Source organism: Arthrobacter silvisoli (genome assembly GCF_003369445.1).
GTDB lineage: Bacteria > Actinomycetota > Actinomycetes > Actinomycetales > Micrococcaceae > Arthrobacter > Arthrobacter silvisoli.
The window spans coordinates 1-57671 of record NZ_QRCU01000025.1; the positions used below are offsets into that span (position 1 = coordinate 1).

Here is a 57671-nt window from a genome sequence, read left to right on the forward strand (position 1 = left end):
GGCCCGGACCAAATGGTCCGGGCCGCCCCACGTCATTCCCGTCCCTCAGCTGGGACGCAGGCTCAGCACGATCTCAACGGAGGTTCCTCCCCCGTCGCGCGGGAACCACTGGATGCTGCCGGCCAGTTCGCTGGTCACCAGGGTGCGGACGATCTGCAAGCCCAACCCCTCGGAATAGGACCCCTCGGGGAGGCCCACGCCATCGTCCGAAATCGTCACCGTCAGCATTTCGTCGCCTTGGACCCCGGTGGACCGGTCGGCGATCAGCCACACGGTGCCCGCCCGGCCCTCGAGTCCGTGTTCCACGGCATTGGTGACGAGCTCATTGATCACGAGCGCCAAGGGTGTGGCGAAATCGCTCGGAAGCTCGCCGAACAATCCGGAACGCTCGGTCCTGACATATTGCGACGGCGATGCCACCTCCGCTGACAGGCGGAACTGGCGGCCAATCAGCTCGTCGAAGTCGACGCTCTGCGTGAGTCCTTGGGACAGGGTTTCATGGACGAGGGCAATGGTGGCCACCCGCCGCATTGCCTGTTCGAGGCCCTGCTTGGCTTCATCACTGACCATCCGGCGGGATTGCATGCGCAGCAGGGCAGCCACGGTCTGCAGGTTGTTCTTCACCCGGTGGTGGATCTCCCGGATGGTGGCGTCCTTCGTCACCAGTTCCAGTTCGCGGCGGCGGAGCTCGGACACGTCCCGGCAGAGCACCAGCGCGCCAAAGCGCTGGTGCTCGTCACGGAGCGGGATCGCCCTCAGGGACAGGCTGACGCCGCGCGACTCGATCTCGCTGCGCCACGGCATCCGGCCGGTAACCACGAGCGGGAGCGTCTCATCGACCATCCGCCGGTCCTTGAGCAAGCCCGCGGTCACTTCGGCGAGCGAGCGTCCCTCCAATGTCTCCACCTCGCCGAGGCGGCGGAAGGCGGAGACGCCGTTGGGACTCGCGTACTGGACGATGCCGTCGGCGTCGAGCCTGATCAACCCGTCACCCACGCGCGGGGCGCCGCGGCGGGAACCTGTCGGGGAGGCGAAGTCGGGCCAGAGCCCGAGGGTGCCCATCCTGAGCAGGTCGTATGCACACTGGCGGTACGTCAGCTCCAGGCGCGAGGGCATCCTGGAACTCGAGAGGTCCATGTGGGAGGTGACCACAGCCAGGGTTCTGCCGTTGCGCACCATTGGCACGGCTTCCACACGCAGTGCCATCTCGCTGCTCCAGCTGGTTTCGCTGGAGCGTTCGATCGAGCGGCTGTTCCAGGCCTTGTCGACCAGGGGGCGAAGATCTGAGCGGATCCCCTCCCCCACGAAGTCGGCGTGAAAGACCGTGTGGCTCGTCGACGGCCGGACATGCGCCAGGGCAATGTATCCGAACTCCGGATGCGGGAACCACAGCGCAAGGTCCGCGAACGCCAGGTCGGCGACCATCTGCCAGTCGCCGACCAGGAGGTGCAGCCATTCGGCATCTCCAGGCCCGAAATCAGCATGCTCCCTGATGGGGTCTGTAAAGATTGCCACTGCACCTCCATTTGCAGCGCAGGGTTTTCCCTAGCGCCGGACGATTGACCTCAAGAGCCTCAATGCTACCGACAGAGACGCCATGTCGTCGGCCTCGAGCGCGTTGACCTCGTCGAACATGCTCTTCGCACGGCCGAGCTGTTCGGCATTGAGCCGTTCCCAGGCCTTCAGGCGATCTTCAGCCACGGCATCGTTCTCGCTCGACTCAAGCACCGACGTCGTGATGTCCGCGACTGTCGAGTACAGATCGTCGCGCAGCGCAGCGCGGGCGAGGGCCTGCCAGCGGTCATCCCGGGGAAGCGCACTGATGCGCTCGAGCAGGGAGTCGACGTGGAAGCGGTTGAACACCGTGTAGTAGACGTTGCTGACGTCCTCCACCCGGCTCGAGCGGCTCTCCGCAATCCGGGCAATGTCCAACAGCACGAAGCTCTCGAAGAGCTCGGACCAGCGGTGGGCCAGGTCTTCGGGGAGGTTCCACTGGAGGCCGCGCTCAAGCCAGCCGCGCACGCGTTCCTTGTCGTCTCCGCGCAGGTACTCGAGCACCCGGGAGCGCATCGGGTCCAGCATCGGCTTGAAGGAGGCCACGATGTCGTCAATCGGCTTGCTGGCCATGCCCTGGGTCAGCAGCCAGCGCACGGCCCGGTCAAGCAGGCGCCGGATGTCCAGATGGACGGCGCTCCAGTGCTCGGTCGGGAAGGAAGCCGGCAGCGCGTTGAGCTCTGCCACCATCGAATCGAGTTCGTAGACCTCGCGCAGCGCGACGAAGGCCTTGGCAACCGCCACCTCGTTGGCTGAGGTCTCTTCCATGGTCCGGAAGGCGAAGGTGATGCCGCCGAGGTTGATCATGTCGTTGGCCACCACGGTCGCAATGATCTCGCGGCGCAGCGGGTGCGAGTCCAGTTCGGCGTCGAAGCGTTCGCGCAGCTGCTGCGGGAAGTACTCGCGGATGGTCCGCTGGAACCAGGGATCGTCGGCCAGGTCCGACCGCCCTAGCGCGGATGCCAGTTCGATCTTGGCGTAGGCCGCCAGCACGGACAGTTCCGGCGACGTCAGGCCCTGGCCCTGTTCAAGGCGTTCGCGCAGGCTTGCGGTGGTGGGCAGTGCCTCCAGGTCGCGTTTGAGGTCGGCGTGCTGTTCGAGCCAGTCCATCAAGCGTTCGTAACTCGGGCTCCAATCGGCCACGCGGGTGCGGTCGTTGAGCAGCAGGATGTTCTGGTCGATGTTGTCTTCCAGGACGAGCCTGCCGACCTCGTCGGTCATGTCAGCGAGGAAGGCCGCGCGCTCGGCGGAATCGAGCTTTCCGGCCTTGACCATGCGATCCACAAAGATCTTGATGTTCACTTCGTGGTCCGAGCAGTCCACACCCGCGGAATTGTCGATGGCGTCTGTGTTCAGGATGATGCCCTGCAACGCGGCCTCGATGCGTCCACGCTGGGTGAGGCCAAGGTTGCCGCCCTCACCGACCACCTTGACACGGAGCTCACGGCCATCGACGCGGATGGCGTCGTTGGCCTTGTCGCCGACCTGTGCGTTGGTTTCGCTGCTGGCCTTGACGTAGGTCCCGATGCCGCCGTTGTAGAGCAGGTCGGCGGGAGCGAGCAGAATCGCCCGAAGCAGTTCCGGCGGGCTCAGCTGGACGGTTCCTTCCGGCAGGCCCAAGGCTGAACGTACTTGCCCCGATACAGGAATCACCTTGGCCTGGCGCGGGAACACTCCGCCGCCCTCGCTGATGAGGGAGCGGTCGTAGTCGTCCCACGAAGAGCGCGGGAGTTCGAAGAGCCGCTGGCGCTCGGCGAAGGAAGACGCTGCGTCCGGGGTGGGGTCCAGGAAAATGTGCCGGTGGTCGAAAGCGGCGATCAGCCGGATATGCCGCGAAAGCAGCATTCCGTTGCCGAAGACGTCGCCGGACATGTCGCCGACGCCCACCACGGTGAACTCTTCGTTCTGTGTGTCGAGGTCCAGCTCGCTGAAGTGGCGCTTGACCGATTCCCACGCGCCGCGGGCGGTGATGCCCATGGCCTTGTGGTCGTATCCGACGGATCCGCCCGAGGCGAACGCATCGCCGAGCCAGAATCCGTACTCCATCGCCAGGCCGTTCGCGATGTCAGAGAACGTCGCCGTTCCCTTGTCGGCGGCGACCACCAGGTAGGAATCGTCGCCGTCCTGGCGGACAACGTTCGACGGCGGCACGATCGTCTCGCCATCGGCGTCGGTGACGAGGTTGTCGGTGAGGTCGAGCAGGCCCCGGATGAAGGTCTTGTAGCACTCGACACCTTCCGCCATCCAGGCGGCGCGGTCGACGGCCGGGTCAGGCAGCTGCTTGGCGTAGAAGCCACCCTTGGCGCCGGTCGGAACGATCACCGCGTTCTTGACGGTCTGGGCCTTGACGAGTCCGAGGATCTCGGTGCGGAAGTCCTCGCGCCGGTCGGACCAGCGCAGGCCACCGCGGGCGACCTTGCCGAAGCGCAGGTGCACGCCTTCGACGCGCGGTGAGTAGACCCAGATTTCGAACATCGGGCGCGGGAACGGCAGTCCGTCGATCTGCGTCGGATCGAGTTTAAAGCTGACGTGCGCCTTCTCTTGGAAGAAGTTCGTCCGGAGCGTGGACTCAATCAGGTTCACGAACGTGCGCAGGACGCGGTCGGCGTCGAGGGTCGCCACTTGGTCAATGGCCTCAGCCAGGCGGGCCCGTGCGCTCTCCTGGCGGGCATCGCGGGTGTTTTCTTCAACGGCGGGATCGAAGCGGGCAGCGAAGAGTTCCAGGAGGCCGTGGGCAACTTCGGGATTCGAAAGCAGCGTGTCGGCGATGAACTCGAAGGAGTTCGTGTTACCCATCTGGCGCATGTACTTGGCGTAGGCACGGAGCATGACCACCTGGCGCCACGGCATTCCTTCGCGCAGAACGAGGCGGTCGAAGCTGTCGGACTCCACGGCGGCGGTCACCGCAGCAGCAAAGGACTCCGCGAGGAGCTTCCCGGTGGCGAGGGGGTCCACGCCGGACGGGTACTTGAGCCCGAGGTCGTAGAGGAAGAAGTCGCGGTGATCGGCGGTTTCGATCTCGAAAGGCCGCTCATCGAGGACTTCGAGTCCGAGGTTGTGGAAGTACGGCAGGATCTGGCTGAGGCTCTTGGGTTCGAGCAGGTAGAGCTTGACGCGGGCGTCTTCCTCGAGAACCTCCCCTGCCCCCTTAGGCAGGTAGACATGGACTCCCGGCATTGCCTGGGCGGGTGCCTCGCGAAGTCCAGTAGCGGCGCCGTACTCCTCGAAGCGGGCAATGTCTTCCAGCGCGTCTTCGACTTCGTAGTCCACGCGGTAGCTCGGGGGGAAAGCTTCGGCCCAGACCGCGGAACGGCGGTCAGCTTCCTCGCCGCTCCAGCGCTCCCGGACAACTTCGGCAATGCCCTCGCCCCAGGAACGCGAAGCCAGGACAAGCCGCTTTTCGAGTGCATCAGCATCCACTTCGCCGAGTTCGGCCTCGCGCGGCAGGCGGATCCGGAAGAACACGCGTGCGAGGGCGGACTCGGTGATGCGGGCTTCGTAGTCGATGCTTTCGGCCGCGAAGGTTTCCCGGAGCTCCTGCTCGATCCGCAGGCGGACGTTCGTGGTGTAGCGGTCACGCGGGAGGTACACCACCGCAGACATGAAACGTCCGTAGATATCCGGGCGGAGGAACAGCTTGGTGCGGCGGCGTTCCTGGAGGCGCAGGATGCCAAGGGCTGTTTCCGCGAGGTCCTCGACCTCAATCTGGAACAGTTCGTCCCTCGGGTAGGTCTCGAGGATGCCCAACAGGTCCTTGCCGGAGTGGGAGTCCCGCGGGAAGCCGGCGGAGCTCAGCACAGCGTCGACCTTCTCCCGCACGATCGGGATGTTGCGCACGGAACCCGTATAGGCGCTCGTTGCGAAGAGGCCGATGAAACGGCGTTCACCGTTCACGTTGCCGGCGGCGTCGAAGCTCTTGACTCCGATGTAGTCGAGGTACGCAGGACGGTGGACGGTGGAACGGGAGTTCGCCTTGGTGATCACGAGGGCACGCTTTTCGCGCGCCTTGCGGCGGCCGGCGTCGGTCAGGTGCTGGATCTGGTGGGGGTGGTCGCCGGCACGAAGGAGCCCCAGGCCGCTCTCATCGCGCAGTTCCAGGACGTCCTCGCCGTTTTCGGTGATCAGTCCGTATTCGCGGTAGCCAAGGAAGGTGAAGTTTCCGTTGTCCAGCCAGCGCAGCAGATCCTGGGCCTGCCGCAGTTCGGCGATTTCCTCGGGGTGCGTCACCTTGTCCAGGGAGGAAGCAAGCTCGAGTGCCTTGCTGCGCATTTTCGGCCAGTCTTCGACGGCGACCCGGACGTCCCTCAGGACCCGCCGGATTCCATCGAGGAGCTCCTGCTGCGCGGTGTCCGGAACGCGGTCGACCTCGACGGCGATCCAGGACTCCATGTGCGAAGCGTTCAGTCCCTCTGCGAACAGCCGGGAAATGTCAGGAAGCGCAGCTGTGTCACCGCTGGAGATTCCGACGTTGGCCGGCACCCGGGCCACACCGGCGAGTTCGCCGTCGGCATCGCGGGAGACAACGAACAGGGGGTGCATCACCAGGCGGATGGCGCAGTTCTGGCGCACGAGTTCTGCGTTAACGGAGTCCACGAGGAAGGGCATGTCGTCGGTGACGATGTAGACGATGCTGCGGTCGGCCTCGTTGGCAATCTGGATATTGGCACTACCGGGATTGCGCTTCTTGGCAACCTCACGGTGGGCAATGGCCCTGGCATTCAGCCGCTCGGCGGAATATCCGCGCGCGTCCTCCTCCGCCAGATGTTCGTAGTAGTCCCCGAGAAAACCTTCACGGTCTACGCCCGTTGCGGAACGATCCTCCACACTGGATCCTGACGACATCGACACACGCCTCCATCACATCTTTTTTGCTGCGTCTTTGCAGCCCACATGGCGAGCCTAACGCTTAAGCAGACGCCTTGCTCTGGAAGAGCGTACAGAGGATCTTGAATTTCCCTGGACAGGCGCACAAACCAAGCCGGCGATCGCGTGACGCAATGGAGAATCCGGCGCCACTTCGAAGAGAACCGAGCCTGACAGCAGTGCCGCATCGCAGCCTTCAGGGTCCCAGGGGAGGAAGGCCTCGATCCCGTCTCCGGGAGCATAGCGCTGCCAGGCCTCACGGAGCTGGCGTTCCGGGGAACGGCCGGCCGCAGAGGCCCTGACCTTGTTGAGAATGATCCGTGGGGTGGACTGGGGAACGGCGTCCTCGAGTTCGGCGAGGCCACGTACAAGCCGGGGAATCCCGATTGCATCCGCCGACCCCACGGCGAGCACAGTGTCCGCGACTTCCAAGCTTCGCAAGGTGGCGGCATTCCGCCGCGGCGCCATGGTGTCGAAGCTCAGTTCTTCATCCGCTTCAAGGCAGAATCCGACGTCCACCACGACTACGTCGGCGACCTTCCGCGCCTGTTCAAACACCGTCGAAAGGGCGGCAGCACGGAGTTCCGTCCAGCGGTCTGCCCTCGTTATTCCCGTCAGGACCCGGAACTCGCCGGACTTGGTGAAGACGGCGGCTGCGACTCTCTTCAGGGAGTCCGCGTCCAGGAGCCCCTGGTCGGCGAGCCGGCATGCCTGGGCAAGGCCTGCCGATTCGTCGAGCAAGCCCAGGGTTGCGGCCACGCTGGCGCCGTAGCTGTCGGCGTCGATAAGCAGGACGACCTTGCCTTCGGCTGCGAGCTCGGCCGCGATGTTCACCGCAAGCAGTGTCCGGCCGGGAGCTCCCGCCGGCCCCCAGACGGCGATGATCTCGCCCGTGCCGCTTGGCGCAGGCGCCTCTTCCGTGACCGCAGGGGCAGCAGGTCGCAGCCCGGCGGCCGGATCGGCAAGGCCCGAGTCCCGCCGTTCCGAGGGCCTCGGTCCGCGTCCCGTCAATTGATGGACCGCGTCGGAAATCTTTGAGGCAAGACCCGCCGCATCGACGTCAGGAAGCGCGGTGAGCACTCCGATGGCGCGCAGCCGCGCCGTTTCCCGGGGGTCTGCAACGAGCCCGACGACGGCGACGCCCACTGCCGACAACCTGTCCACGAGGGAGGCTGTGAGATCCTCACTGCCTTCCGCGACAACGGCCGCCCGCGCCAGGCCGCTCTGGCAGGCGGCCAGGACCTCGGTCAGTTCGTCACAGCGACGCACCACGGTCACGGGACCGTGAAGTCTTTCGAGCCCACCGACGAGATCTTCCTGGGACTGTCCGACGGTGACGACCGGGATGCTCATTTCGTCGTCCCCGACGGGTTCCACACCACAGCAACCTTTGCCTTGTTCGCCTGGGCGCCAAGCAATCCCGGCATCTGTTCATCTGCGACAAGGACCAGCACCACAGTCTGCCTGGAGGCGCCCAGTGCAGATGACCCCTCGGTGACCTGAGCGATTTCCGCGCCGGGGAGGAGCAAGCGGGGTTCGGCGAAGCCGTTCCGGGCATCCGGCAGGGACACCCAGACGTCCACCCGGGAGCCGGGAACAGCCTGCGCCGGGAGCGAGTCTTCGACGGTGACGGCTACGGGCTTCCGGTCCAGGGCATCGGCATCACCCAGGCTCTCCTTGGGCAGCAACTGGTTCCTGGCAATACGCTGGATCGCCACTTTTCCCTCGGGCACGCCGGATTCGACAGTGACATAGCCCGCCTCTACGTCATCGAGCCTGACTTTGGCGATCGAGAGGTCATCCTTGCTCACCTTCTGACCAACGGCGATGCCCTCACGTGCGACGTAAACCTGGACGGTCCGGTCCGCGGCTCCCACCAGGGAAACAACACCGGCAACAGAAGCAAGCACGAGCAGAATGCCGACCAGGAGCCTCGGATCCTTCCAAGAAGGTTTCCTGAGCCGCGCTGCCGCGGCCGCCGTGTTCGCACTCATGATCATGATCCCCCTGGTCTTTCGAGCGGCCGCCGGGCCGGAAGCCGCCTTCATTCTGACTGCTGTTTCGCATCTGCCAAAGTCAAGACATCCAAAGCCCACCAAATTGTGGATAACCGGATCAAACAGGCCAGGAAGTGGCAAAATAGTGTCATGCCCCGATTCCTTACCTTGGCAGACGTCGCCGAACAGTTGCAGATCAACTCTCCTCAGGCCTATGCCCTGGTCCGGAGCGGCGAACTGAAGGCCATCCAGGTCGGCGGCCGGGGCCAGTGGCGGGTCGAAGAGACCATGTTGGAGCAGTACATCCAGGAACGCTACGCGGAAGCCAGCCGCATGATCGAAGAGGCCAAAGCGAAATCGTCGAACGCCTAAGGGAAACCGGCTAGATCTCCTGGCCGCGCAAGGAACGCAAAGCGGCCAGTGCGCCAAAAGGCACCGTGACGACAGAGCTGACATTCCTGTGCCGCCTGGCTTCCCCGGCCGCCGTGGTCGCCACGTCGAAGTGGTCCTTCCCCACGCGGTCGATCACCCCGAACAGCGCCCGTTCCTGGAGCATGCCCATCGTCAGGTGAACGGTGACTTCCGCCCGGTCCCTGGCCAACCCCCTCAAGGCGCTCGCTAAACCCAGCCGCGCCCGCACGCCGGCATCCTGAAGCACTCGGCGCCCTGCCCCTTGATAGCTGACAACAGCCGCATACGGCACCAACCACTGCTGTGGCGCCTCGTTCAAGACGATCCATTCGCTGCCGACATGTGCCAGAACGCCTGAGATGCGCATACCCGAGGAAAGCAGGACGGAAAGCTCACCGCCCAGCACACCCCGCAGGCGGTCAATCAGGGAGATGCCCGCCATCTCCGCACGGGCGCGCTCAGCGATCTCGGACTCAAGCGCCAGCCTTTGTTCGGCAGCGAGTTGCGCCTCCATATCGTCAAAGAGAGCGTCCCATCGCATTCCGCCAGCGTAGGCGGGCACCACAGCCGGGTCAATTATCTGCCGATGTTCTTGCAATGACTGGACAAAACCAGATAGACATGCTCAAAATTACTCAAAGCATAGCAAATGACATCAAACTGCATCAAATACGAGGAGACTCCGTGAACGAGACAGAAAGGCCCCTCCGGCACGACGCGGCGATGGCCGTGGTCATCCTGTTCCTGGGACTGCTGCTGCTGGGCCTCGGCCATGTCCTCCTCGAACGCTGGCGGACCGCTTCGACGCACAATCAAGGGCTCATGTTCGATGACATCATCGGCTTTGCCGCGGCGGGCGCGGGGTTGTTGATTGTCGCTTGGTGGCTGTCCTCGCTGCTGTTGGCCTTTGCCTCCGCAATATGCCAGAAGACCGGCCGTGCCCGAGGCGCGAAGGCTGCTGGACGGTTCAGCCCGGTGTTCATGCGGCGGCTCGCCTTGGCCGCGCTTGGACTGAACCTGCTCGGAGCACCCCTCGCGCAGGCATCACCGAACCTGGTCGAGGCCACTTGGACTCCTTCCGGCGGCTCCACCAGTATTTCCGCGGCCTGGGCCCCCCTTTACAACACGACGGATGCCACTGCATCAGGGAAGCATGCCACCGAGCGTGCCCCTGCGGTAGTTCAGGTGCGAACCACGACGCCCGATGCGGGCACCGCCGTCGACATCGTCCAACCCCAGTGGCAGCCCCGGCCTCCCGTGGTCGAACCCGGGCCCCTGGGAACAAGAGTCAACCGCGCCGCCCAGCAGACCGGCGGTGCCTCCGCGAAAGAAGTCGTGGTCTTGAACGGCGATTCACTGTGGTCGATCGCTGCCAGGGACCTCGGACCCACGGCCAGCGACGTGGAGATCGCCCGTCATTGGCCCAAGTGGTACACGGCCAACAAGGAGGCCATTGGAGATGACCCCGGGGTCATCCTTCCAGGCAGGATCCTCCAGGCACCGCCAAAGAACTGAGCGCCGCCAAAGAACTGAGCGCCGCCAAAGAACTGAGCATCACCAAAGAACTGAGCACCGCCAAAGAACTGAGGACCCCAAAGAACTGAGGACCACAGAAGAACCAAGCGGGCCCCGAAGCCCGGGATACCACCCAATCCGACAAGTCAGGACCCATATCATGAGCGCAGTAACCGCAATTGGCCCCGTTCCCGCAGTCACCCGCGTCAGTCCTGCAGGGGTCGGCCTCAACGGACCGTCCAGCGCGGAACAGGAGGTCAAAATGCACGCGCGGCGTATCGCCCAGGCTGCCATCGAGGTCCTTGCGGGCACCCGGCCTGTCCAGCAGCTTTCACGCTCCCTGGACCCGAAGTCCCTGACGTCGCTTCAGCACCGTGCGGCGCTCACCCGGGCGCACGCCCTGCGGAGCGGCAACGGCCAGTCCCGGCACCACCGCAATCCCCAGGTCCGCTCGGTGCACGGCTGCGCGGTCTCCGAAACCGTGTACGAGGCTTCGATGGTGGTGAATGAGGAACTGCGGTCCCGCGCCGTGGCCATGCGCCTTGAACTGAACAATGGCGCATGGAAGGTGACGGCCCTCCAGATCGGATAGGCCGGCCCGGCGCGTCGACATCCACAAGGATTCGCTGCTCACAAGGAAGGCCCTGGATGAGAACGGCAGCATACATCTAAGGACCGGAACAAACGTTCCGGTCCTTAGATGTATCCTGCGGCACTATCCCGCTGGAGCAAGGATCAGCGGCGCTTCTTGCGCGACGTCTTCTTTGCCTTGTCCTCGGCTGCAGCCTTGGCGGGGTTGCCGGACCGGCCGCCGCCGGACCGTCCCTCAACCCGGGTCTGGCTCGCGCCGTCTTCACCGGGGGCGGTGTACTGCAATTGGGCCGGGCGCTCGGGCGCCTGCAGGCCAGCCGCCCGGATCTGCGGATCGTGGTGCTCGGTGTGGACCCCTTCCGCGCTGTCGTCGGCGACCACCACGTCTTCGGCGGGGGTGACTTCGACTTCGAGATTGTACAGGAACCCGACGCTTTCTTCCCGGATGGCCTCCATCATGCTCTGGAAGAGAGCGAAGCCTTCGCGCTGGTACTCGACGAGCGGATCGCGCTGGGCCATGGCACGCAGGCCGATGCCTTCCTTGAGATAGTCCATCTCATAAAGGTGTTCCTGCCACTTGCGTCCGAGCACCGACAGGACCACCCGGCGCTCCAGCTCGCGCATGCTGTCAGGACCGATGGCTTCTTCACGGGCTTTGTAGACGAGCTGTGCGTCCGAGAGGATCTCGTTCTTCAGGAAGTCCACGGTCACCCTGGACTTGCCACCGGCTTCTTCGATGATGTCCTGCGCGGAAACGGTCACCGGGTACAGGGTCTTCAGGTTGGTCCACAGCTGGTTGTAGTCCCAGTCGTCGCCGCTGCCTTCGGCCGTGGCAGCGTCGATAAAGGCGTTGATGGTGTCTTCGAGGAAGAACTGGACCTTCTCGTGAAGGTCATCGCCCTCAAGGATCCGACGGCGGTCGCCGTAGATCGCTTCGCGCTGGCGGTTCAGGACGTCGTCGTACTTCAGGACGTTCTTGCGCTGCTCGGCGTTGCGGCCTTCGACCTGGCCCTGGGCGGAAGCGATCGCCCGCGACACCAGCTTGGACTCAAGAGCGACGTCGTCCGGCACCGAGCTGTTCATCAGCCGTTCGGCCGCGCCGGAGTTGAAGAGCCGCATCAGGTCGTCCGTCAGCGAGAGGTAGAAGCGGGACTCCCCCGGGTCGCCCTGGCGGCCGGAACGGCCACGGAGCTGGTTGTCGATCCGACGGGACTCATGGCGTTCGGTGCCGAGGACGTACAGGCCGCCGAGTTCCAGGACCTCGAGGTGCTCATCCTTGACTGCCCGCTTCGCTGATTCCAGGGCCTCCGGCCAGGCAGCCTCGTATTCTTCGGAGTTCTCCTCCGGGTCCAGGCCGCGCTTGGCCAGTTCCGCGATCGCGGTGAACTCGGCGTTGCCGCCCAGCATGATGTCTGTACCGCGGCCTGCCATGTTGGTGGCAACCGTCACCGCACCCTTGCGGCCGGCCTGGGCGACGATGGCTGCCTCACGGGCATGGTTCTTGGCGTTAAGGACTTCGTGCCGGATGCCTTCCTTGGCCAGCAGGCGGGAAAGGTATTCGCTCTTTTCCACGCTGGTTGTACCGACGAGGACCGGCTGGCCGTTCTCGTGGCGCTCGGCGATGTCTTTGACCACGGCCTCGAACTTCACGATCTCGTTCTTGTAAACAAGGTCCGACTGGTCGAGCCGCTGCATGGGGCGGTTGGTCGGGATGGGAACCACGCCAAGCTTGTAAGTGCTCATGAATTCGGCGGCCTCGGTCTCGGCCGTGCCTGTCATGCCCGAAAGCTTCTCGTACATGCGGAAGTAGTTCTGCAGGGTGACCGTAGCGAGCGTCTGGTTTTCGGCCTTGATCTCGACGTTTTCCTTCGCCTCGATCGCCTGGTGCATGCCCTCGTTGTAGCGGCGACCGGCCAGGATACGGCCGGTGTGTTCGTCGACGATGAGCACCTCGCCGTCGAGGATGACGTAGTCCTTGTCCCGCTTGAACAGTTCCTTGGCCTTGATGGCGTTATTAAGGAACCCAATGAGGGGGGTGTTGGCCGATTCGTAGAGGTTCTGAATCCCCAGGTAGTCCTCGACCTTTTCGATGCCGGCCTCGAGCACACCGACGGTACGCTTCTTTTCATCAACCTCGTAGTCGGTGTCCGCTTTCAGGCGCTGCACCACCTTGGCGAATTCGCTGTACCACCGGTTGGTGTCGCCCTGGGCGGGGCCGGAAATGATGAGCGGGGTCCTGGCTTCGTCGATGAGGATCGAGTCGACTTCGTCAACGATGGCGAAGTGGTGGCCGCGCTGGACCAGTTCGGACTTGTCCCACGCCATGTTGTCGCGCAGGTAGTCGAAGCCGAATTCGTTGTTCGTACCGTAGGTGATGTCCGCGGCGTACTGTTCACGGCGCACGGCGGGGTCCTGGTTGGACAGGATGCAGCCGCTGCTCAGGCCGAGGAAGCGGTAGACACGGCCCATGAGTTCTGACTGGTATTCGGCGAGGTAGTCGTTGACTGTGACGACGTGCACGCCCTTGCCGGTGAGGGCATTGAGATAGGCCGGAGCTGTGGCCACGAGGGTCTTGCCTTCACCGGTCTTCATTTCCGCGATGTTGCCCAGGTGGAGGGCTGCACCGCCCATCAGCTGGACATCGAAGTGCCGCATGCCCAGCGTGCGGGAGGACGCTTCACGCACTGCCGCGAAGGCTTCGGGAAGCAGGGCGTCCAACTGTTCGCCGTCCTGGTAGCGGGCACGCAGCACGTCCGTCTCTTCACGGAGCTCTGCGTCGGTGAACGTCTTGAAGGATTCTTCAAGGGCATTGATGGAATCGGCATAGCTCCGCAGCTGTTTCAGGGTCTTCTTGTCACCCGTGCGGAGAAGTTTTTCGATAAGTGATGCCACGTGAAGTTGCTCCCAGTCTCAAGCTGCCGAATTCTGGCGTTTTTAGTCTACGGGAGCGTACAGCACCACAGTGTGTTGTTCCCCTGAGAGCGGAGCGCGGAGCCGGGGAACGCCCCGTCGCGGACGCCCCACGCGGGAGCCTGGCCCGCGCCACCTCCCCGACGGCCAGCGCGACGCTCCCCTAGGACCGGCGCAGTGTGTCTGCCAGGCGGGCGGCGAGGTCACCTTCAGGGGACACGACGACGTCGTCCAGTTCCAACCAGCGGGCCATGAGCCGCAGTTCGGCGGCAAGCTCGCCAGCGGTGTCTGCCGGGGCTTCGGCTTCCGCGTGGGCGGAACGGACAAGCAGCAAACGGCCGGTGCGATCGGCCTTCAGGTCCACCCTGGCCACGATGCTGTCGCGCAGGAGGAAGGGCAGGACGTAGTAACCGAATTTCCGTTTCTCTGCCGGAGTGTAGATCTCGATGCGGTAGTGGAACCCGAAGAGTTCGTGCAGCCGCCGCCGTTCGAAGACGAGCGAGTCAAAGGGACTCAGGAGCGCCCGCCCAGCCGCGTTCCGGGGGTTTCGTGCTTCGGCGTGGCGGTAGAGCTCCCGGTTCCAGCCGCGCACCGTCACAGGTTCCAGGCGGCCCTGCTCCACGAGCTTGCCGACCGCCAGGGTTGCTGCCTTGACCGGGGTCCTGAAGTAATCGGCGAAGCACCTGACCGTCCCGATTCCGTGCGCCTGCGCTGCGGCGTCGATCAGGCGCTCCATGGCAGCTTCCCGGCTGGCGCCGTCGTCATCGGCGTTCCTGTGGTTGGCGTCCGGGAGCTGCACTGCGGCCGGAAGAACCCTGGACGTCAGGGTGTAGCGGCGTTCGAATTGTTCGGTGCGGGATGCCGCGCTGACCAGGCCCTCTTCGAACAAGTGCTCCAAAACCTGCTTGACGAGGTTCCAGTTCCAGCCCCATTGCTCATTCCGGCGGTCCTCCTGGTGGTCCAGCCGTGCGGTGAGCTGGGCCGCGGTCATCGGCCGTCCGGCAGCCAGTGCTTGCAGGATCCGCGCCGCCATGTCCTCGCGCAAGCCGCGGTCGAGATGCCCTGCGCCAACCCAGTTGCGCCGCTGCCACAGGAGCAGGTCCGCGAAATGGTCGGGTCGGATGAAGCTTGCCTCGTGCGCCCAGTACTCCATCATCCGGCGTGGGCTCCGTGCCGAGAGCGAGTCAAGGATCTTGCGGTCGTAGTCCCCGAGCCGGGAAAAGAAGGGCAAGTAGTGGCTGCGGGAGAGAACGTTGACTGAATCGATCTGCACCAGCTGCAGGCGGGCAAAGGTCCGGCCCACCGCCCGTGTTGTTACGGGACCGGTGGGCCGGACCTTGTCCAAGCCTTGGGCTGCCAATGCGATCCGCCGTGCCTGTTGGAGGCTCAGCGAAGCGACCATGCCAGTCCTTTCGTCATCGGAGACGGGGCAGCCTAGGCGGTAGCTGCATGGTCATCGGAGCGGTAGGCGTGGATCTTCTCCTCCACCGCTTCATTTCCGGGCTCGCAGTTCGAATCCAGGGTGATGACTCCATAGGTCCAGCCACGACGGCGGTAGACCACTGACGGAGTGTTGGTCTCCTTGTCCACGAAAAGGTAGAAATTGTGACCGACGAGTTCCATGTTGTCCACGGCATCATCGATGGTCAGGGATGCCGCGGGGAAGACTTTCCGACGGATCAACACCGGAGAGTCGCCGGCCGGGATGTCATTGTCGATATCGTACGGCGAAGCTTCTGCCCCCGGGGCGGCCGGTTCCTGGGTGTTGCTTGCCGCAGCGTAGATGGGCTCCTTAGTGCTGACGGGTTCGAGGCTAGCCGTGGCTTCACGCACCGCCTTTGGTGTGTGCCGACCATGGTGGACCTTCTTCCTGTCCTTGGCCCTGCGCAGTCGTTCGAGCAGCTTGCTGTATGCGAGGTCGAAAGCTGCGAATTTGTCAGCGGCACTGGCTTCTGCCCGGATGACTGGACCCCTGCCCATGACTGTCACTTCCACCGTGAGCTGGCCCGGGTTCTGACGCGGATTGCTTTCCTTGGAAACCTTGGCGTCGACCCGCTGGACCTTGTCCCCGAGCGATTCAATCTTGGAAATCTTCTCGCCCGCGTATTCGCGGAAGCGATCCGAAACGGTCAGATTCCGGCCGCTGATCATGAACTCCATGGTGCCCTCCAAATAACTCAGGTGACACGACAACGGCACTTTTGGGGGCTTTTCTGACGGACAGTCGAGCCCCTTTCCGAGCCGCTATCGACAGGTACATCTGTTCTTGGTACCCATCTCCGACGTTAGTTCATCGATACCGCTAATTCACCCCTTCGGAGCTTTTAATTTGTTTTGAGTCATCGTGACGGTCAGTTTCTTTCTCCCCACCGTAGCCCTGCCTGCCCGGAGCGCGTGTTGCCGCAAGGACGACGGCGCCGCGCACGAGTCCGCCAGCGGCTTCGACTGCCCTGGCGGCCTCGGCAAGGGTGGCTCCCGTCGTCAGGACATCGTCCACGATGATGCAGGGCCTGCCGAAGACCGCGTTCTTCATCGGCCCGCGCACGGCCATCGAGCCCCTGACGCGGCGCGCCCGGCCACCCCTGTCCAGTCCCTTTTGCCCGGTGCTTCCCGGGCGATCGGCACGCCCGCGGCCCACCACGCCGGCGCCCGCAGCCAGAAGCTCCGCCAGCGGACCGCCGCTGCCCGCCCCCTGAAGGGAAACAGCCACAGAGGGAAGGCCGCGCCGCTTACGCAGTACGTCGCAGAGCACCCATTCCCTTTCGTCCCGGCGCCGGGCCTGCCGGAGCAGCAAGTGGACCGGGCTGAACCCCCGACGGCGGAAGGCAGCGGCACTGCTCGGCACGGGTACCAGGCAAACGCTTGAGCTCTCCCCCGCGGCAGCGCACAAGCCGCGTTCCAGCATCCGCCCCAGCAACAGGGCGAGGCTGCGTTGGCCGTACTTCTTGAAGGACAGCAGGGCCTGGGCAAGTTCTTCCCGGTAAGGCCCCGCCGCAACCACCGGGACCAGCACCGCGCCCTCCACGCTGAGCAACGCCGGTGCCTGGGACTCGGCCCGGAACGGACGGGAACACAGCTTGCGGATCCGGCGGGCACAGGCACCGCAGACTTCGGTGTCCTCGCGCCCACAGCAGACACACTCCACCGGCGCGACAAGGGCCAGCAGCTCAGCCCCGGCCAAGGCAAGGGCCTCGAGCAGGCGCAACAGCGGCCGCACGTGGGCGCCCCGGTGACGGGCCGCATGGTCGGGTACGGCGATAAGGTCAGGGTCCCGCACACCAGGCACGCCGGCGTCGTGCTTCATGTCGCCCGCCACCATGGATGGCGGGCCTGACGTGGGTTTGTCCATGCACCCAGCCTCCGGCTGGGTGGGACAGCAGGGCCAGATGCGGGCCCGCCTATGTGGAAAAGCTATCCGGGGAAGGCGGGGTCGACCGGCCCTTTGAGCTGGAGTTCCCAGCCGTTCCCCACCCGCTGGAACAGGCCTGCCGCGGACTGGCCGTAGATTTCGTCCCCGCCGTTGCCTGCGCTCAAGCCGGTCAGCCCGGGCCAGGCCGGAAGTTGCTGCGGCAGACCGGTGGTCAGCGGAACCAGTTCGGGGGCGACGTTGCCGGAAGCCGAACCCCTCATCACGACGACAGTTGCGGAATTGACCCAGACTCCCTGGTCCACCCCGTTGCTCGTTTCAAGCGTGACCGGCGTGGTCAGGCCCCGGGGCGAGCCGTCCGGGTTGCGGACGATGCCCGTGACCTGGACGGATGTCCTGCCGCGCAGCTCCGAGATGACCAGGGCCCGGGTGCCCTCCCGCGATACACGGAACTCCTTGACCGAGCGTCCGGTGAGCCACCGCGGCGTGAGCGACACGGCAGGAACGGTTCCGCCCTTGACGGCCGCCGAGGGCTTGAAAGCCACCACCTGCGTACCGCCGTTTGCCCCCGGGCCCGCAGTCCAGACCCAGTCCTGCAGGCTGAAGGACGGCCGGGTCAACGTGCTGCGCGTGGTCAGGGGCCGTGGGTCCTGGCCCGGCAGCATCGAGTACAGCGTCGTGCCGGAGCCATTGAGGAATGCCACGGCCTTCGACACCGGCGATTCAGCAGGCTCCTGCGGCCCTAGTCCAGCAACGGGCTGCATGTCCGGCAACGGTGCGAGCCGGTTGTTTTCGTAGCGGGCGAGTTCACCGTTGCTCACCACAATCTGGCGCGAAGGCACGCTCTTCTCCAGAACCGGCGGAAGGACGGCACCCGTATCTTCAACCCGGACAAGGTCTTGGTCGGCGCGGAGTTGGACGCTGATCACGTCCGGCTGCGTGCGGAAGGTCAGCAGGAGCTGGTTCTGCATGCGTTGCCGGTCCTCCGCGGAGGCTTCCACCAGTTCCTTCGCGGACAGGTCCACCTGGGCCGCTCCGGAAACCACGGGCACGGACTCGCGGACAAGGCGGATGCCCGAGGGGAAGGCGCTGACGACGGCACCGCGCAGGTACGGTGCCGGCCCGGCAAGCAGTGCGCTCGTCATGGCCTTGACCGTCTTCTTCTTGATGAACCACCTATAATCGGGCACCGCGTAGTTGAATCCAAGGTCGTAGAAGTAGATCGGATACGCGCCGTAGATCACGCGGAAGGTCTGTTCGGGGATGGCCGTGCCGTCCGGCACCTGCGAGATCCGCCATTCGCCGTCGACCTGCTCGACGGTCACCGGGATGCTCTCCAGGGTGCCTTCCGGGTAATGCGTGGCGACGCCGTCGGCGTCAACGGCGTAAGCGAGGTCCAGTTCATAGCGGAATTCGTTCTCGACGCCGGTGCGGACCACCTGCGCCTTGCGGTACACGAGCGTCCGCTTGTCGGACTTCCAACTCACCGAGAGGGACTGAGTGAGGTACTGCCGTGCGACCGCATAGTCGTCCGCGTACCCACTGCCGGCACCGTAGAAGTCTTCGATGACGGTGTCCGGACCGGCCCCGGGCTGCGGCGGCGGCGGGAAGAAATCAGGCACGTTGAGGTTTCCGGCGCTTTCCTCCTTGCTCTTTCCGACCGGCCCCGAGCGCGGAATCTGGGCGCAGGAACTGAGCACGAGCGCAACCACCGCGAAGGCGGCGAGCAACAGCACCGGGAAGCGGCGGAGTCCCTTACGCATTCCCGGCCTCCCCCGCGCCGCGCGCGCCGTCGTCGTCTTTCCGGAGGGACCGGTCGGACGGCTGCGCTTCGGCAAGACGCCGCAGTCCCTCCTGCGTGTCTACCACCAGCACCTTTTGGTCCGGGGCGGTGCCGGGGAGCCTGAGATCATGCGGTTCGAGGTGGAGCGGCGATTTGACGATGGTTCCGCCCTTCTTCAGCGGCAGGGTGAGCCGGAAATTCGACCCCGCGCCCTTTTGCCCCCAGGCCTGCAGCCAGCCGTTGTGGAGCTTGGTGTCTTCGGCCGCAATGGACAAGCCCAGGCCGCTGCCTCCGGTGGTCCGGGCGCGCGCGGGATCAGCCCGCCAGAAGCGGTCGAACACCCGGGCTGCCTCTGCAGGTGTCATGCCGATTCCATGGTCCCGTACCGACACGGCCACGGCTTCATGGTTTGCGGCCACAGTCACGTGCACCGGTTTCCCTTCCCCGTGCTCCAAGGCATTCAACAGCAGGTTCCGCAGAATGCGGTCGATCCGGCGGGAGTCCATTTCAACGATGATGCTCTTGCTACGGGAGCTCAGCCTGACCTCGGAACCGTATTCGGCAGCTACCGGAGCCGCGCCCTCGATGACCTGTCCGATGAGCTGGAAAATGTCCTGCGGTTCGGCTTCCAGCACGGCGGCACCGGCGTCGAAACGCGAGATCTCCAACAGGTCTGAAAGCAGGGACTGGAACCGTTCCACCTGGTTGTAGAGCAGTTCGGCAGAGCGCCGGTTGATGGGGTCGAAACTGTCCCGGGCGTCGAACAGGACCTCGGCCGCCATCCGGACGGTGGTGAGCGGCGTGCGGAGTTCGTGCGAAACGTCGGAGACGAAGCGCTGCTGCATCTGGGAGAGCGTGGCGAGCTGGGTGATCTGCTCCTGGAGGCTGGCCGCCATGTGGTTGAAGGACGCGCCGAGGCGGGCCACCTCATCCTCGCCCTTGACGACCATGCGTTCCTGAAGCTGCCCTGCGGCCAGTTTTTCGGAGACGACGGCGGCATGGCTCACCGGGCTGACAACGTTCCGCGTGACGTACCAGGCGATGCCGCCGATCATGATGATGAGCGCCGCGCCGCCTGCCCAGAGCACGTTCTGGATCTGGTCAAGGGTTTGCTGGGCGTTTTCGAGGTCATAGAGCAGGTACAGCTCGTAGACCGTGCCGTTGAAGGTGACCTTGTTCCCGACGGCGATGCCCGGGTGGTCCTGGTTTCCCACCGGGAATTCGGTGGAAGCCCAGTACTGCTCCTTGCCCGACTCCTGCACGGCCTTGCGCAGTTCCGGCGGGATAACCCGCACGGTCAGCTGGTCGGAGGCGCGCGATTCCACCCAGCGGTTGCGCGGCTTGTTCTGTTCGGGGAGCGCCTCGAAGACGTACCTGCGCTGGATAACCGAGCCGTTGCCTTCCACCGCGTTAAGGGTGTCGTACACGAGTGTTATGACGCTGGACTGGTCGTTGACCTGGGCACCGTCGAAGGTGTCCTGCACCTGCTTGACGTAGTAGCGGCTTTCCGATTCCGCCTGGGTCAGCCGCTCCTGGAACAGGTTGTTCGCGATCTGGCTGGACAAATATGCACCAACAACCGCGAAGGAAATCACCGAGAGCAGGATGGTCATCATGACCGTCCTGAGTTCGAGGGAGCGCCGCCAGCGCCGGAGCAGGGACTTCCAGAGATAGCGCAGCCCCGGCCGGAGATGCCGCAAGGCCGTGACCACCAGGCGGGTTATCCGCAGCCCGAGGATCAGGGCGCGGCGGGTCCGGATCCGGCCCAGCAGCATGAGGCGCCGTACGGTGAGGGTCTGGCCCGTTGCGCGCTTGCCCGACGGCTCGTTCGGCCCGTGGCCCTGAGCCTGGCCGGGCTCCTGGCTTGAAGGGAAGGGCCGCTCGTCCGGTATCGCCTCGGACGGCGTGGTCCCGGAACCGGCCTTGCCGGAGGTTGGCTCAGGATCCCGCTTTGTAACCGACACCACGGACCGTCAGAACAACTTCGGGTGCTTCCGGGTCGCGCTCGATCTTGGAGCGCAACCGCTGGACATGGACATTGACAAGCCTGGTGTCGGCGGCGTGGCGGTAACCCCACACCTGCTCCAGGAGGAGTTCGCGTGTGAAGACCTGCCAGGGCTTGCGGGCCAGGGCAACGAGGAGATCGAACTCGAGCGGAGTGAGCGAGATCCGTTCCCCGCCGCGCGTGACCATGTGGCCGGCAACATCGATCGTCACGTCGGCGATCCGGAGCGTCTCGGGGGCCTTCTGCTCTCCCGGGCGCAGCCGGGCACGGACCCTGGCAACGAGTTCAGCCGGCTTGAAAGGCTTGGGCACGTAGTCGTCAGCGCCGGATTCCAGGCCACGGACGACGTCGGAGGTGTCCGACTTCGCCGTCAGCATGACGATCGGAACGTCCGATTCGCCGCGGATCTGGCGGCAGACCTCGATACCGTCCGAGCCCGGAAGCATGAGGTCCAGGAGGACGAGGTCCGGCCTCGAGGAACGGAAAACGTCAAGCGCCTGACCACCGTCTGCGCAGAAAACCGGATCGAAGCCGTCGTTGCGAAGCACGATGCCGATCATTTCGGCGAGTGCTTCGTCGTCGTCAACTACCAGGATGCGTGCCTTCATAGTTATATATTCCCCCATCGAATGGCCATTGTCCCGTTGACTGCCGCTCACGGCATGGCGGCCACCGCTGCTGTCCCTGCCGTGATCGCCCAAAGGGCTATGAGCGGCGACGGCGGAACTATAGGCTGGGCGGACACGGCACTTTTGGGGAGGATCGCGTGTCACAGCAGGAACCCGGGCCCGGCGCCCCGCCACCATGGGGGCAGCCCCAATCAGGTGCCCAGTCGCCGTGGGGCGGACAGCCACAGTGGGGCGGACAGCCACAGTGGGGCGGCCGGCCGCAATGGGGAGGTCCCGGTCAGCTGCCGGGCCAGCCGCAGGCCCCGGGGTGGGGCCCCCAGCCGGGTGCACCCTATGGCCAACCGCGCTACATCGCACCCCCCAAGCCAGGGATCGTCCCTCTGCGTCCCCTGCTCTTCGGCGAAGTCCTGGACGGCGCCTTCCAGACGGTCCGCCGGAACCCTGCCGCCATGCTCGGCTCCGCGCTCCTGGGCCAGTGCGTGTCCCTCCTGCTGGCGGCCACCTTGACATCAGGCAGTGCCGACTTCCTGGCCCGCCTCGAGCAGGCGGGCGGTAGCCGCTTTGACAGCGACGCTGACTCATCCGCGCTCATCGGTCCAGGCCTTGGCCTGATGGCCGGAGGGATCGGCGCATGGATGATGTCCACGGTCGTGTTATCCATCCTGAGCGGAGTCATGGCCGTTCCTGCGTCCCGCTCGTCCTTGAACCGCAAGACAGGGTTCAAGCAGATGTGGGTCCTTGCACGCCGCCGCGTACTTGCCCTCACCGGGCTGTCCGTTCTCCTGCTGCTGGTGCCACTGCTGCCGTTCGGGCTGGTGTTCGTGGTGTTGCTGGCCAGCCTCGCCTCAACGAGTCCGGCCCTCTTGATCCTTGTGTTTCCGCTCGGACTTGGGGCTGCGTTCGTGATCGCCTGGCTGTCCATCAAGTTCCTGGTGGCTCCGGCCGCCCTGGTGGTCGAGGAGGTCGGCATCCTCGAGGCCATTCGGCGTTCCTGGTCCCTGACCACCGCCAACTGGTGGCGGATCTTCGGCATCGTGTTGGTGGCTTGGCTGATTGCCTCGCTGATCGGCGTGGTGATCCAACTCCCCATCACCTTCGCAGTCGGCGGGATCAGTTCTGTCGTCTCGCCTCATGCCGGCGCCGAGCAACAAAGCAACACAGACCTCCTGCTCACGATTGTCAGCATGGTAGTCGGCGGACTGGTCGGTGCTCTTGGATTCGCTTTCCAGTCCGCAGCGGCCGCGCTCGTCTACCTCGATCTGCGGATGCGACGCGAAGGCCTGGATGTGGAATTCCAGAGGATGCTGGAATCCGGAAGCGACCCGGACGGAGTTCCAGGCCGCGGGCTGCCTCCGCGCCGTGCCCCAGGAGGATGGCAGCGTGGACAGGGCACGGGGTTCCCGACAGGATGATTGCCCTTTCCCTGCTTGCGGGCTTCCTGCCCGCCGAAACCCCCGTCGATCCGGACCGCAATGAGGCCCGTCGCTGGGCGATCGACGAACTCGGCAAACCCCGGTACGCAGAGGCGAAGCCAAGCTGGTTCGACGAGCTCATGGACCGTTTCGTGGAGTGGCTGCGCTCCCTGAATTCCGACGGATCCGGTCCGGGCCAGGACTGGACCTGGCCCATCGCCATCCTGCTCGCCCTCGCACTCGTGGTCGCGGCCGTCATCGTGGTCAGGCCGCGGCTCAACTCCGGGCGGAAGCGGCCCTCCGCCACCGTCTTCGACGAGGAAGCAATCCTCGACGCCGTGACTTTCCGTTCGCGGGCGGCCGCTGCAGCGGCGCAGGGTGACTGGAGCACCGCCGTCGTCGAGCAGTTCCGTGCGCTCGTGCGTTCGGCCGAAGACCGTACCGTCATCGATCCGCAAGCGGGCCGCACCGCTGACGAAGCGGCCGCGCAACTTGGGCGCGCGTTCAGTGGGAGCCAGGCCCAGCTGGACGAAGCAGCCAGGCTCTTCGACACCGTCAAGTACGGCCACGCCGCGGCCGAGGCGCAACACTACCGGGCCTTGCAGACCCTGGACAGGCATCTGGCCGCGCTGAAGCCGGACTACCAGGGCAGGACCGGCCACGGATTGGCGGTGCCGCGATGACGGCCCTCAGCCAACACCACGCGGATACCGCTCCTGGTTCGCCGCCAGCCTGGAAGGCCCGTCTTCGGCGGCGCATGGTCTGGATCGTGATCGGGTCCATCGTGGCCCTCACCCTGGGCTACATGGTGGTGTCCCGGCTGGGCACGGACCCGGACGGCGGGGCACTGTCACCCCGCAACGCGGCCCCGGACGGGGCCATGGCGGCTGCCGAAATCCTCCGCTCCCAGGGCGTGGACATCAGTGAACCCGGCTCTTTCGAACAGGCCCTGGCCATGTTGGAAGGAAGGGCCGGTTCAGCAACCCTGCTGCTCTACGACCAGAACGGATACCTCGGCGAGGAGGAACTCCAGGAACTCCGGGCTGCCTCGCACAGGGTCGTCGTGGTCAGTCCCGGCCGGCGGACCCTGCGGGGGCTGGACAATGGCCTCCGCAACGCCGGAGTTGTTCCGCAGGGGCACGAGGTTACGGAACCCGGATGCAGTCTCGAGGACCCCCGGGTGGCAGGGAACATCTCGGCCGGCAACGGCCAGCTGTATGCCGGAAGCGGCGAAATCTGTTACCGCATAGGAGATGGCGGCCTGTACGCGGTCAGCGATGACGGACTGGTGGTGGTGCTCGGCAGCGCTGCACTGCTGAGCAACGATCTGCTCGACGAGCGCGGAAACGCGGCGCTTGTCCTCCGCAGCCTGGGCGATTCCCCCGAACTCGTCTGGTACTTGCCGGGCCTCGGCGACGTACCGCTGGAGGGGAAGCCTGCCACCCTGTCCCAGCTGGCTCCGCCTTGGGTGGCGTTCCTCGGGCCGTGGCTCCTGGTCATCGCCCTCTTCGCAGTCCTGTGGCGCGGACGTCGGATTGGACCGCTGGTGTTCGAACCGCTCCCGGTGGTGGTCAAGGCGGCGGAAACGGCCGAAGGACGGGCCAGGCTCTACCAGGATGCCCGGGCTGTGGAGCGGGCGGCAGCGAACCTCCGGGCGGGCAGCCTCGTCCGGCTTTCGCGGGAGTTCCGGCTCGGTCCGGACGCAGGTATCGGCGCCTTGGTGGAGGCGGTTTCCCGGAAGACCGGCCGCCCGCCCGCGCAGGTGTGGGACATCCTGGATCACCGGCCGGATTCGCAGTCCGGCCTGGTGCGATGGGCACAGACTTTGGAACAACTCGAGCAGGAGGCGTCAGCCCGGTGAACGACAACGTACAGCAGAACACTCAATGGGACGGGTACACCGGCATGGCGCCTTCCTACGACACCGCATCCGGGGCCCCGGCTGCCCAGGCACCGGCCAACATCCCGCCCGCGAAGACCGCTGCATCCTGGCCGTCCCCTGATCGTGCACCCGGTGCGGTCGGCGACCCGGCCCGCCGGGCCCTCCTGGACGTCCGGCACGAGGTGGGCAAAGCCGTCGTCGGGCAGGATTCCACGGTGACCGGCATGCTGATCGCGCTGCTCTGCAGCGGCCATGTCCTGCTGGAGGGCGTGCCCGGCGTGGCAAAGACGCTGCTGGTCCGGGCTCTCTCCCAGGCCCTGAGCCTGGATACGAAACGGGTGCAGTTCACCCCTGACCTCATGCCTGGCGACGTCACGGGTTCACTGGTCTACGATTCCCACAGCTCCGAGTTCACCTTCCGGGAAGGCCCGGTCTTCACGAACATCCTGCTGGCGGACGAGATCAACCGGACGCCCCCGAAGACCCAAGCCTCGCTCCTGGAGGCCATGGAGGAACGCCAAGTATCGGCCGACGGCGTGTCGCGCCCGTTGCCGGTGCCGTTCATCGTCGCCGCTACGCAGAACCCGGTGGAATACGAGGGCACCTATCCCCTGCCCGAAGCGCAGCTGGACCGTTTCCTGCTCAAGCTCACCATGCCGCTGCCCGCCCGCGGCGAAGAGATCGAAGTTGTCCGGCGGCACGCCGAAGGATTCGATCCCCGGAACCTCGCGGCCGCGGGAGTCGGGGCGGTGGCCGGCAGCGGCGAACTGGAAAGCGCCCGGGCGAAGGTTGCCGCCGTGCGGGTGGCGCCCGAAGTCCTGGCCTACATCGTGGACGTGGTGCGGGCCACCCGGGCGGCGCCCTCGTTCCAGCTGGGCGTCTCGCCGCGCGGTGCCACAGCGCTGCTCACCACGTCCCGGGCCTGGGCCTGGCTCTCCGGGCGGGATTTCGTCACGCCCGACGACGTCAAGGCGCTCGCCCTGCCGTGCCTGCGCCACCGGGTGGCGCTGCGGCCGGAAGCCCAGATGGACGGCGTGCACGTCGACGAGGTCCTCGGCAACATCCTCGCCTCCGTTCCTGTGCCGCGCTGATGCCCGCCCACACGTTGATCCGGGGATCCTGAATGGCCATCACGGGAAGGCTCGTGCTGCTTGCGGCGGTCGCGCTCGTGCCGATGCTGTTGTTCCCCGGCTGGGGAACAGCCTGGCTGCTGTTCTCCGGGCTGTTCATGCTGGCCGTGCTTGACGCCATGCTGGCCATCTCCCCGCGGCGGCTGGTTTTGGAGCGCCAGCTGCCCGCAAATGTGACCTTGCATTCGGGGGCCGAGAGCCAGTTGCTGCTGACGAACAACAGCGACCGCACTCTTCGGGCCATCGTCCGTGACGCCTGGCAGCCCTCCGCCGGCGCGGTGGACCCGGTCCAGCGGATCACGGTCCCTGCCGGCGAACGGCGGCGCATGACGGTGCGGCTTGTTCCCACGCGCCGGGGCGATCTGTCCGCGCCCCACGTCACCGTCCGTTCCTTTGGTCCGCTGGGGCTGGCCGCCCGTCAGCGCACGCTGCCGCAGCCGGGCACGCTGCGGGTCCTGCCGCCGTTCCATGCAAAGCGGCACCTGCCCTCCAAACTGCGCAAGCTGCGGGAATTGGACGGCAAGGCCGCAGTGCAGATCCGCGGCGCCGGAACCGAGTTCGATTCGCTGCGCGACTATGTCCGGGGCGACGACGTCCGCTCCATCGACTGGCGCGCCACCGCCCGGCGCACCGCCGTCGTCGTCCGCACCTGGCGCCCCGAACGGGACCGCCGCGTAGTGATCGTGCTGGACACCTCGCGCACTGCCGCTGCTCGGATCGGGGACGAGCCGCGGCTGGATACCGGGATCGAGGCAGCACTGTTGCTGGCGGTGCTCGCCGAACGCGGCGGCGACAGGGTGGACTTCGTCGCCTTTGATCGCAGGGTCCGCGGCCGGGTTGACTCGGCGTCCAAGGGGACTCTGCTGGGCCGGCTCGTCCAGGCCATGGCGCCGTTGGAAGCAGAGCTGATCGAGATGGACTGGGGCCAGGTGCCGGCCCAGGTGCGGGCAGTGTCCGCGCACCGTTCCCTCGTGGTGCTGCTGACGTCCCTGGACAGCGGTGTTCCCGAGGAGAACCTCATCCCCACCGTGGCGCAACTGGCCCTCCAGCACGTGGTGGTGGTTGCGGCCGTGCGGGACCCGCTGCTGGGCGCGATGGCGGCGGAACGTACGACGGCGAGCCAGGTCTTCCGCGCGGCCGCGGCGGAACGTGCGCTGCTCGACCGGGCAGCGGTTGCCGCACAATTGAAGCAGGTGGGGGCCGAGGTAGTGGACGCGGAACCGCTGGACCTTCCGCCGAAGCTCGCGGACACCTACATCCGGCTGAAGGCCGCGGGCCGGCTGTGACGGCAGACCGCCACCGTTTCGGCCCGCCAAGCGCGGCCAGCACAGAAGGAGGAACCACGGTGGACACACTCCGGGAACGCACCCCGGTTTACGAGCAGGCACTGGGCAGCGCCTTCCGCCGCCTGCAGCCGGAGTTGCAGGACTACTTCGCCTTGGCCCCGGGGTCCGGCCGCTACGGAATCGGCGAGGGCGTGTTCGAAGTGGTGGGGTGCCGGCAGGCCTGGCTGCGGCCGCTGCTGTCGCTGGCGGCCGCCGAGGAGTCCCTGTTCCCCGAGTACGGCGAAACGGTGCCCTTCCGGATCGAGAACCACGCCCACCTTGACCCGTTCGGCCGTTCCAGCCTGACTGCCCGGCGCGAGATCTTCTTCCCCGGCCGCACCCGGCTCTTCCAGGACACCACCTCAGCCGTCGAGGCCAACGGCAGCACCCGGCTGGTCGACTACCTCGGCAAGCACCGGCGGTTGGCCACCGAGCTGCGGCTCGAGGTCACACCGGAGGGCAGGCTCCGGGGAATCTCCGGGTCCACGCGGGCATTCCTCGGCCCGCTCAGGCTCCGGCTGCCTGCAATGTTGGACGCCAGTGCCTACGCCGAACAATGGTGGGATGCCGGGGCGGGCAAGCACCGGATCCAGGTGAAGGTGCTGCAAAGGCACGTCGGCCTGGTGCTCGTGTACGCGGGGTACTTCGACTACCGGCTGGCGCCGTTGCTGCCGCAAGCCGCGGCGGGGAGCAGGGCCGCCGTCGGGCTCCCGCGTTACGCAGAGCCGGACCGCTGGGAGTCCCGCGTCTAGCCGTTCAACCAAGGGCGAGCTGGTTGAGACCGTCCGCGAGCTGGGTCAGCCGGCTGAGGATCTCCTTCGCCGCCGCCGGGCTGTGCCCGGCCAGGCCGTGCGACGGTGTCACCCGCAGCGAGACAAGGGACGACGCCGGCAGGCCGAGCTGACGCCACGGCCGCCAGACCGCTTCCACGAGCTCGGCCGTGCGGGGCAGTGTCCTACCGGGTTCGCCGGCGGGCAGCGCACCGGCCCAGACGCGTTTGCCGGACTCGACCGCGCCGGCCAGTTGTTCCCACTGGCGGGTGGTCAAGGCCTTGAGCGGGACAGCGACACCGTCGGCCCCGGAGGCGAGGATCTGCGCGAACGGGGCTTCGATCTCGGGCACGGCGATGACCGTCTCCGCGGCCCCGGCCGCCTTCAGGGCATCGACAACCCGGCGCCAGGCGGCAGTGGCTTCATCCTGCGGAATCGAACGCAACGTGCGGTACCCGCTCGCCGTTGGGATCGTTCCTGCGAGGACGGCGGCGATGTCCGGCTCGTCCAGTTGGACCACGACGTCGGCACCGGGCACCGCTGCACGGATCCGGGCGATGTGCTCGGCCACGCCCGCCGCCAGCGAGTCGGTGATGTCGCGGCGTGCGCCGAAGTCGAGCAGCGCCCGTTCGCCGTTGTGCAGGTAAAGGCCCGCGGCCAGGCTGAGCGGCCCCCTGAGCTGGATCTTCACCGCTTCCGCGGAGTCGTCTTCGGCGCCGGCCACATCCGCCAGCACATTGATGTCGGTAGCAAGCGCGGACCGGGCACGCTGCTGATCCTTGCCCGGGCGGTCCACGAGGCGCCAACCGTGCGGCTGCACGTCCACGGCGAGCTCAACGAGGAGCGACGCGGTCCGGCCGAGTGGGTCGGAGCCGACGCCCCGGTCCGGAAGTTCGGCGAGGAAGGGCAGGTGCGGGCTGCCGAGTTCACCGCGGATGGTACGCGTGGCTTCCAAGGGGTCGTCACCCGGCCAGGGCCCCAGGGCGGTGGCCGTCACCTGGCCCGGCGCGGATCCGGCCACGGAGCGTTCCTCCACGCCTCAGTCCCGGCCGGCCTGGTGGCCCTCGGCGATTGCCTCGTGGTGGCGGATCACTTCGCTGATGATGAAGTTCAGGAACTTCTCGGCGAAGGCCGGGTCCAGGTGCGCTTCCTCTGCCAGGCGCCGGAGCCGGGAAATCTGGGCGGCCTCCCGGCCCGGGTCCCCGGCGGGCAGCTTGTGGGTGGCTTTGAGCACGCCCACCTTCTGCGTCGCCTTGAAGCGTTCGGCCAAAAGGAAAACGAGCGTGGCGTCAATGTTGTCGATGCTGGAGCGAATCGAAAGCAGTTCTTCCATGACCGAACGGTCCACCTGGCCGGCCAGCGAGCTCGCGGCGGGATCGAAGGGGTCGGTCGTCTCGGAGGCGCCTTCGGAACGGGCGTCTTCGGAAAGTAAAGGCTTCGGCTCGGTCATTGCACCAGTCTATGGTCTGCCCGGGTTGCTTCGCCGGTGTTACCCATGGGACGAAGCCCGGGAGCAGAATGGTGCTGTGTTCCGCGCCCGCGGCAGGTCCCGGGCCAACCACACCGACGGATAAAGGAGACCATCTTGAAGATCGCAGTCCTTGGAACGGGAACGGTAGGCCACACACTGGCCGGAGAGCTGGTGGAGCTGGGCCATGAGGTGATGATGGGGTCCCGCGAGTCGGGAAATCCCAAGGGCACGGAGTGGGCCGCCGGGGCGGGACCGAACGCTTCCTCGGGCTCCTTTGCCCAGGCTGCCGCCATGGCGGAGGTGGTCATCAACGCCACCCCGGGTACGGTGTCGCTGGCTGCCCTCAGCGAAGCAGGCGAGGCCAACCTTGACGGCAAGGTGCTGCTGGATGTCTCCAACCCCCTGGACCACTCCTCGGGGTTTCCGCCCGCGCTGTCAGTCTGCAATACGGACAGCATCGCCGAGACCATCCAGCGCACGTTCCCGCGGGCCAGGGTGGTCAAGTCCCTGAACACGATGGGTGCACCGGTGATGGTGGACCCGCAACGGCTTGGCCGGGGTGAACACGACGTCTTCATGGCCGGCAACGACCCCGAAGCCAAGGCTGTGGTGGAAGGGATCCTGCGCGGCTTCGGCTGGCGGCCGGAACGTATCCGCGACCTCGGTGGCCTGGATGCCGCCCGCGGCTTGGAGATGTGGCTTCCCCTGTGGCTGCGGATCTTCATGAAGCAGCCGCAGGGGAAGCTGTTCAACCTTGCGATCGTCTCGGAAGACTGACGGAGAACTCGCGACGACGGGCCCGGTCGGCGTGGGCGGCAGGCATGCCGTGATCCGGCAGCGTGCGTAAAAAGGGGCCCCGCGCCCTTCGACAGGCTACTTAGCTGCCGAAGGGCGCGGGGAATAGCACGCAGAGGACTGCGGTATGCCGCCCCCAAGCACCCCGGCGTCAGCTCCCGAGCAAGGCTCGGTGCGCCTCCCGCCGCAGGGCTTGTTCGTCCGGGTCGGGGACCGGCAGCGAGGCGATCAGCCGCTTCGTGTAGTCCTGGGAAGGCGCGCCCATGATCTGGCTGCCGATGCCCTGCTCCACAAGGCGGCCTTTGAACAGCACGCCCACCCAGTGCGAGAGCATGTCCACCACGGCGAGATCGTGGCTGATGAACAGTGCCGCGAAGCCGTACTCCTCCTGGATGTCCTTGAACAGTTCCAGCACCTTCGCCTGCACCGAGACGTCCAGGGCGGAGGTCGGTTCATCGGCGATCAGGAGCCGCGGGTTCAGCGCGAGCGATCGGGCCAGCGAGGCGCGTTGGCGCTGCCCGCCCGAGAGCTCGTGCGGATACCGTGCGGCGTAGGCGGCCGGAAGCTGAACTGACTCGAGCAGCTGGGCCACTCTGAGCCTCGTCTGGGCCGGACTCGGATGGGTGTGGATCAGCAGGGGTTCGGCGATGCACTCGCCCACCGTGAGGTGCGGGTTGAACGAGGCTGCCGGGTCCTGGAACACGAAGCCGATGTCCTTGCGCAGCGGCTTGAAGCTGCGTTCCTTGAAGCCGAGCATCTCGTAGCCGAAGACCTTCAGGCTGCCGCCAGTGACCCGGTTGAGCCCGGCGATGGCCCGGCCGATGGTGGACTTCCCGGAACCGGATTCGCCCACCAGGCCGAAGACCTCGTTCTCCGAGATCGTAAAGCTGACCCCGTTGACGGCCTTGAAGCCCGGGGTGCCGAGGCGTCCCGGGAATTCGATAGTGAGGTCCTTGGCCTCCACCAGGACCTTGCCGCCCTGATGCAGCCGTTCCGTGGCCCCTTCCGACGCCGAGTCCCGGCCAAGGTGCGGGACCGCGGCCAGCAGCTTCTTCGTGTACTCCTGCTTCGGTTCCGCGAAGAGGGTCCTGGCGGTGGCCTCTTCCACCACATCGCCCTGGTACATGACCACGACGCGGTCCGCCAGGTCCGCGACCACGCCCATATTGTGGGTGATCAGCACAATCGACGTGCCGTACTTGTCGCGGAGGTCCCGGAGCAACTGCAGGATCTCGGCCTGGACCGTGACGTCCAAGGCCGTAGTGGGTTCGTCTGCGACGATCAGGCCGGGGTTCAGCGCGAGCGCCGCGGCGATGACCACCCGTTGCTTCTGCCCGCCGGACAGCTGGTGCGGGTAGTAGTTGACGCGGATCTCCGGATCGGGGATGCCCACCTTGCGCAGGGCCTCCGTGGCCCTGGCCTTGGCTTCCTTGGCCGAGATCCGGTGCCCGTCCGTGGCGTGGGCGCGGATGCCTTCGGCGATCTGCCAGCCCACCGTGAACACCGGGTTCAGCGCGGTGGACGGCTCTTGGAACACCATGGCGACGTCCCGGCCGCGGATTTTCCGCAGCGTGGCCGGGCTGACGCTGATGACGTTGTTTCCCTTGATGAGCACGGTACCGGAGCTGGTCGCGGTTTCGGGCAGGAGGCCCAGGATCGTCTTGGCGGTGACCGTCTTTCCGGAGCCGGACTCACCCACGATGGCCAGCACTTCCCCTGCTTTCACGTCGAGGCTCACGTCCTTGACGGCCTGGACGTCCCCGGCGTCCGTGGCAAAGGTGACCTTGAGGCGATCGATGTCCAGGACCAGTTCGTCCGCGGGCTTCGGCTCGTCCGAGATGTTTCCGAGGTTGATGGTCATGGCTTGCCTGCCTTCTTGGCCTTGCCGCCGGACCGCTTGCTTCCGGCAGCCCGGCGCCCGCGCAGGCGGGGATCGTTGAGGTCGTTCATGCTTTCGCCCATCAGGGTCAGGCCGAGCACGGACAGCACGATAGCGACACCCGGGAACACGCCCGTCCACCAGATCCCGGACGTGGTGTCGGCGAGCGCTTTGTTCAAGTCGAAGCCCCATTCGGCGGCCGAGGTCGGTTCGATGCCGAAGCCCAGGAAGCCCAGGCCGGCGAGGGTCAGGATCGCTTCGGAGGAGTTGAGCGTGAAGATCAGCGGCAGGGTACGGGTTGCGTTCTTGAAAATGTGCCGGCCCATGATGCGCCAGCTGGAGGCTCCCACCACCATGGCCGACTCCACGAAGGGTTCGGCCTTGAGGCGGATCGTTTCAGCCCTGATCACCCTGAAGTACTGCGGTACGAACACCACGGTGATGGAGATGGAACAGGCCAGAATGCCGCCCCAGAAGCTGGATTGGCCCTGGCTGATGACGATCGACATCACAATGGCCAGCAGCAGCGAGGGGAAGGCGTAGATGGCGTCTGCGATGACCACGAGGATTCTGTCCAGCCAGCCGCCGAAGTAGCCGCTGAGCAGGCCGAGCGCCACGCCTACGAAGATGGACATCGCCACGGACACCACAATCACGGTGGCCGCGGTCTGGGAACCCCAGAGCACGCGGGACAGCACGTCGTATCCGCCCACTGTGGTCCCCCAAGGGTGCTTGCCGCCGGGGGCGGCCTGCGCCGGGAAGGTTCCGGAGGCGTCCGAAATCTGCGCGTAGCCGTACGGTGCCAGCAGGGGGGCGAACACCGCGGCCAGCAGGAACAGCCCGGTCAGCGAAACGCCGATCAGCAGCATCGTGCGCTGCAGCCCGACGCTTTGCCGGATGTGCGAGGTCACGGGCAGCCGGTCCAGCAGCGGCGCCTTGCGGGGAGCTGGCGGCTGGAGGGCCGCCGTCGTTGTTTCAGACATCAGTACCTCACCCTCGGGTCGATGATCGCCGCAAGGATGTCCACCACGAAGTTGGTGACCGCTACGATCACGGCGAGCAACATCACGATGCCTTGAACGGCGACGAAGTCGCGGGCGGTCAGGTATTGCGCCAGCTGGAATCCGAGGCCCTTCCATTCGAAAGTCGTCTCGGTCAGCACGGCGCCGCCGAGCAGCAGCGCGATCTGCAGGCCCATGACCGTGATGATCGGGATGAGCGCCGGCTTGTAGGCGTGCTTGGTGACCAGACGGAACTCGCTGACACCGCGCGAACGGCCGGCCTCCACGTAATCCTTGCCAAGCGTGCCGATCAGGTTGGTGCGCACCAGTCGCAGGAAGACGCCTGCGGTCAGCAATCCGAGCGCGACGGCGGGGAGCACCGCATGCGCGGCAATGTCGCCGAGTGCCTGGAAGTTTCCGCTCCGGATCGCGTCCAGCCAGTAGATGCCGCTGGGTGCTGCGAGCTGGGACATGGCCAGTTCGGTGTTGGTGGACGCCCGGCCGGAGACCGGTAGCCAGCCCAAAGCCACCGAGAAGGTCAGCTTCAGGAGCAGGCCCGCGAAGAAAACCGGGGTGGCGTAGCAGAGGATGGCGAAGAAGCGCAGCACGGCGTCGGGCGTGCGATCCCGGCGGTGCGCTGCGACCATGCCCAGGGGAATGCCGATCAGGAGGGCAACCACGAGGGCGTTGATGGCCAGTTCGAGGGTGGCCGTGCCGAAGGTGGCCAGCATCTCGATTACCGGCCGGCGGTCCGAGAGGGTCACGCCGAAGTTGCCGGTGGCGATCTGGCCGAGGTATTCGAAGTACTGCACCAGGATGGGCCGGTCGTAGCCGGCCTCGTGGATCCTGGCATCGAGCTGGTCCTGGGGAAGGCGTCCGCCCAGGGCGGCGGTGATGGGGTCGCCGGTGATCCGCATCAGGAAGAAGACCAGCGTGACCAGGATGAAGATGGTTGGGAAGATCAGGAGGAAGCGGACGAGGATGTATCGTCCCACTCCCCCGGCACCGCGTTTGGGCGCGGCCGGGCCAAGCACGTCAGGTGTCTCGGCCTCGATGAGTGTTGCCATGAGGAATCCTTTGTAGACAGTCGTTTCGGGCGTTCGCCCTGCTCACGGCAGGAGGCGGGGCGAACCCCGCCTCCTGCGTGGACGAATTACTTCGAAACGCTGCCCAGACGGAACTTGAAGGATGCATCCAGGGTGGAATCGACACCCTTGACGCTCGCGCCGGCGACGGCGACCTGCGCACCCTGCAGCAGCGGCAGGGTGGAGATGTCCTCCGCGAGCAGCTTCTGGACATCCTGGATGTCCTTCTCGCGGGCGGCCTTGTCCGATTCGGTCAGCTGCTTGGCGATCAGCTTGTCGACCTCGGGGTTGGAGTAGTGGTTGTTCATGAAGCCGCCCTTGGGGAAGAACGGGGTGAGGTAGTTGTCCGGGTCGGAGAAGTCCGGGAACCAGCCCAGCTGGTGCACCGGGTAGGTGTCCGCCTTGGACGCCTTGTTGTAGGTGACCCATTCGGTGGACTGCAGTTCGACCTTGAACAGCCCGTCCTTTTCCAACTGATCCTTCACCATCGCGTATTCATCGCCGGAGGACTTGCCGTAGTGGTCCGGGTTGTACTGGAGCTTGATGGTCACCGGGGTGGTGACGCCGGCATCGGCGAGGACCTTCTTGGCCTTGTCCGGGCTGGGTTTGCCGTCCTGGCCGTAGAGATCCTTGAAGGACTCGTTGGCGCCGAGGAAACCGGACGGGACGTTGGACCACAGGGGCAGGTAGGTGCCCTTGTAGACCTGGTCGGCAATCGCCTGGCGGTCGACGAGGTTCGCCATGGCCTGCCGGACGGCGTGAGCCTTGGCGGGGTCGGCGTCGGCGGTCTTGGCACCGAACGGCATCACGTTGTAGTTGAAGACGATGTACCGCATTTCACCGCCCGGCCCCACATGCACCTTGACCTTGGAATCCTTCTTGAGGTCCTCGATATCCGTGGCGCTCAGGCTGCGGTTGGCAACATCGAGGTTGCCCTGCTGGACGTCGAGCTTCATGTTGCTCTGGTCGGTGTAGTACTTGATGGTGGCGCCGCCGTTGGCCGGCTTGTCCAGTACACCCTTGTAGTCCGCGTAGGGCTTGAGGCTGATGAGGGTGTTCTTGTTATAGCTCTCGATGGTGTACTGGCCGTGGAACGCCTTGGCCTTGACGATGTCCTCGTCGGAGAGGAGCTTGTCGGCCGGGAAGACTTCGTCGTCGACAATGGGGCCGGCAGGGCTGGAAAGGATCTGGGCGAAGGTCTGGTCGTTGGCCTGCTTGAGGGTGAAGACCACGGTCTGCGCATCCGGGGTGCTGATCGAAGCGATGTTGGTCAGCAGCGAAGAGGGTCCGCTCGGATCCTTGATCTTGACCTGGCGGTCGAAGCTGAACTTCACGTCCTTGGAGTCCAGGGTGTGGCCGTTGGCCCACTTCAGATCGCTCTTGAGCTTCACCGTGTACTCGGTGGGCTTGGTGAACGAGGCCGATTCGGCGATGTCCGGGACGGGGTCGGCTCCGCCGGGCTTGGAGTTAAGCAGGAACGGGAAGATCTGGTTCATCACCATGAACGACCCGTTGTCATACGATCCCGCCGGGTCCAGGGCGGTCACCTTGTCGGTGGTGCCGTAGGCGATGGTGCTCGCCGTGCTGCCGCTGCCGTTGGAGGTCGTACCACCCGTGGGGCCCGTGCAGGCCGTGAGAGCGAACGCAGAGACACCCGCGAGCGCGATGGCGCATTGCAGGGCTTTCTTGTTGATTGCCATCAGTGAACTTTCCGTTTCTGTGGATTTGGCTGTTCGGTGGGTCCTGCGTGCCGGCGTCGGTTGGTTCCCGGGCGGCGCGCACAGCTGATGTCCCGATTCAACCAGAACAATCGGTCGGAAAAGAGGGATTCCTGTGATTTGAAACACAAACTTTATTTTTGGGACTTGCGACGGCCCGGCTTGCCCATCTGGCGCCATCGCCCGCCTGGTCCATTGCCGCAGCCTGGTCCCGGGAATAAGGTTGAGGTGCGCTCCGTGGCCCGCCGCCGCCGTCGGCCTTCCGGCCCGCCCGGAGCAGGTTGTGCTCGTCGGCCCGCGTGCGGGCCGTCCTGGCGGCGGAGCTTGGGGCCGCCTAGCTGAATCCGCGCAACTTCCGGTCAAAGGACGCGCTCATGAACAAGGCAGCCCTCTGTGTGGGCATCAACGAATTCAAGTACCTTCCGCAATCCAGTTGGCTCCAGGGATGTGTCAACGACGCCAACGACCTGGCAGCCCTGCTGGAGGGGCGCTACGGGTTCCCTTCCTCTGACATCACGGTCCTGCATAATGCCGATGCGGACAAGGACGCTGTCATGGCCGAATTGTCCCGGCTCATAGACCTTGCGGTTTCCGGCACGATTGAGCACCTGGTCTTCACCTTCTCCAGCCACGGCACGCAGATCCCGGACACCAGCGGGGACGAAGCCGACCGATTGGATGAAGCATTCGCCTGCTACGGAATCAACAGCACCGGCGACGCATGGGACCCGGCGACGGTGATCGCGGACGACGAACTCCACGACCTGTTCACCAAACTGCCGGACGGCGTGCTCATGGAGGTCGTGCTGGACACCTGCCACAGCGGCACCGGACTGAAGTCGCTGGACCTCCTGCCCGGCCGGCGCCCGCGTTTCCTCCCCGCCCCGACGGCGCGTGCGGTGGCGGCCTCGGAATACAGCGACACACGGGTGCTGCGGGACCTGGTCAAGGCAGGGGACGCCACGAAGCCCGTGCTGATGGCCGCCTGCCGTGCCGACCAGACCGCCGCCGATGCCTACCTCGACCAGCGCTACAACGGCGCCTTCACCTACAACCTGGTGAAGGCGCTGGAATCGGACGGCACCCTCCCCCGGGTGGACATCCTCAAGGCGGTCAGCAAGGGACTGAAGGCCGGTGGCTTTGACCAGGTGGCCCAACTGGAGGCGTCGACGGCGGCCCGCAAGGCGGCGTGGGGAACACCCGGATAGCCGTGGTGTGGCCGGGGCCGGCCCGGTTCGAGCCTCAATCGCCCGCCCTGCCTCAGTCACCCGTGCGGTGGAACCTGCCTTGCACGCCGCTGGACACCTGCTGTTCGGCGGCGTGCTGCTCGTCCGAGACGAACATCGCCGTCTGCCGCTCCCGGGACATGACGGGCTTGAGCGCCGCGTAAACCAGCCGGCCTCCGGCGTCGAAACGCAGCAGTCCCCCGCCGCGGATGTCCACGTACTCGCTCTTGGTCTTCATGCCCAGCCTCACGAAGGCCTCGCGCCGGCTCATGCGCACGGTCTGGACGAAGGAAGCCCCGATTTCCGAGACCACGAAGCCGTCGGGCGATACGCGCTCGGACGTCCGCACCCGGGTGGAACTGAGCGGGGTGCGCCGTTCCAGGCGGGCGGCGTCGAGCAGGCGGGGGTTCTCCCAGACGAAGCGCTGGACCTCCTGCGGATCCGAACCCAGCGCGGCAAGCCGTATCGGATAGCGCAGGCCCCGGTAGTTTTCCACTCCGGAGATATTGGCCAGGGGAACCCTCCGGATCCCGATCCTGGAGAACTCCTCCTGGATCGCTTCCCGGTAGCCGTGCTGGTCTTCCGGAACCATGTCCAGGTCGGCGGCGATGATGCCCCTGAGGAGGTCCCGCCACAGGACATCGACGGGGGGCATGTAGGAAAGGCCCCGGATCACCATGCGGAGCACCCGGGTGCCCACGATCGAACCGGAATCGGCCATCTGCTGCAGGCTCTGCCCTTCGCCCATCCGGCGGTTCCGCTCCATCCACAGCCGGTGGACCGCCCGCAAGACGGCGCCCACCACCACGGTTCCCCTGACGTGCGGCTCAGGCTGCTCCTCCCAGTTGTCCGGGACGGTGCCGGCAAATGGCTCCCGCAACGGCCCGCGCGCATACAGGTCCCTGGCGAAGTCGAAGAGCGTGCGCATCAGGGCGTCGTCGTCGAGTGCGGTATCCGAGCCGGCCTTCCCCGCCGCGGCGAGCAGTTGCCGGTACACGACGTCCCTGGAGGAGAAAACGGAGAGGATCGCCACCAGGTCGGCCAGGGCCTCGTGGATGGCGAGCTGTTCGATCCCCGCGAGCTGGTCCGCCCAGGCTGGCCGGAACCCGTCAAGGATCGCGTGGGTGACCTCGTGCGCCACAATGTCCCGGAACAGCGCCGTGGGGACTTTGTACCCCATGCGGTCGATGGAGCCGAAACGGATGATGTTGGTGCCGCGTTCGTATCCGGTGTCCGTGACGGTTACCAGGTCGCGGGCCTTGAGGATCAGCCGCCCCTCGGGGTGCCAGGGCATGCGCCGGCCGAGGGTCGATTCGAAGAGATGCAGGGTGGAGGCTGCCACTCCGTACACGTGCTGGGCCAGGAAACGCGAATCGTCCAGCAGTTCCCGCAGTTCGGCCGGCGGATCCTCCGAGATGAACTGCCAAGGGTTTCCCGGCACGGTCAGCGACACCGGGACCACGTTGGTGCCCCGCCATTTCCTGATGTGCACGCTCAGCCGGTGGCCGGTGGGTCCCCGGCGCAGCCGCTCAACGGGAATCCTCAGCTGCGCGGTGATCGGAGCCAGGCCGTTGCTGCCGATCGGACCCTCCGCGAGAACCGTCAGGGGGACCATCTGCCCGGCCTTGATGTCCCCCGGGGCCTTGTCCTGAAACGCCACAGCCATCGCCGCCCCCTGCGCGGAACCCCAGCAAATCCGCAGCGGAATGCTGCATAGCCAAGTATCTGCCCGTCAGCAGCCGGAGGCAATGGTGCTCGACGCCGGCAGGCAGCCCCGTACTTAGAGTGCGGCGCGCTGCAGCGAGCGGGCGGCGTCGATGGTTGCCTGGCCCAGCACCCGGGTGCCCTGGTACAGCACCACGGTCTGTCCGGGCGCGACGCCGCGCAGCGGCTCGTTGAGGGTGACCACCAGGCCTTCGCGCTCCACGCCGGAATCGTCCAGGACGGCTTCCACACGGGCGCTGGCAGGCACGGGGTCGCCGTGGGCGCGGACCTGGGCGTGACAATCGAACTCCGCACCGGTGCCGACCTCGGCGATGGGCAGGCCGGCCCAGGAAACCTTGATTCCGCGGATCTCGTCGATGGCGAGCAGGGCCTCCGGTCCCACGACCACCTTGTTTTCCTTCGGGCGGATCTCCAGGACGAAGCGGGGCTTGCCGTCTGCGGCGGGCGTGCCGAGCTTCAGGCCGCGGCGCTGACCCACGGTGAAGGCGTTGGCCCCCGGGTGTTCGCCGACCTTCGCGCCGGTCTCATCGACGATGTCTCCGGTGGTCATCTCGATCTTCTCGGCCAGCCAGCCGCGGGTATCGCCGTCGGAGATGAAGCAGATGTCGTGGCTGTCCGGCTTGTTGGCCACGGAGAGGCCGCGGCGCTCGGCCTCGGCGCGGACTTCGGCCTTGGACGGGGTGTCTGCCAGCGGGAACATGGAGTGCTTGAGCTGTTCGTGGGTCAGCACACCCAGCACGTAGCTCTGGTCCTTGGCCCAGTCGGCGGCGCGGTGCAGTTCCGGGTTGCCGTCCGCGTCGTTGATCACCTTGGCGTAGTGGCCGGTGCACACGGCGTCGAACCCGAGGGCGAGCGCCTTCTCAAGCAGGGCCGCGAACTTGATGCGCTCGTTGCAACGCATGCAGGGGTTGGGCGTCCGCCCGGCCGCGTATTCGTCGATGAAGTCCTGGACGACGTCTTCCTTGAAGCGTTCGGAGAAGTCCCACACGTAGTAGGGGATCCCCAGCACGTCGCAGGCGCGCCAGGCGTCCCGGGAGTCCTCGATGGTGCAGCAGCCCCGGCTTCCGGTGCGGAGGGTTCCGGGCATGCGGGACAACGCCAGATGGACGCCGACGACGTCGTGCCCCGCCTCGACGGCGCGGGCGGCGGCAACGGCGGAATCGACTCCGCCGCTCATGGCTGCAAGTACTCGCATGCTGGCTTTCTGCTGGATATAGGGAGGAAGTTGCGCCGGAAGACACCGCACGCCCGTCCATTCTACCGTCTGTGGGTTCGGGTCAGGAACCCGGCTTCGGGGCCGTTCAACGGAGCCGACGTTCCGGTTCCCCGCCGGTAACCCTTGACCGTTCCCGCCCACGATTCTAAAGTCAAAAATGACGGTTTTAGATGCAGTGACGAGCCACCGACAGGAATCGAGGCATCATGGACACCGGACACTTCGTTATCGCGGGCGGGGGCCTGGCCGGCGCCACCGCCGCCAGGACCCTCCGCTCGGAAGGCTTCACGGGCACCATCACCATCGCCTGCGCCGAATCCCAGGTGCCCTATCTCAGGCCGCCGCTTTCGAAGGAATTCCTGCTCGGGAAGGACGGCGAAGACAAAGTCCCGGTGGTACCGCCGGACTGGTACGGGGAGAACGGCGTCGAACTCCTGCTTGCCGATCCCGTGGTCGCGGCGCATCCGCAGGCACATACCGTCCGCCTCGCGTCCGGGAAGGAACTGGAATACTCAAGACTTCTGATCGCCACCGGCGCCCAGCCGCGGAGGCTGCCTCTCCCGGGCAGCGAGCTGGCCGGTGTCAGCACCTTCCGTACCTTGGACGACTCGCGCCGGCTGAAGGCTGAACTGTCCGGCGGCGGACGGCGCCTGGTCATGGTCGGCTCCGGCTGGATCGGAATGGAGCTCGCAGCCGCCGCGAGCAGTTACGGCAACGAGGTCACCCTGTTGGGCCTGGAAGACATCCCGCTGTCCACGGCCATCGGTCCGGAGCTGGGAGCATTCTTCCGTGACTTGCACGAATCCCGCGGCGTGCGGTTCCGGCTGCCGGCGAGCGCCAGGGAGATCAAGGGCACCGACGGCCGGGCCGGCACCGTGGTCACCGATTCCGGGGAGGAGATCCCCGCAGACCTCGTGGTCATCGCGGCCGGGGTACTGCCGGACACCACGCTCGCTGAGAAGGCCGGACTGAAACTGGAGAACGGGATCCTGGTGGACGCGTCCCTGCGCACCAGCAGTCCCGATGTGTTCGCTGCCGGGGACGTCGCCAACGCGCTGCACCCCTTCACCGGGGAGCACTACCGCAGCGAGCACTGGTACAACGCGCTCATGGGCGGAAAGGTGGCCGCCAGAGCCATGCTGGGCCAGGACGCGAAACTGGACATGGTGCCTTACTTCTATACGGACCAGTTCCACGTCGCCATGGAGTATTCCGGCTTCCCCACCTTGGCCGCCGGCCGGAAGCCCCTGCTGCGCGGCTCGATGGACGACGGCAGCTTCCTGGCGTTCTGGCTGAACCCGGATCCTTCAGGCAAAGCCGCAGTGGTCGCGGGGATGAGCATCAACCGGGCCAAGGTCCACAAAACCATCAAGGCCCTGATCAGCGGGCGCGTTCAGCTGGATCCCGCGCGCCTGGCCGATCCGGACGTGCCCTTGGAGGAGCTCCTTCCGGAAGGCTGAGCTACGCGGTGCCCTGCTCCGGGGAGGCGGGCCCCGCGGGCACCGAACCCGAAGACCGCGCCACAGTGGCAGCTGTCTGGATACTGGACTCGTGCCCGGCCATGCCTGCCTGCTTCGCGCGGGCATAGGCATCCGGCAGCGCCCTGAGGAGAGCGTCGACGTCGTCCTCGCTTGAGGTGTGGCCCAGGCTGAAGCGCTGCGCCCCGCGCGCGGTGTCTTCGTCCAGTCCCATCGCCAGCAACACGTGCGAAGGGCGGGGAACCCCGGCTGTGCACGCCGAACCCGTGGAGGATTCGACGCCGGCAAGGTCCAGGAGGAACAGCAGGGAGTCGCCCTCGCAGCCAGGGAAGGTGAAGTGGGCATTGTTCGGCAGCCGGCCGTCGCCAGGTGCGCCACGGAGCACGGCTTCGGGCACCACCGCGCGGACTCCGTCGATGAGCCTGTCCCGCAGGGCCGCGATGCGCGCGCTTTCCGCTGGCAGTCCCGCGGCCAAGGCACCGGCCGCGGCGGCGAAGGCTGCGATGGATGCGGTGTCGAGGGTTCCCGAGCGCACGTCCCGCTCCTGGCCGCCGCCGTGCTGCACCGGAGTCAGCTTGACCGCGCGGCCCAGGAACAGGGCCCCCACGCCCACCGGCCCGCCGATCTTGTGCCCGGAAACAGACATCGCCGCCAGGCCGGATTCCCGGAAATTGACCGGAAGGGCGCCGAAGGCCTGAACGGCGTCCGAATGCACCGGAATCCCATGCGCCGCGGCCAGGTCCACGATCTGCCGGACCGGCTGGATGCTGCCCACTTCGTTGTTGGCCCACATGACGGTCACCAGGGCAACGGATGAAGGGTCGCGTTCCAGTTCCGCCTTGACCGCGTCGAGTTTGACCACGCCGTCGGCGTCCACGGGCAGCCAGACGGCTTCGGCGCCTTCGTGGCGTTCCAGCCACTCGACGGTGTCCTGCACCGCATGATGCTCGACGGCGGAGCAGAGGATGCGGGTCCGGCGCGGATCTTCATCGTGGCGGCTCCAGAACAGGCCCTTGACCGCGAGGTTGTCCGCCTCGGTCCCTCCGGAGGTGAAGATGACCTCGGAGGGGTGCGCGCCGGCGGCCGCGGCCAGGATTTCCCGGGCGTCCTCCACGGAGCGCCGGGCGCGCCGGCCTGACGCGTGCAGGGACGAAGGGTTACCGGTCCGTGCAAGCTCGCGGGTCATCGCCTCGAGGGCGGCCGGAGCCATCGGGGTGGTGGCGGCATGGTCCAGGTATACAGGCACCTTAAGAGTCTATCGACGGCCCGCGACGCCGGCAGGCGGGCCCGGCGGCTCACTCATCGGGCAGGATCCGGGCACAGCAGTGGCCGGGGCGTTCGTCCCCGGCGATCCGCCGGCTGTCGATGCCGCACGCATCCGCCATTCCCGCCAGGAAGGCGCCGTTCATCGCGCACACGACCTCAGGGTAGCTCCGGGAGAGCTTGCGGAAGGGGCAATTCAGCAGCGCGTGGCCGCCGTCGTCGTCCGCTTCCGGCTGGTACCCCTGCCCGGCGAGGACATCCAGGAAATCCCTCCCGCCGGCACCGGCCTCCGTGCCTTTGGCGCGGGCCGTGCGGAGCAGCGCCTCACGCGCCGCTCCTCCGTCCCGCATCACGGAGTTGACCGCCGAGGCCAGCACTGCGCCGGCCAGATCGTAGTTGCGCTCGGGGACGGAAACGCCAATCTCGGCGAAGAGCGGAACGTAAAGCTTGGCAGGGCGCCCGGACCCGGGTCCGCCCTTGCCTGCAGGCTTGCGGAACTCGACGCCGAGCAGCCCGTCGCGCACCATCCGGTCCAGGTGGAACGACGCCGTGCTGCGCGGCATACCCAGGGCCGCAGCGGCATCGTCCCGTCCGGTGGCGGCACCGACCGAGCACACGTACTCGTAGAGCCGGCGGCGGTTGTCGTCACCGAGCGAAGACAGGGCGGACAGACGCTCGCGCCAGGAAAGTCCGGTCATGGGATAAGGGTAACTCTAAAAAGGCATCCGTTGATTAAATCTTGTCAGGATTCTAAAATCAAGCTATCCAATTTTAGAAATTGGCCGGCAGCAGCAAAGGAAGGAAGAGCCATGAAAACCCAGGAAACCGCGGTGCACGCAGGCACCGGCAGGATTGCCGCCATGGACCCGGCACGGCAGGGATTCCTGCTCCTCAGGACCGTCTTCACGGTCGCACCGATCCTCTTCGGCCTCGACAAGTTCGCCAACATCCTGGCGGACTGGACGAGCTACCTCGCACCGGCGGCCACAGCCGTGGTTCCGGTGACGCCCCAGGTGTTCATGTACGGCGTGGGCGTCGTGGAAATCATCGCGGGCCTCGCCGTCGCCGTCCGCCCGCGCTTCGGCTCGCTGCTGGTGGCCGTATGGCTGCTGGGGATCATCGTCAACCTGCTGGTCCTTGGCGGTTTCTTCGATGTCGCGCTCCGGGACTTCGGCCTCATGGTGGCGGCTTTGGCCCTCAACCGGATCGCTGGAAGCACGGCGGCATCGGGCCCGCGCCGGGGGCGTTGAGCAGCAGGTTTGCAGGGCGGCCTGGCCGGATCGAATCAGTTACCGGGCGGGATGAGCGGAAGGTAGTTCGCCACGTCGGCTTTGGCCGTCGCCAGGGCGGCCGGTGAGGGGCAAGCCGCCGAGACGTAGACCGAGGAGCCGGCGCTGGCGAACATCCGTGCAAGGACGCTGAACGAGGTGCCGTCCGCCGCCGGCCGCGCGTTGAAGGCGAGCACCTCGACCTTGCGGCGGGGCTTGTCATTGTCCCCTCCCCAGCGCAGGGTTTCAGACTTCAGCGACGCCGGTTCGATGCTCGGATCCACATAGGCGAACAAGGCCTCCGTGGAGGCCCTGTCGTTGCCCGCAACGGCAAGCGCACCCTGGTTGAGGCTCAGCCTGGCCGTCACCTTGCAGCCGTCCTTGCGCACATAGCTGCTCTGGCCCTGGATGTTCTCCTGCACCAGCTTCCAGCCGGGAGCCTCCCGGAGTCCGTCCGAGATCTCCACCGGAACACCGGCGGCCAGCGTCCCTCCGGCACTGAGCGGAAGGTCCTTGGCGGCGACGGCGTCGGCGTCGTGACCGGGGGTCACGGTGGGCGTGGCCAGGACAGAGGGGGCCGGCGCCGGCGTGGTCACCGCGGGGTCGGGAACGCTGACACTGCAGGAGGCCAGGGCAGCAGCTCCGATGATCACGGCACCAAAGCGGGCGGGCCATGCCGCTGCCCGCCGTCCGAACGTCTCCAAAACGCGTCCCCCATCATCTTTGCGGCCTTTCGGTTGCCGCCTCCGAGTCTAGCCCGCCGGTTCCCCTGCCTACTCGGGGAACCTGTTGGAGGCCGCGGTTCGTTATCCCTGAAGGCTGGCTAGACTGGCCCCGAACCCAGACCTCCAGAGAAAGGGCCGTGCTTGGCCGAGGGCAGCAGTTCCCACTACCAGATACTCCGGGTCTCCGTTAATGCCACGGAGCAGGAGATCAAGCGGGCGTACCGCAAAGCGGCGCGGCTGGCGCACCCGGACCACGGCGGAGATCCTGCGGTCTTCCGGCAAGTCACCCTCGCCTACGAGACCCTCGTAGACCCCCGCCGCCGGGCCGAGTACGACCGCCGCTATGCCACCATGCGGCCCACGACGCCCGCGGACTACGGTGGAAACGACGTCCCGCGGCCGGCCAGCCGCACCACCGTCCATCGCCCCAACGTTCCGCGCAACACCGCCGGGGATGCCCCCGTCTACGTCCCGGCCTTCGATGATCCGCTCGAGGTTCCGTTGCTCTCCCCGGCGGAGGCCGCCCTGCAGGTCCACGGCATGCCGCGAAGGCGCGGGATTTTCGGTGCCGAGGCCAGGATCCAGCGGGAGATGCGCACCGTTCAGCTGATCAGCCGGCAGGTCCTCCCGGCGATCCCTTCGGCCCGGCTCATCAACGGGCTCCGCTCCCCCTCGGACGACAGCCACATCGACCATGCCGTGCTGGCCGGCTACCGCCTTGCCCTGGTTGGATCCATGCTGCTGCCCAAGGGCGCCTACGCTTGGGACGGGGTTGCCCTGAGGCATGGAGGGCGGGCCGTGCCGCCGCCGCGGCTGGACGTGGTTGCCCGCCATATGCAGGACATCTTCCCGGAGCTTAACGTCACCGCCTGGGTGGTGGTCCACGGACCGGATGCCAACCCGCACGAGCCGGTGATCGACCGCTACCGGCACGCCGACGACGGCGGGGGCATCCAGGTGGTCAACGCCGCAGGCCTTGCCAAGGGGCTCAAGCAGTTCCTGTCCTCCGGGCCGGTGCCCAACACCGTAGTGGTCCCGGTGCTGGCGCGCCTGCTGCGCGGCATGCACTGAGGGTTCCGCGAACGGCCGGCGGCGGACGCCGGCACCGGAAGCCGCGGCGGCTGGCTAGGATTGATCCGTGTTCCGCATCCTCTTCCACACCCCTGAAATCCCGGGCAACACGGGCAACGCCATCCGCCTCGCCGCCATCACCGGCGCCGAACTGCACCTCGTGGAGCCCCTGGGCTTCGACTTCTCCGACGCCAAACTGCGCCGGGCCGGCCTCGATTACCACGACCTTGCCGTGGTCACCGTGCACAAGGACATCGAAGCAGCCTGGGAGGCCCTGCAGCCGGAACGCGTCTTCGCCTTCACCTCCGACGGCGACACCTCCTACACGGACATCTCCTACCGGGCCGGCGACGTGCTGCTGTTCGGCCCGGAATCCGTGGGCCTGCCTGACTGGTTGAAGCAGGACCCACACATCACGGCCCGGCTGCGCCTTCCCATGCTGCCATCGCTGCGCTCACTCAACCTCGCCAACGCCGCCTCGATCGCGGTGTACGAAGCCTGGCGGCAAAACGGCTTTTCCGGCGCCAGGATCTGATCCTGCGCAGGCCCTTGACCTTGACGTAACGTCAACTTCTACGCTGGAACCATGAAGCAGGAAGAAGGCACCTGGAGCATCTCCGAAGTGGCGAAGGCCAGCAAGGTTTCATCGCGGACCCTGCGGCACTACGACCAGCTCGGACTCCTGGAACCGGCCTACACGGCGCAGAACGGCTACCGCTACTACGGGGAGCCTGAGCTGCTGCGCCTGCAACGGATCCTCCTGCTTCGCGAACTTGGCCTTGGGCTCGAGACCATCGGCGAAGTTCTTGATGGCCAGGCCGACCCCGTGGAAGCACTTGCCGTGCACCGGAATTGGCTGCTGGCCGAGCGCGACCGGCTGGACCGCATGTCCAGAACGGTTGACGCCACCATCACAGCACTACGCCAAGGAGCACCGATGTCCGCGGAAAGCATCTTCAAGGATTTCGACAACAACCCCTACGAAGCCGAAGCCCGCGAGCGTTGGGGCGACAAGGTGGTGGACGAGTCCAAAGCCCGCCACGCAGCCATGACCCCCGCCCAGAAGCAGGAGTTCATGGAGCAGGCCGACGCGGCCAACCGGGCCGTCCTGGACTGCCTGAACGCGGGACTGCCGGCCGACGATGCCAGGACCCTGGCCGCCGTCGAGCTCCATTACCAGTGGATCCTCCGCAGCTGGACGCCGGACCGGGAGTCGTACGCCGGCCTTGGCCGCATGTACGTCGAGGATGCGCGCTTCAAGGCGTTCTACGACAAATACGACGACCGCCTCGCCGGGTACCTGAGCGATGCCATGACGGCGTACGCGCAGGCGCGCCTTAGCTGACCCCGCCCTGCGCGGCGTCGCTGGCCACGAGTTCCAGGCGCTCGATGACCTCCTGGGCCTCTTCGGCCGGGGACGCGGACACGGACAGCGAGATGTGGTTCTCGTCCGCGCCCGGCTCTTCGAGGGCGTCGAACTGGGATTCAAGCAGCGACGGCGGCATGAAGTGCCCGTGCCGGGACGCCAAGCGGTCCGAGATCTTGTCCCTGCTGCCTTGCAGGAACACGAACACCACGTTCTCACCACGCAGCACGTCGCGGTACGTCTTCTTGAGCGCCGAGCACGTGATGATCCCGGGCTCCCCCGCCTCGGTGCGGGCGCGGATCCAGCCGGCGATCAGTTCAAGCCAGGGCCAGCGGTCCTCGTCCGTGAGCGGCTGGCCGGAATGCATCTTCGCCACGTTGGCTTCCGGGTGGAGGTCGTCGCCCTCGGCGAGGTCCCAGCCGAGGCGTCCGGCCAAGACACCTGCAACGGTGGATTTGCCTGAGCCGGAAACGCCCATGATCACCAGGACGGGTTGCTGCGCAGTCTTCGCCATTGAAAGCCTGTCTTCCTTATAAATATGATTTAACCGGCTTCAAGCATATGACACGGGTTACAGCTCGGCAATATCAGAAGCCGGCGATGGTCTGGGACCCGTTAACAGGGACGACATGGAAGGCTTCCGCGCTGCTGCCCTCCGGCAGCCCGGCCCGTCGTCCGTTGTGCTGCAGCATGCCGCGGACCGTGCGTTCCATGGCGGCAAGGTCCGGATGCTGGCTGGCGTGGACCCGGATCGCCTCGAGCTTTTCCTCCACCTGGCCGCTGACATCGACGAAATGGTTTTCGCGCGACTCCGGGCCGGCGAACAGCCAGAGCCACGGCAGCTTGTAAGCCTCGAGGCCGGCCTCGGCGAGTTCCGGGTAGGCGAAAGGATTCTCCAGCGCCGGGTACACGGCGCGGGTGACGATTTCGCCCACGGCGAGGTGGTCCGGGTGGCTTTTCTGGAGCCGGTCCCAGTTCCGTTCCGGGTGCATGGCCAGCACGATCTGCGGGCGGATCTCGCGGATCAGCTTGACCACCTGCTTGATGACGCCGTGGTTCACTTCGAGGTAGCCGTCGCGCTCGTGCAGGTAGTGGATGTCCTCGACGCCGACAATCGCCGCAGCACGCCGCTGCTCCTGCGTCCGGGTGTCGGTGATCGCGTGGTGATCGTCGGCATCGAAGCCGCCGGCGTCGCCGTCGGTCATGATGCAGTAGCTGACCTGTACCCCGGCAGCCGTCCAGGCGGCGATGGTGCCGGCGGCGCCGAAGTCGATGTCGTCGGGGTGGGCGGTAAAACAAAGCACCCGCTCAACGCGCTCCATGGAGGCGTTGAACGGGCTCTTTGCTGACGTGGCGTCAGTGGTCAAGGATCAGCCTTTCCGCTTCTTGATCTCTTCGGTTGCCTGCGGGACCACCTTGAAGAGGTCGCCGATGATGCCGAAGTCCGCGATTTCGAAGACGGGAGACTCCGCGTCCTTGTTGATCGCGACGATCACCTTGGAAGTCTGCATCCCGGCCTTCTGCTGGATCGCGCCGGAGATGCCGACGGAGATGTACAGCTGCGGCGAGACGGTCTTGCCGGTCTGCCCCACTTGGAAGTCGTGGCCGATCCATCCGGCATCAGTGGCCGCGCGGGAGGCGCCCACTGCGCCGCCCAGGGCGTCGGCAAGTTCCTCAACGGGGCCGAAGTCGCCGTCGACGCCACGGCCACCGGCCACGACCACGCGGGCTTCGGTGAGTTCCGGGCGTCCGCTGGCGGGACGTTCATTGCGCGCCGTGATGCGCGCGGCCGTGGCCGTGGCGTCCGCCGGAACCTCAACAATGATGGTCTCCGGTGTGCCCGCGGCGGGTGTTTCGGCGACGTCGACGCTGTTCGGCTTGACCGTCAGGACGGCCACGGCGGTGCGTGCCTTCGCGGTGGTGGTGTACGCGCCGGCCAGGACCGACTTGTGGGCGGTGCCGTCGGCGTCGACACCCACGACGTCGGTGATCACACCGGCGTTCAGCTTCACTCCCAGCCGTGCGGCGATTTCCTTGCCGTCCGAGGAGTTCTCCAGGAGGACGGTGTCGGCGCCGGAAGCAGCAACCGCGGCCGCGAGGTACGCAGCCTTCGGGGCCACCAGGTAGTCATCCAGGTCGGCGGCCGAGGGGCGGTAGACGGCGGTGGCCCCGTGGGCGGCGATGGCCGCTGCGACGCCGTCATGGAGTTCGCCGTTGAAGGCCACCGCGCTCTCGCCCAGCGAGCGGGCGATGGTGAGCAGTTCGCGGCTGCTCTTCTTCAGTGCGCCGCCCGGGTTGTCAATGAAAACAAGTGCTTTTGCCATGTGTCTTGGTCCTCTTAGAGCAGCTTCTGGGCGGCCAGGAAGTCAACCAGCTTGATGCCGGCGTCGCCTTCGTCCGTGATGATGGTGCCGGCGGTGCGCGGCGGGCGGGCAGCGGCGGTCTCGACGGCGGTCAGGGAACCGGCGGCGCCGACCTGCCCGGCGTCGACTCCGATGTCGGACAGGGCCAGGGTGGTGATCTTCTTCTTCTTGGCGGCCAGGATGCCCTTGAAGTTCGGGTAGCGGGGCTCGTTGATCTGGTCGGTCACGGAAACGAGCGCGGGCAGCGATGCCTCAACGGTGTCCGAGCGGCCGTCGCCGTCGCGCCGGGCGGTGAGGGTGGTGCCGTTCAGTTCCAGCGCGGACGCGAACGTCACCTGGGGCAGGCCGAGGCGTTCGGCGAGCTGCGCCGGCACCAGGGAGGTTTCGCCGTCGGTGGAGGCCATGCCGGTCAGCACCAGGTCCACGGGGCCAAGGTAGCGGATCGCAGCGGCCAGCGCGAGCGACGTGGCGGCGGCATCGGAGCCGGCGAGGGCGTCGTCGTTCAGGTGGACGCCGGAACTGGCGCCGATCTGGAGGGACTTCTTCACGGAGTTCACGGCTCCGGCCGGGCCCATGCTCAAGGCGATGACTTCGTTGCCGGCCTTGGCACCGCCGCGGGCTTCACTCAGCTGCAACGCGGCCTCGAGGGCGTACTCGTCCAGCTCCGAGAGGATGCTTTCGTCACGGTCGACAGTGTTTCCCTGGCCCGTGAGGTGTCGGTCGAACTGCGCGTCAGGGACGTGCTTGACCAGAACAACAATCTTCAATGTCTCTTCCACTGTGTTCGAGGCAGCCTTCCTTGCTTGAGGATGGCCAGCGGCTGGGGCGCATGGCCATGGGCGCCCGGCTCGCGGGCTTCGTCCTAGCTAAGCATATTGCGGCGAAATACGACGTGCCCGCGTTAACGCCTGTTTCGGCACCGGGAACGCCGAAGCGGGCGGCACCGCTTGGTGCTGCCCGCTTCGGCGTCCTGCTTCTGCCTTACTGCTGCGGGGCGGAGTCCAGGGTGACGTCGATTTCGCGTTCCTGGCCGTTGCGCAGGATGGTTGCCTTGACACTGGCACCGGCGGCCTGCTCGCGAACGGCGGCGGTCAGCTGGTTGGGGTCGCTGATGACCTGCCCGGCGAACTTCACCACCACATCGCCCACCTTGACCCCGGCCTTTTCGGCAGCGGATCCCTTGGTGACGCTGGCGACTTCGGCACCCACCGAGAAACCGGAACTGCTTCCGGTGGCCGACTTCGCCTGGACGCTGACGCCGAACTGGCCGTGGCTGGCCTTGCCGTTCTTGATGATCTCCTCGGCGACCCGCTTGGCGTGGTTGATCGGGATGCTGAAGCCAACGCCGATGTTGCCGCTGGAGGAATCCGTGGTGCCGCTGCCGGCCGAAGCGATGGCCACGTTCACGCCGATCACTTCGCCCTTGCTGTTGACCAGGGCGCCTCCGGAGTTACCGGGGTTGATGGCGGCATCGGTCTGGATGACGTTGATCGAGATGGACCCCTGGTCCGCGCTGGGCTGGTTCCGGCCTTCACCGGGAGGGGCGAATTCGAAACCGCCGTCGCCGTTTCCATTCGAGCTGTCCGGTGCTTCCTTCGGCGCGGCGGAGGATGCCACGCTGATGGTGCGGTTCAGGGTGGAGACGATGCCGTCAGTCACCGTACCGGTGAGGCCAAGCGGTGAACCGATCGCGACGGCGGTGTCCCCCACGTTGATCTTGCTGGAATCGCCAAGGGTCGCCGGGACGAGGCCGGACGGATCCACGACCTTGATGACCGCCAGGTCGGACAGGGGATCCGTGCCGACCACGGTTGCCTTCAGGACCCGGCCTTCGTGGGTGCGGACTTCGATCGAGGCGTTGGCGGTGGCGCCGTCGAGGGTCACCACGTGCGTGTTGGTGAGGATGTGCCCCTGGTCGTCGATGATGATGCCCGAGCCGGTGCCGCCTTCGCTGCCGCTGGAGGCCTTGATGGTGACCACGCTCGGGGACGCCTTGGCCGCCGCGGCGGTGATCACGTTGACGTCGTCCTTGTTGTTGACGATGACGGTGCCGCCCTGGCTGCTGGTGCTCGCCGCCGGGGCCGGGGTGTCGAAGAGCTGGTTGCTCGCCGCCACGACCCCGCCGCCGACGAGTCCGGCCGCGAGGATGCTGGCAACGAGGGTTCCGACGCCGAACACGGGCTTGCGCTTGGTATCCGGCACCGTGCCACCCTGGGCTCCAGCCGGACCGCCCATGATGTGCGGGAACTGCTGGGTGGGGTGTTGCCGGGGCGCGGGATGGTGCGGCGCAGGGTAGCCGCTGCCGGGGTGGTTGCCGCCGCCCGTGCCGTAGAAAGGAGCATGCTGCGGGTAGGAAGGGCTTGCCTGCGGGGACTGGCCCGGGGCCTGCTGACCGGCCGGTTGTCCGGAGGGAGAGGGCTGGCCGTTTTGCACGGGCTCGTTGGGCTGGACGGGCTCACCCGGCTGGTAGGCGGGCAGCCGGGTGGTGGGCTGCTCTCCCGGGCGCTGTTCACCTCCGGCAGGGTTGCCCGCAGACTGGCCTGTCTCCGCGCCGTACGGGACCTCGGCGTTGTTCCATCCGGCGTTGTTCCGTTCCGGGGTCTCGCGTTCGGGTCCCGGCCCCTGCACTGGGTTCTCCGTCATGGGACTTCCTTTCTCCTCGTCTGCATTAACTATGGCCGCTTTTGCTGGATCAAAATCGGATGTTTGCTGAGAGCTTGCTGAACGCCCCGGCGCCGGCTTCGGAGGCGCCCTGGGGACGCCCGGACACTGGCCGCAAAATTGCCTACAACGCGGGAAGTTCCGGCTTTTCTCCGCGTTTCGCTCGCGGCATATTCGGCGCTGTGGACGCCTTTTTGGGTGCACCATAGAATCACAATGGAATTGCCTCAGCGACCCTGCGGCTATGTACACCATGCGTGGGGGCGCTGCTGCATTCTGTGACGATTGGTCCGGCCTGGACCGGTCGCAGACGTGCTGAAGGGTTGCGCATGCGGTCAATGTTGAAACGAGTCCTCGCCGTCGTTGGCCTGACCGGATTACTGGCCTTCCCGGCCGCATCCGCATGGGCGGAAGACCCTGTGACGATCCCCTCCGGCCAAAACATCGTCGACAACGCAAACGTCCTCGGCAGCCGCAAGGGCGAAGTCCAGGACGCCATCCAGAAGCTTCTGAAAGACCACAAGTACAACCTCTACGTTGTCACCGTTCCTTCCTTCACCAATCCCACCGACCCCAAGGCGTGGACCCAGGCGACGGCGACGCAAAAGGGACTCGGCAAAGCCGACGTGATCCTGGCGATTGCCACCGAGGGTAAGTACTATTTCGCCCCGAACTCGGCCAGCGCCATTGCTTCCAAGACCTCCAACATCACCCAAAACGCAATCGTTGCGAATCTCGCAGGCGGCAAGAAGGACTACGCCCAGGCAGCCATCGATACTGCGGCCGCGATCGGCGACGCCGCCGGTGGCGGCAGCGGCAGCGTCCCCAGTGGGGGCTCCGGCGCTGCCGTGCTCGTCGGGGCAGGCATTGTCGCTGCGGGCGGCGTGGGAACCTACCTGTACCTGCGCAACCGCAGGAAGCGTGCGCAGGGTGCGGTAGCTTCCGGCGGATACTCCCCGCAGCAGGGAGAACCCGATCCACTGGCAGCCATGAGCGTCGAAGAACTCCGTCGCAAGAGCGGTCCCCTGCTGATCGAAGCCGACGACGCCATCAAGTCCAGCGAGCAGGAGCTGGGCTTCGCCCAGGCACAATACGGGGACGCCGCCGTCGGGAACTTCACCAAGGCGCTGCAGGATGCCAAAGGTCACATGGCGGAATCCTTCAAGCTGCAACAGCAGCTCGATGACCACATTCCGGACACCGAAGAGCAGCAACGCAGCTGGCTCGGCGAGATCATCCGCCGTTCCGAGGCCGCCCTGGCCTCGCTCCGGGAACAGAAAGCCGACTTCGATTCCCTGCGCGAGCTGGAAAAGAACGCCCCGCAGGCGCTCGCCACGGTAGGCAAGGGCGTCACTGAGGCGGAGGCGAAGATCGCCAGCGCTGAACAGACCCTCGACGGACTCCGTGCAAAATACGCCGAAGGCGCCCTCACGCAGGTTGCCGACAACATCACGCAGGCCAAGGAGCGCATCTCGTTCGTCCACAACGCGGAAAAGACCGCGGGCGAAAAACTCGCTTCCGGTGAAAGCAGCCTCGCTGCAGTCGCGGTCCGCGCCGCGGAAGAAGGACTGCACCAGACCAACGTACTTCTGGACGCCATCGCCAAGGTGGCCGGCAACCTGGACGAGGCCCGGGCAGCGCTGGAATCGGCGGTGGTGGACACCAGCCAGGACCTCGCACAGGCGAAGGCTATGATCCAGTCCGGAGAGCACCCGGAACTGGCCGGACCCGTCGCCGGCGTCGAGTCCGCACTTGCCCAAGTGAAGGGCGAGATCCAGTCCGGGAAGATCGATCCCATCGCCACTTTGGACAAGGTGGAGAAAGCGCACCGGGCCTTGGACCAGTCTCTGGCCGGCATCCGCGACCAGCAGGAGCAGGCCCGCCGCGCGCAGGCTTCCCTGCAGCAGACGATCATGGCGGCCCAGGCCCAGATCAGCGCCACGTCCGACTACATCACCGCCCGTCGCGGTGGCGTGGGCACCGAAGCGCGGACCCGTCTGGCCGAAGCCCAGCGGAACCTTGACTACGCGCTTTCCATCTCCCGGAACGATCCCGTCACGGCGCTGGCCTACGCCCAGCAAGCCCACGCCCTGGCGGCCCAGGCCGCGCAGGTGGCCCAGTCTGACGTAGAGCAGTTTGGCGGCTACGCCCACCAGGGCTACAACAGCGGCGGCATGTTCGGCGGCGGCGGGGGCGGCGGCCTGGGCGGTGCCATTCTTGGCGGCATCCTCATCAACTCCATCTTCAACAGCGGTGGCGGCTGGGGCGGCGGCCACCATGACGGCGGAGGCGGGGGCTTCTTCGGCGGCGGAGACGGCGGCGGCTGGGATGGCGGCGGCGGCGATTTCGGAGGAGGAGACTCCGGGAGTTTCTAGCCCACGGGGCCGTTTCCGACCCAACAGACTAGGCGGGGCCCATGCCCCACGTAGAAGCGGTACAACAACTGATCACTGGATTCAGTGGGACCCACTGAGCAGGACGAAAGGCAACACCATGGTTAAGCAGTCCATTTTCGGCAGGATCGCGCAGCTCGCCAAGGCGAACATCAATGCCTTGCTCGACCAAGCTGAGGACCCGCAGAAAATGCTGGACCAGATGGTCCGTGACTACACGAACAACATTGCCGAGGCCGAGTCGGCGGTGGCCCAGACCATCGGCAACCTCCGGATGCTCCAGGCGGACTACAACGAGGACATCAAGAACGCCCAGGACTGGGGCAACAAGGCTCTCGCCGCCTCCCGCAAGGCCGATGAATACCGTGCCGCGGGCGACACTGCCGACGCCGAGAAGTTCGACAACCTGGCCAAGGTCGCCATCCAGCGCCAGATGACCGCGGAAAGTGAAGCCAAGGCCGCGGAGCCGAACATCGCCTCCCAGACCGAGGTGGTGGACCGGCTCAAGTCCGGCCTGGACCAGATGAAGAACAAGCTCAACCAGCTCACGGCCAAGCGCAACGAATTGGTGGCCCGAGCCAAGACAGCCCAGGCCCAGTCCCAGGTGCACGACGCCCTCAAGAGCATCGACATTATGGACCCCACCAGCGAGGTGGGACGCTTCGAGGAGAAGATCCGCCGCGAAGAGGCCAAGGTCCTCGGCCAGCAGGAACTCGCTGCGTCCAGCCTTGACGCCCAGTTCAACCAGCTTGAGGACCTCGGCGAACAGACCGAGATCGAGGCCCGCCTTGCGGCCCTGAAGTCCGGTGGCTCGACGGCGGCCATCGGCAGCGGTTCCAATGCTCCTGCCACCCCTGCGATCAACGAAGCGGACTTCGACAAGCTGTAACCCGCAACACTGCAAAGAGCCCGGCGTCCGTCCGCAAGAACGGGCGCCGGGCTCTTTGCCTTGCCTGGTTTCAGCGGTGTTTTGCTTCGACGGCCAGCCGCCCGACGATCAGCTTCATGATCTCGTTGCTGCCTTCGAGGATCTGGTGTACCCGGAGGTCCCGGAGGATCTTCTCCAGCCCGTATTCGGAGAGGTAGCCGTAGCCGCCGTGGAGCTGCACAGCCTTGTTTGCCACGTTGAAGCCGGCGTCGGTGGCGACCCGCTTGGCCATGGCGCACAGTCGCACGGTGTCCGGCGCACCGCGTTCCAGGGCGTCAGCGGCGCGCAGCAGCAGCGTCCTGGCCGTTTCGAGTTCCGTGTCCATGTCCGCGATGTCGAACAACAGTGCCTGCTGGTTGATGAGGGGACCGCCGAAGGCCGAGCGCCCGCTCAAATAGGCGATGGACTTTTCCATTGCCGCCTGGCCGCCGCCCAGGGAACAGGCACCGATGTTGAGCCGGCCTCCGTTCAGGCCCTTCATCGCGATGGCGAATCCGCTGCCCTCCTCCCCCAGCCGGTCGGCGGCGGGCACGCGGACGCCGTCGAAAATCACTTGCCGGGTGGGCTGGGCGTTCCAGCCCATTTTCTTCTCGTTCGGTCCGAAAGACAGCCCCCGGGCGTCCCCGGGCACCACGAAGGCGGTGATCCCGTGGCTGCCCGAATCGGAGGTGCGGGCCATGACGACGTACACCCCTGCGGCCCCGGCCCCGGAGATGAACTGTTTGGTGCCCGTCAGAAGGTAGTCGTCGCCGTCGCGCACTGCTTTGGTGGTGAGCGCGGCGGCGTCGGAGCCTGCGCCGGGCTCCGTCAGGCAGTAGCTGCCCAGGGCTTCCATGGAAGCCAGCTGCGGCACCCACCTGGCGCGCTGCTCCTCGCTGCCGAAAGCGTCAATCATCCACGCCACCATGTTGTGGATGGAAATGTAGGCTGCAATGCTCGGGTCAGCCTTGGAGAGCTCTTCGAAAATCAGGACGGCATCCATCCGGCCAAGACCGGAGCCGCCGAATTCCTCACTGACGTAGATGCCGCCCATGCCGAGCCCGCCCGCCTCCTTCAGGACGTCCACGGGGAAGTGCTTATGTTCGTCCCATTCGGCCGCATGCGGGGCGATGGCTGTTGCCGCGAAGTCGCGCACCATCTCGACGACCGCTTGCTGCTCTTCGTTGAGCTCGAACATGGGCACTCCTTATCCGGGTTGGCCGGCTAGCTGCCAGGGGTTATTTGCTGACCTTCCCCGTCAAGGATGCGATGGGGCGAAGGAACAAGGGCCTGGCCAGGAACCAGGCGGCCACGATCACGGCGAGTGAGGCGGCGAAGATCCCGAAACCGATCCAGTTCTCGTCGCTGCTGCCGCCATACATGTGGTTCAGGTTGCGCAGTGCTCCGGTCGCGAGGACCAAGGTGACATGGACGAGGGTGAAAGCGACGAAGTAGATCATCACCGGGAAGTGGACGGCGCGGGCAATTTCGATCGGGTAGATCTTGTTGACGGCGGCCTTCTTCGGCCAGGCAGAGGAGGTGCGGAGGCCGGTGAGGATGGCCAGCGGAGCGGCGATGAAGACCGTCACGAAGTAGGTCAGCAACTGAAGGGCGTTGTAGTTGACCCAGCCATCCTCGACGGGCCAGTTGAGGGAGAGGTACTGGATTCCCGCGGAGACGGCGTTCGGGATAACGTCCCAGCTGGTCGGCACGATCCGCATCCACTGGCCGGTAGCGAAGAGCAGGATGATGAAGATCAGGCCGTTGAGGACCCACAGGGCGTCCAGCGTGAGGTGGAACCACAGGTCCAGGCTCATTTTCGTGGGCGCATTCCTGGTGCGGATGAAGCCCTTGTTGTTGCGGGTCCAGTATGCCGGGGGCCGCTTGGCGGTGCGTACCTGCCAGCCGGAGCGCAC

The 57671-nt window shown here is 66.2% G+C and carries 48 protein-coding genes (1 of these 48 running past the window's edge); 18 read left to right on the top strand and 30 right to left on the bottom strand.

All coding sequences use genetic code 11. The features are described 5' to 3' along the window. Window positions 1-45: 45 nt before the first annotated feature. The 4 genes from DWV11_RS05415 to DWV11_RS05430 are packed head-to-tail and all read right to left on the bottom strand — an operon-like array spanning window position 46 to window position 8411. The gene (locus DWV11_RS05415; protein ID WP_115787870.1) at window positions 46-1515 is read right to left on the bottom strand and encodes a sensor histidine kinase; all 1470 of its coding nucleotides are present in this window, start codon (window positions 1513-1515) and stop codon (window positions 46-48) included. A 30-nt stretch (window positions 1516-1545) separates the two neighbouring features. Next, window positions 1546-6396: an NAD-glutamate dehydrogenase gene (locus DWV11_RS05420; RefSeq protein WP_115787871.1), complete on the bottom strand. Its 4851-nt coding sequence runs from the start codon at window positions 6394-6396 to the stop codon at window positions 1546-1548. Between the two features lie 57 nt (window positions 6397-6453). Continuing rightward, window positions 6454-7770 (bottom strand): CpaE/TadZ family protein, encoded by a 1317-nt coding sequence (locus DWV11_RS05425; RefSeq protein ID WP_115787964.1) that lies wholly within the window; start codon window positions 7768-7770, stop codon window positions 6454-6456. Then, window positions 7767-8411: an SAF domain-containing protein gene (locus tag DWV11_RS05430; protein ID WP_115787963.1), complete on the bottom strand. Its 645-nt coding sequence runs from the start codon at window positions 8409-8411 to the stop codon at window positions 7767-7769. Before DWV11_RS05430 ends, DWV11_RS05425 begins: the two co-directional genes overlap by 4 nt. Before the next feature lie 153 nt (window positions 8412-8564). Here DWV11_RS05430 and DWV11_RS05435 point away from each other — a divergent pair, with 153 nt between their 5' ends. Beyond that, window positions 8565-8786 carry a helix-turn-helix domain-containing protein gene (locus tag DWV11_RS05435; RefSeq protein WP_115787872.1) on the top strand — a complete coding sequence of 74 codons (222 nt, stop codon included), beginning with the start codon at window positions 8565-8567 and terminating at the stop codon, window positions 8784-8786. A gap of 10 nt (window positions 8787-8796) precedes the next feature. On the opposite strand, the gene DWV11_RS05440 is transcribed toward DWV11_RS05435, so the two are convergent. Next, window positions 8797-9366, bottom strand: coding sequence for a hypothetical protein (locus DWV11_RS05440; protein WP_115787873.1), 570 nt, complete (start codon window positions 9364-9366; stop codon window positions 8797-8799). Window positions 9367-9509: 143 nt separating this feature from the next. Between DWV11_RS05440 and DWV11_RS05445 the strand changes: the two genes are divergently transcribed. Both DWV11_RS05445 and DWV11_RS05450 read left to right on the top strand, forming a co-directional pair. Next, complete coding sequence (locus DWV11_RS05445) at window positions 9510-10340, top strand: LysM peptidoglycan-binding domain-containing protein (RefSeq protein WP_115787874.1); 831 nt, start codon at window positions 9510-9512, stop codon at window positions 10338-10340. 160 nt (window positions 10341-10500) lie between these two features. Further along, the gene (locus DWV11_RS05450) at window positions 10501-10932 is read left to right on the top strand and encodes an Rv3235 family protein (protein ID WP_245953451.1); all 432 of its coding nucleotides are present in this window, start codon (window positions 10501-10503) and stop codon (window positions 10930-10932) included. 143 nt (window positions 10933-11075) lie between these two features. Here DWV11_RS05450 and secA read toward each other — a convergent pair whose 3' ends face one another. The 7 genes from secA to mtrA form a co-directional block, all read right to left on the bottom strand. Beyond that, the gene (gene secA, locus DWV11_RS05455; protein ID WP_115787875.1) at window positions 11076-13823 is read right to left on the bottom strand and encodes a preprotein translocase subunit SecA; all 2748 of its coding nucleotides are present in this window, start codon (window positions 13821-13823) and stop codon (window positions 11076-11078) included. 181 nt (window positions 13824-14004) lie between these two features. Then, window positions 14005-15243, bottom strand: coding sequence for a winged helix-turn-helix domain-containing protein (locus DWV11_RS05460; protein WP_115787876.1), 1239 nt, complete (start codon window positions 15241-15243; stop codon window positions 14005-14007). Window positions 15244-15275: 32 nt separating this feature from the next. Next, window positions 15276-16001 (bottom strand): ribosome hibernation-promoting factor, HPF/YfiA family, encoded by a 726-nt coding sequence (gene hpf / locus DWV11_RS05465; protein WP_115787877.1) that lies wholly within the window; start codon window positions 15999-16001, stop codon window positions 15276-15278. Window positions 16002-16143: 142 nt separating this feature from the next. Continuing rightward, window positions 16144-17190: a ComF family protein gene (locus DWV11_RS05470; RefSeq protein ID WP_245953452.1), complete on the bottom strand. Its 1047-nt coding sequence runs from the start codon at window positions 17188-17190 to the stop codon at window positions 16144-16146. 62 nt (window positions 17191-17252) lie between these two features. Further along, window positions 17253-18971: an LpqB family beta-propeller domain-containing protein gene (locus tag DWV11_RS05475; RefSeq protein ID WP_115787878.1), complete on the bottom strand. Its 1719-nt coding sequence runs from the start codon at window positions 18969-18971 to the stop codon at window positions 17253-17255. Next, window positions 18964-20766, bottom strand: a complete 1803-nt coding sequence (mtrB, locus tag DWV11_RS05480; RefSeq protein ID WP_115787879.1) for an MtrAB system histidine kinase MtrB — start codon at window positions 20764-20766, stop codon at window positions 18964-18966. Before mtrB ends, DWV11_RS05475 begins: the two co-directional genes overlap by 8 nt. Before the next feature lie 163 nt (window positions 20767-20929). Then, window positions 20930-21604, bottom strand: coding sequence for an MtrAB system response regulator MtrA (mtrA, locus tag DWV11_RS05485; RefSeq protein WP_070347762.1), 675 nt, complete (start codon window positions 21602-21604; stop codon window positions 20930-20932). Between the two features lie 158 nt (window positions 21605-21762). Here mtrA and DWV11_RS05490 point away from each other — a divergent pair, with 158 nt between their 5' ends. The 6 genes from DWV11_RS05490 (at window position 21763) to DWV11_RS05515 (ending at window position 28126) form a co-directional block, all read left to right on the top strand. Beyond that, the gene (locus DWV11_RS05490) at window positions 21763-23037 is read left to right on the top strand and encodes a DUF7847 domain-containing protein (RefSeq protein WP_136017883.1); all 1275 of its coding nucleotides are present in this window, start codon (window positions 21763-21765) and stop codon (window positions 23035-23037) included. Beyond that, window positions 23034-23720: a DUF4129 domain-containing protein gene (locus DWV11_RS05495; protein ID WP_115787881.1), complete on the top strand. Its 687-nt coding sequence runs from the start codon at window positions 23034-23036 to the stop codon at window positions 23718-23720. The genes DWV11_RS05490 and DWV11_RS05495 overlap by 4 nt, the downstream gene beginning before the upstream one ends. A 74-nt stretch (window positions 23721-23794) precedes the next feature. After that, window positions 23795-24898, top strand: a complete 1104-nt coding sequence (locus DWV11_RS05500; RefSeq protein WP_115787882.1) for a DUF4350 domain-containing protein — start codon at window positions 23795-23797, stop codon at window positions 24896-24898. Continuing rightward, a complete protein-coding gene (locus DWV11_RS05505) occupies window positions 24850-26010 on the top strand; it encodes an AAA family ATPase (RefSeq protein WP_245953453.1) in 1161 nt (386 codons plus the stop codon). The genes DWV11_RS05500 and DWV11_RS05505 overlap by 49 nt, the downstream gene beginning before the upstream one ends. A gap of 32 nt (window positions 26011-26042) precedes the next feature. Next, entirely contained in the window at window positions 26043-27335 is a 1293-nt protein-coding gene (locus tag DWV11_RS05510) for a DUF58 domain-containing protein (RefSeq protein ID WP_115787883.1), read from the top strand. A 59-nt stretch (window positions 27336-27394) separates the two neighbouring features. Further along, a complete protein-coding gene (locus DWV11_RS05515) occupies window positions 27395-28126 on the top strand; it encodes a DUF4166 domain-containing protein (RefSeq protein WP_115787884.1) in 732 nt (243 codons plus the stop codon). Window positions 28127-28130: 4 nt separating this feature from the next. On the opposite strand, the gene DWV11_RS05520 is transcribed toward DWV11_RS05515, so the two are convergent. Further along, the gene (locus tag DWV11_RS05520) at window positions 28131-29165 is read right to left on the bottom strand and encodes a uroporphyrinogen decarboxylase/cobalamine-independent methonine synthase family protein (protein ID WP_115787885.1); all 1035 of its coding nucleotides are present in this window, start codon (window positions 29163-29165) and stop codon (window positions 28131-28133) included. A gap of 18 nt (window positions 29166-29183) precedes the next feature. Next, window positions 29184-29594 carry a chorismate mutase gene (locus tag DWV11_RS05525; protein ID WP_115787886.1) on the bottom strand — a complete coding sequence of 137 codons (411 nt, stop codon included), beginning with the start codon at window positions 29592-29594 and terminating at the stop codon, window positions 29184-29186. A 135-nt stretch (window positions 29595-29729) separates the two neighbouring features. On the opposite strand from DWV11_RS05525, the gene DWV11_RS05530 reads away from it, so the two are divergent. Next, on the top strand, window positions 29730-30392 hold the full coding sequence (locus tag DWV11_RS05530; protein WP_115787887.1) for an NADPH-dependent F420 reductase: 663 nt from the start codon (window positions 29730-29732) through the stop codon (window positions 30390-30392). 169 nt (window positions 30393-30561) lie between these two features. Here the strand turns inward: DWV11_RS05530 and DWV11_RS05535 are convergent, their stop codons facing one another. The 4 genes from DWV11_RS05535 to DWV11_RS05550 form a co-directional block, all read right to left on the bottom strand. Further along, entirely contained in the window at window positions 30562-32271 is a 1710-nt protein-coding gene (locus DWV11_RS05535) for an ABC transporter ATP-binding protein (protein ID WP_115787888.1), read from the bottom strand. After that, window positions 32268-33272: an ABC transporter permease gene (locus DWV11_RS05540; protein WP_115787889.1), complete on the bottom strand. Its 1005-nt coding sequence runs from the start codon at window positions 33270-33272 to the stop codon at window positions 32268-32270. The genes DWV11_RS05535 and DWV11_RS05540 overlap by 4 nt, the downstream gene beginning before the upstream one ends. Then, window positions 33272-34357, bottom strand: coding sequence for an ABC transporter permease (locus DWV11_RS05545; RefSeq protein WP_115787890.1), 1086 nt, complete (start codon window positions 34355-34357; stop codon window positions 33272-33274). The genes DWV11_RS05540 and DWV11_RS05545 overlap by 1 nt, the downstream gene beginning before the upstream one ends. Window positions 34358-34443: 86 nt before the next feature. Further along, on the bottom strand, window positions 34444-36075 hold the full coding sequence (locus DWV11_RS05550) for an ABC transporter substrate-binding protein (RefSeq protein ID WP_115787891.1): 1632 nt from the start codon (window positions 36073-36075) through the stop codon (window positions 34444-34446). A gap of 392 nt (window positions 36076-36467) precedes the next feature. Between DWV11_RS05550 and DWV11_RS05555 the strand changes: the two genes are divergently transcribed. Then, a complete protein-coding gene (locus tag DWV11_RS05555) occupies window positions 36468-37301 on the top strand; it encodes a caspase family protein (RefSeq protein WP_115787892.1) in 834 nt (277 codons plus the stop codon). A gap of 52 nt (window positions 37302-37353) precedes the next feature. On the opposite strand, the gene DWV11_RS05560 is transcribed toward DWV11_RS05555, so the two are convergent. Both DWV11_RS05560 and mnmA read right to left on the bottom strand, forming a co-directional pair. Further along, complete coding sequence (locus DWV11_RS05560) at window positions 37354-38985, bottom strand: gluzincin family metallopeptidase (protein ID WP_115787893.1); 1632 nt, start codon at window positions 38983-38985, stop codon at window positions 37354-37356. A gap of 114 nt (window positions 38986-39099) precedes the next feature. Then, a complete protein-coding gene (gene mnmA, locus DWV11_RS05565) occupies window positions 39100-40239 on the bottom strand; it encodes a tRNA 2-thiouridine(34) synthase MnmA (protein ID WP_115787894.1) in 1140 nt (379 codons plus the stop codon). Window positions 40240-40466: 227 nt separating this feature from the next. On the opposite strand from mnmA, the gene DWV11_RS05570 reads away from it, so the two are divergent. Next, the gene (locus tag DWV11_RS05570) at window positions 40467-41720 is read left to right on the top strand and encodes an NAD(P)/FAD-dependent oxidoreductase (protein WP_115787895.1); all 1254 of its coding nucleotides are present in this window, start codon (window positions 40467-40469) and stop codon (window positions 41718-41720) included. Between the two features lies 1 nt (window position 41721). On the opposite strand, the gene DWV11_RS05575 is transcribed toward DWV11_RS05570, so the two are convergent. Together DWV11_RS05575 and DWV11_RS05580 are read right to left on the bottom strand one after the other, a co-directional pair. Then, the gene (locus tag DWV11_RS05575; RefSeq protein ID WP_115787896.1) at window positions 41722-42984 is read right to left on the bottom strand and encodes a cysteine desulfurase family protein; all 1263 of its coding nucleotides are present in this window, start codon (window positions 42982-42984) and stop codon (window positions 41722-41724) included. Window positions 42985-43033: 49 nt separating this feature from the next. Next, entirely contained in the window at window positions 43034-43699 is a 666-nt protein-coding gene (locus DWV11_RS05580; RefSeq protein ID WP_115787897.1) for a helix-turn-helix transcriptional regulator, read from the bottom strand. 111 nt (window positions 43700-43810) lie between these two features. On the opposite strand from DWV11_RS05580, the gene DWV11_RS05585 reads away from it, so the two are divergent. Further along, a complete protein-coding gene (locus DWV11_RS05585; RefSeq protein WP_245953454.1) occupies window positions 43811-44251 on the top strand; it encodes a Sec62 family protein translocation protein in 441 nt (146 codons plus the stop codon). Between the two features lie 35 nt (window positions 44252-44286). Here the strand turns inward: DWV11_RS05585 and DWV11_RS05590 are convergent, their stop codons facing one another. Continuing rightward, window positions 44287-44922 (bottom strand): hypothetical protein, encoded by a 636-nt coding sequence (locus DWV11_RS05590; protein WP_115787969.1) that lies wholly within the window; start codon window positions 44920-44922, stop codon window positions 44287-44289. Between the two features lie 213 nt (window positions 44923-45135). Between DWV11_RS05590 and DWV11_RS05595 the strand changes: the two genes are divergently transcribed. The 3 genes from DWV11_RS05595 to DWV11_RS05605 all read left to right on the top strand — a co-directional run bounded on the left by DWV11_RS05595 (window position 45136) and on the right by DWV11_RS05605 (window position 47410). Then, a complete protein-coding gene (locus tag DWV11_RS05595) occupies window positions 45136-46065 on the top strand; it encodes a J domain-containing protein (RefSeq protein ID WP_115787898.1) in 930 nt (309 codons plus the stop codon). A gap of 67 nt (window positions 46066-46132) precedes the next feature. Then, a complete protein-coding gene (locus DWV11_RS05600) occupies window positions 46133-46600 on the top strand; it encodes a tRNA (cytidine(34)-2'-O)-methyltransferase (protein ID WP_115787899.1) in 468 nt (155 codons plus the stop codon). 51 nt (window positions 46601-46651) lie between these two features. After that, a complete protein-coding gene (locus tag DWV11_RS05605) occupies window positions 46652-47410 on the top strand; it encodes a MerR family transcriptional regulator (protein ID WP_115787900.1) in 759 nt (252 codons plus the stop codon). On the opposite strand, the gene DWV11_RS05610 is transcribed toward DWV11_RS05605, so the two are convergent. From DWV11_RS05610 to DWV11_RS05630, 5 genes are all read right to left on the bottom strand, one after another. Beyond that, window positions 47403-47945, bottom strand: a complete 543-nt coding sequence (locus tag DWV11_RS05610; protein ID WP_115787901.1) for a gluconokinase — start codon at window positions 47943-47945, stop codon at window positions 47403-47405. The two genes, DWV11_RS05605 and DWV11_RS05610, sit on opposite strands and share 8 nt — an antisense overlap. 73 nt (window positions 47946-48018) lie before the next feature. Next, complete coding sequence (locus DWV11_RS05615; protein WP_115787970.1) at window positions 48019-48753, bottom strand: PIG-L deacetylase family protein; 735 nt, start codon at window positions 48751-48753, stop codon at window positions 48019-48021. 48 nt (window positions 48754-48801) lie between these two features. After that, on the bottom strand, window positions 48802-49755 hold the full coding sequence (locus DWV11_RS05620; RefSeq protein WP_115787902.1) for an electron transfer flavoprotein subunit alpha/FixB family protein: 954 nt from the start codon (window positions 49753-49755) through the stop codon (window positions 48802-48804). A gap of 14 nt (window positions 49756-49769) precedes the next feature. Beyond that, window positions 49770-50561, bottom strand: a complete 792-nt coding sequence (locus DWV11_RS05625; protein WP_115787903.1) for an electron transfer flavoprotein subunit beta/FixA family protein — start codon at window positions 50559-50561, stop codon at window positions 49770-49772. Window positions 50562-50775: 214 nt separating this feature from the next. After that, on the bottom strand, window positions 50776-52437 hold the full coding sequence (locus tag DWV11_RS05630; RefSeq protein WP_115787904.1) for a trypsin-like peptidase domain-containing protein: 1662 nt from the start codon (window positions 52435-52437) through the stop codon (window positions 50776-50778). A 347-nt stretch (window positions 52438-52784) separates the two neighbouring features. Here DWV11_RS05630 and DWV11_RS05635 point away from each other — a divergent pair, with 347 nt between their 5' ends. Continuing rightward, window positions 52785-54830, top strand: coding sequence for a TPM domain-containing protein (locus DWV11_RS05635; RefSeq protein ID WP_115787905.1), 2046 nt, complete (start codon window positions 52785-52787; stop codon window positions 54828-54830). A 118-nt stretch (window positions 54831-54948) separates the two neighbouring features. Next, on the top strand, window positions 54949-55737 hold the full coding sequence (locus DWV11_RS05640; protein WP_115787906.1) for a PspA/IM30 family protein: 789 nt from the start codon (window positions 54949-54951) through the stop codon (window positions 55735-55737). A gap of 70 nt (window positions 55738-55807) precedes the next feature. Here the strand turns inward: DWV11_RS05640 and DWV11_RS05645 are convergent, their stop codons facing one another. Together DWV11_RS05645 and DWV11_RS05650 are read right to left on the bottom strand one after the other, a co-directional pair. Continuing rightward, window positions 55808-56953 carry an acyl-CoA dehydrogenase family protein gene (locus DWV11_RS05645; protein ID WP_115787907.1) on the bottom strand — a complete coding sequence of 382 codons (1146 nt, stop codon included), beginning with the start codon at window positions 56951-56953 and terminating at the stop codon, window positions 55808-55810. Between the two features lie 40 nt (window positions 56954-56993). After that, window positions 56994-57671, bottom strand: partial view of a cytochrome b/b6 domain-containing protein gene (locus DWV11_RS05650; RefSeq protein ID WP_115787908.1) — the 3' portion only. Its footprint extends 252 nt past the window's final position; 678 of the gene's 930 nt are visible here — the last part of the coding sequence; its start codon lies beyond the right edge, outside the window; the stop codon is at window positions 56994-56996.

Bases quoted from the DNA above. Each gene is read 5' to 3' on its own strand.
- DWV11_RS05550 (WP_115787891.1), bottom strand. From the start codon at position 36,075: ATGGCAATCAACAAGAAAGCCCTGCAATGCGCCATCGCGCTCGCGGGT.
- DWV11_RS05470 (WP_245953452.1), bottom strand. From the start codon at position 17,190: ATGGACAAACCCACGTCAGGCCCGCCATCCATGGTGGCGGGCGACATG.
- DWV11_RS05435 (WP_115787872.1), top strand. From the start codon at position 8,565: ATGCCCCGATTCCTTACCTTGGCAGACGTCGCCGAACAGTTGCAGATC.
- DWV11_RS05430 (WP_115787963.1), bottom strand. From the start codon at position 8,411: ATGAGTGCGAACACGGCGGCCGCGGCAGCGCGGCTCAGGAAACCTTCT.
- hpf (WP_115787877.1), bottom strand. From the start codon at position 16,001: ATGGAGTTCATGATCAGCGGCCGGAATCTGACCGTTTCGGATCGCTTC.
- DWV11_RS05460 (WP_115787876.1), bottom strand. From the start codon at position 15,243: ATGGTCGCTTCGCTGAGCCTCCAACAGGCACGGCGGATCGCATTGGCA.
- DWV11_RS05630 (WP_115787904.1), bottom strand. From the start codon at position 52,437: ATGACGGAGAACCCAGTGCAGGGGCCGGGACCCGAACGCGAGACCCCG.
- DWV11_RS05440 (WP_115787873.1), bottom strand. From the start codon at position 9,366: ATGCGATGGGACGCTCTCTTTGACGATATGGAGGCGCAACTCGCTGCC.
- DWV11_RS05635 (WP_115787905.1), top strand. From the start codon at position 52,785: ATGCGGTCAATGTTGAAACGAGTCCTCGCCGTCGTTGGCCTGACCGGA.
- DWV11_RS05620 (WP_115787902.1), bottom strand. From the start codon at position 49,755: ATGGCAAAAGCACTTGTTTTCATTGACAACCCGGGCGGCGCACTGAAG.
- DWV11_RS05450 (WP_245953451.1), top strand. From the start codon at position 10,501: ATGAGCGCAGTAACCGCAATTGGCCCCGTTCCCGCAGTCACCCGCGTC.
- DWV11_RS05645 (WP_115787907.1), bottom strand. From the start codon at position 56,953: ATGTTCGAGCTCAACGAAGAGCAGCAAGCGGTCGTCGAGATGGTGCGC.
- DWV11_RS05475 (WP_115787878.1), bottom strand. From the start codon at position 18,971: ATGCGTAAGGGACTCCGCCGCTTCCCGGTGCTGTTGCTCGCCGCCTTC.
- DWV11_RS05570 (WP_115787895.1), top strand. From the start codon at position 40,467: ATGGACACCGGACACTTCGTTATCGCGGGCGGGGGCCTGGCCGGCGCC.
- DWV11_RS05615 (WP_115787970.1), bottom strand. From the start codon at position 48,753: ATGGAGCGCGTTGAGCGGGTGCTTTGTTTTACCGCCCACCCCGACGAC.
- mtrB (WP_115787879.1), bottom strand. From the start codon at position 20,766: ATGCTGCTGGGCCGGATCCGGACCCGCCGCGCCCTGATCCTCGGGCTG.
- DWV11_RS05505 (WP_245953453.1), top strand. From the start codon at position 24,850: ATGGGCACAGACTTTGGAACAACTCGAGCAGGAGGCGTCAGCCCGGTG.
- DWV11_RS05510 (WP_115787883.1), top strand. From the start codon at position 26,043: ATGGCCATCACGGGAAGGCTCGTGCTGCTTGCGGCGGTCGCGCTCGTG.
- DWV11_RS05495 (WP_115787881.1), top strand. From the start codon at position 23,034: ATGATTGCCCTTTCCCTGCTTGCGGGCTTCCTGCCCGCCGAAACCCCC.
- DWV11_RS05585 (WP_245953454.1), top strand. From the start codon at position 43,811: ATGAAAACCCAGGAAACCGCGGTGCACGCAGGCACCGGCAGGATTGCC.
- DWV11_RS05425 (WP_115787964.1), bottom strand. From the start codon at position 7,770: ATGAGCATCCCGGTCGTCACCGTCGGACAGTCCCAGGAAGATCTCGTC.
- DWV11_RS05525 (WP_115787886.1), bottom strand. From the start codon at position 29,594: ATGACCGAGCCGAAGCCTTTACTTTCCGAAGACGCCCGTTCCGAAGGC.
- DWV11_RS05605 (WP_115787900.1), top strand. From the start codon at position 46,652: ATGAAGCAGGAAGAAGGCACCTGGAGCATCTCCGAAGTGGCGAAGGCC.
- DWV11_RS05545 (WP_115787890.1), bottom strand. From the start codon at position 34,357: ATGGCAACACTCATCGAGGCCGAGACACCTGACGTGCTTGGCCCGGCC.
- DWV11_RS05580 (WP_115787897.1), bottom strand. From the start codon at position 43,699: ATGACCGGACTTTCCTGGCGCGAGCGTCTGTCCGCCCTGTCTTCGCTC.
- DWV11_RS05610 (WP_115787901.1), bottom strand. From the start codon at position 47,945: ATGGCGAAGACTGCGCAGCAACCCGTCCTGGTGATCATGGGCGTTTCC.
- DWV11_RS05560 (WP_115787893.1), bottom strand. From the start codon at position 38,985: ATGGCTGTGGCGTTTCAGGACAAGGCCCCGGGGGACATCAAGGCCGGG.
- DWV11_RS05640 (WP_115787906.1), top strand. From the start codon at position 54,949: ATGGTTAAGCAGTCCATTTTCGGCAGGATCGCGCAGCTCGCCAAGGCG.
- DWV11_RS05535 (WP_115787888.1), bottom strand. From the start codon at position 32,271: ATGACCATCAACCTCGGAAACATCTCGGACGAGCCGAAGCCCGCGGAC.
- mnmA (WP_115787894.1), bottom strand. From the start codon at position 40,239: ATGCGAGTACTTGCAGCCATGAGCGGCGGAGTCGATTCCGCCGTTGCC.
- DWV11_RS05500 (WP_115787882.1), top strand. From the start codon at position 23,795: ATGGTCTGGATCGTGATCGGGTCCATCGTGGCCCTCACCCTGGGCTAC.
- DWV11_RS05540 (WP_115787889.1), bottom strand. From the start codon at position 33,272: ATGTCTGAAACAACGACGGCGGCCCTCCAGCCGCCAGCTCCCCGCAAG.
- DWV11_RS05555 (WP_115787892.1), top strand. From the start codon at position 36,468: ATGAACAAGGCAGCCCTCTGTGTGGGCATCAACGAATTCAAGTACCTT.
- DWV11_RS05420 (WP_115787871.1), bottom strand. From the start codon at position 6,396: ATGTCGTCAGGATCCAGTGTGGAGGATCGTTCCGCAACGGGCGTAGAC.
- mtrA (WP_070347762.1), bottom strand. From the start codon at position 21,604: ATGAAGGCACGCATCCTGGTAGTTGACGACGACGAAGCACTCGCCGAA.